The sequence below is a fragment of the Undibacterium sp. Di24W genome (assembly GCF_049340325.1).
Taxonomy (GTDB): domain Bacteria; phylum Pseudomonadota; class Gammaproteobacteria; order Burkholderiales; family Burkholderiaceae_D; genus Undibacterium.
This window is the reverse complement of the sequence record NZ_JBMPOP010000001.1, coordinates 692,059-749,729: the sequence shown is the minus strand read 5'-3', so window position 1 is coordinate 749,729 and position 57,671 is coordinate 692,059. Positions and strand designations below refer to the sequence as shown.

51 protein-coding genes (2 of these 51 only partly in view) are annotated in these 57,671 nt (G+C 46.4%); 23 read left to right on the top strand and 28 right to left on the bottom strand.

Annotation, left to right across the window (positions count from 1 at the left end):
* Positions 1-704, top strand: partial view of a M20/M25/M40 family metallo-hydrolase gene (locus ACO0KZ_RS03055; protein ID WP_422992588.1) — the 3' portion only. Its footprint begins 784 nt before the window's first position; the window shows 704 of its 1,488 coding nt (coding positions 785-1,488); its start codon lies beyond the left edge, outside the window; its stop codon occupies positions 702-704.
* 76 nt (positions 705-780) lie between these two features.
* Here the strand turns inward: ACO0KZ_RS03055 and ACO0KZ_RS03050 are convergent, their stop codons facing one another.
* Positions 781-1,110, bottom strand: coding sequence for a DUF2322 family protein (locus ACO0KZ_RS03050; protein WP_422992586.1), 330 nt, complete (start codon positions 1,108-1,110; stop codon positions 781-783).
* Between the two features lie 339 nt (positions 1,111-1,449).
* Here ACO0KZ_RS03050 and ACO0KZ_RS03045 point away from each other — a divergent pair, with 339 nt between their 5' ends.
* The 4 genes from ACO0KZ_RS03045 (at position 1,450) to ACO0KZ_RS03030 (ending at position 4,757) form a co-directional block, all read left to right on the top strand.
* Entirely contained in the window at positions 1,450-1,767 is a 318-nt protein-coding gene (locus ACO0KZ_RS03045; RefSeq protein WP_422992584.1) for a hypothetical protein, read from the top strand.
* A gap of 490 nt (positions 1,768-2,257) precedes the next feature.
* Entirely contained in the window at positions 2,258-2,827 is a 570-nt protein-coding gene (locus tag ACO0KZ_RS03040) for a hypothetical protein (protein ID WP_422992583.1), read from the top strand.
* A 188-nt stretch (positions 2,828-3,015) separates the two neighbouring features.
* Complete coding sequence (gene ampC, locus ACO0KZ_RS03035) at positions 3,016-4,173, top strand: class C beta-lactamase (RefSeq protein WP_422992781.1); 1,158 nt, start codon at positions 3,016-3,018, stop codon at positions 4,171-4,173.
* A gap of 110 nt (positions 4,174-4,283) precedes the next feature.
* Positions 4,284-4,757 (top strand): FKBP-type peptidyl-prolyl cis-trans isomerase, encoded by a 474-nt coding sequence (locus tag ACO0KZ_RS03030; RefSeq protein ID WP_422992581.1) that lies wholly within the window; start codon positions 4,284-4,286, stop codon positions 4,755-4,757.
* 133 nt (positions 4,758-4,890) lie between these two features.
* Here ACO0KZ_RS03030 and ACO0KZ_RS03025 read toward each other — a convergent pair whose 3' ends face one another.
* From ACO0KZ_RS03025 to ACO0KZ_RS03010, 4 genes are all read right to left on the bottom strand, one after another.
* Entirely contained in the window at positions 4,891-6,015 is a 1,125-nt protein-coding gene (locus ACO0KZ_RS03025; RefSeq protein WP_422992579.1) for an acyltransferase family protein, read from the bottom strand.
* A gap of 368 nt (positions 6,016-6,383) precedes the next feature.
* Entirely contained in the window at positions 6,384-6,587 is a 204-nt protein-coding gene (locus ACO0KZ_RS03020; protein ID WP_422992578.1) for a hypothetical protein, read from the bottom strand.
* A 394-nt stretch (positions 6,588-6,981) separates the two neighbouring features.
* Positions 6,982-7,797, bottom strand: coding sequence for a substrate-binding periplasmic protein (locus ACO0KZ_RS03015; protein ID WP_422992576.1), 816 nt, complete (start codon positions 7,795-7,797; stop codon positions 6,982-6,984).
* 46 nt (positions 7,798-7,843) lie between these two features.
* Positions 7,844-8,077: a hypothetical protein gene (locus ACO0KZ_RS03010; RefSeq protein ID WP_422992574.1), complete on the bottom strand. Its 234-nt coding sequence runs from the start codon at positions 8,075-8,077 to the stop codon at positions 7,844-7,846.
* 637 nt (positions 8,078-8,714) lie between these two features.
* Between ACO0KZ_RS03010 and ACO0KZ_RS03005 the strand changes: the two genes are divergently transcribed.
* The 3 genes from ACO0KZ_RS03005 to ACO0KZ_RS02995 all read left to right on the top strand — a co-directional run bounded on the left by ACO0KZ_RS03005 (position 8,715) and on the right by ACO0KZ_RS02995 (position 10,632).
* Positions 8,715-9,245: a hypothetical protein gene (locus ACO0KZ_RS03005; RefSeq protein ID WP_422992572.1), complete on the top strand. Its 531-nt coding sequence runs from the start codon at positions 8,715-8,717 to the stop codon at positions 9,243-9,245.
* A 563-nt stretch (positions 9,246-9,808) separates the two neighbouring features.
* A complete protein-coding gene (locus ACO0KZ_RS03000; protein ID WP_422992570.1) occupies positions 9,809-10,213 on the top strand; it encodes a TspO/MBR family protein in 405 nt (134 codons plus the stop codon).
* Between the two features lie 20 nt (positions 10,214-10,233).
* Entirely contained in the window at positions 10,234-10,632 is a 399-nt protein-coding gene (locus ACO0KZ_RS02995; protein WP_422992568.1) for a DUF2177 family protein, read from the top strand.
* Between the two features lie 169 nt (positions 10,633-10,801).
* Here ACO0KZ_RS02995 and ACO0KZ_RS02990 read toward each other — a convergent pair whose 3' ends face one another.
* The 4 genes from ACO0KZ_RS02990 to ACO0KZ_RS02975 form a co-directional block, all read right to left on the bottom strand.
* The gene (locus ACO0KZ_RS02990) at positions 10,802-12,136 is read right to left on the bottom strand and encodes an MFS transporter (RefSeq protein ID WP_422992566.1); all 1,335 of its coding nucleotides are present in this window, start codon (positions 12,134-12,136) and stop codon (positions 10,802-10,804) included.
* A 95-nt stretch (positions 12,137-12,231) separates the two neighbouring features.
* Positions 12,232-13,314: a MerR family transcriptional regulator gene (locus tag ACO0KZ_RS02985; protein ID WP_422992565.1), complete on the bottom strand. Its 1,083-nt coding sequence runs from the start codon at positions 13,312-13,314 to the stop codon at positions 12,232-12,234.
* Between the two features lie 120 nt (positions 13,315-13,434).
* The gene (locus tag ACO0KZ_RS02980; RefSeq protein WP_422992563.1) at positions 13,435-14,145 is read right to left on the bottom strand and encodes a hypothetical protein; all 711 of its coding nucleotides are present in this window, start codon (positions 14,143-14,145) and stop codon (positions 13,435-13,437) included.
* On the bottom strand, positions 14,142-14,285 hold the full coding sequence (locus ACO0KZ_RS02975) for a hypothetical protein (RefSeq protein ID WP_422992561.1): 144 nt from the start codon (positions 14,283-14,285) through the stop codon (positions 14,142-14,144). Before ACO0KZ_RS02975 ends, ACO0KZ_RS02980 begins: the two co-directional genes overlap by 4 nt.
* A gap of 23 nt (positions 14,286-14,308) precedes the next feature.
* On the opposite strand from ACO0KZ_RS02975, the gene ACO0KZ_RS02970 reads away from it, so the two are divergent.
* Positions 14,309-15,469 carry a sensor histidine kinase gene (locus tag ACO0KZ_RS02970; protein WP_422992559.1) on the top strand — a complete coding sequence of 387 codons (1,161 nt, stop codon included), beginning with the start codon at positions 14,309-14,311 and terminating at the stop codon, positions 15,467-15,469.
* Positions 15,470-15,474: 5 nt separating this feature from the next.
* The gene (locus ACO0KZ_RS02965) at positions 15,475-16,290 is read left to right on the top strand and encodes a LytR/AlgR family response regulator transcription factor (protein ID WP_422992557.1); all 816 of its coding nucleotides are present in this window, start codon (positions 15,475-15,477) and stop codon (positions 16,288-16,290) included.
* A 76-nt stretch (positions 16,291-16,366) separates the two neighbouring features.
* Here ACO0KZ_RS02965 and ACO0KZ_RS02960 read toward each other — a convergent pair whose 3' ends face one another.
* Positions 16,367-16,801 carry a DoxX family protein gene (locus ACO0KZ_RS02960; RefSeq protein ID WP_422992555.1) on the bottom strand — a complete coding sequence of 145 codons (435 nt, stop codon included), beginning with the start codon at positions 16,799-16,801 and terminating at the stop codon, positions 16,367-16,369.
* Positions 16,802-17,080: 279 nt separating this feature from the next.
* On the opposite strand from ACO0KZ_RS02960, the gene ACO0KZ_RS02955 reads away from it, so the two are divergent.
* Both ACO0KZ_RS02955 and ACO0KZ_RS02950 read left to right on the top strand, forming a co-directional pair.
* Complete coding sequence (locus ACO0KZ_RS02955) at positions 17,081-17,917, top strand: helix-turn-helix domain-containing protein (protein WP_422992553.1); 837 nt, start codon at positions 17,081-17,083, stop codon at positions 17,915-17,917.
* A gap of 74 nt (positions 17,918-17,991) precedes the next feature.
* Positions 17,992-19,098 (top strand): serine hydrolase domain-containing protein, encoded by a 1,107-nt coding sequence (locus ACO0KZ_RS02950; RefSeq protein ID WP_422992551.1) that lies wholly within the window; start codon positions 17,992-17,994, stop codon positions 19,096-19,098.
* A gap of 55 nt (positions 19,099-19,153) precedes the next feature.
* Here the strand turns inward: ACO0KZ_RS02950 and ACO0KZ_RS02945 are convergent, their stop codons facing one another.
* The 3 genes from ACO0KZ_RS02945 to ACO0KZ_RS02935 are packed head-to-tail and all read right to left on the bottom strand — an operon-like array spanning position 19,154 to position 20,776.
* Positions 19,154-19,552 carry a hypothetical protein gene (locus ACO0KZ_RS02945; RefSeq protein ID WP_422992549.1) on the bottom strand — a complete coding sequence of 133 codons (399 nt, stop codon included), beginning with the start codon at positions 19,550-19,552 and terminating at the stop codon, positions 19,154-19,156.
* 51 nt (positions 19,553-19,603) lie between these two features.
* A complete protein-coding gene (locus ACO0KZ_RS02940) occupies positions 19,604-20,410 on the bottom strand; it encodes an RNA polymerase sigma factor (protein WP_422992547.1) in 807 nt (268 codons plus the stop codon).
* Between the two features lie 18 nt (positions 20,411-20,428).
* Positions 20,429-20,776 (bottom strand): YciI family protein, encoded by a 348-nt coding sequence (locus ACO0KZ_RS02935; protein ID WP_422992545.1) that lies wholly within the window; start codon positions 20,774-20,776, stop codon positions 20,429-20,431.
* 339 nt (positions 20,777-21,115) lie between these two features.
* Here ACO0KZ_RS02935 and ACO0KZ_RS02930 point away from each other — a divergent pair, with 339 nt between their 5' ends.
* Positions 21,116-21,532 (top strand): BLUF domain-containing protein, encoded by a 417-nt coding sequence (locus ACO0KZ_RS02930; protein ID WP_422992543.1) that lies wholly within the window; start codon positions 21,116-21,118, stop codon positions 21,530-21,532.
* Positions 21,533-21,701: 169 nt separating this feature from the next.
* Here ACO0KZ_RS02930 and ACO0KZ_RS02925 read toward each other — a convergent pair whose 3' ends face one another.
* Both ACO0KZ_RS02925 and ACO0KZ_RS02920 read right to left on the bottom strand, forming a co-directional pair.
* Positions 21,702-24,071, bottom strand: a complete 2,370-nt coding sequence (locus ACO0KZ_RS02925; protein WP_422992541.1) for a M1 family metallopeptidase — start codon at positions 24,069-24,071, stop codon at positions 21,702-21,704.
* A 159-nt stretch (positions 24,072-24,230) separates the two neighbouring features.
* Positions 24,231-24,752: a DNA-deoxyinosine glycosylase gene (locus ACO0KZ_RS02920; RefSeq protein WP_422992539.1), complete on the bottom strand. Its 522-nt coding sequence runs from the start codon at positions 24,750-24,752 to the stop codon at positions 24,231-24,233.
* 62 nt (positions 24,753-24,814) lie between these two features.
* Here ACO0KZ_RS02920 and ACO0KZ_RS02915 point away from each other — a divergent pair, with 62 nt between their 5' ends.
* The gene (locus tag ACO0KZ_RS02915; protein ID WP_422992537.1) at positions 24,815-25,471 is read left to right on the top strand and encodes a hypothetical protein; all 657 of its coding nucleotides are present in this window, start codon (positions 24,815-24,817) and stop codon (positions 25,469-25,471) included.
* A 68-nt stretch (positions 25,472-25,539) separates the two neighbouring features.
* On the opposite strand, the gene ACO0KZ_RS02910 is transcribed toward ACO0KZ_RS02915, so the two are convergent.
* The 5 genes from ACO0KZ_RS02910 to ACO0KZ_RS02890 form a co-directional block, all read right to left on the bottom strand.
* Complete coding sequence (locus tag ACO0KZ_RS02910; RefSeq protein WP_422992535.1) at positions 25,540-27,975, bottom strand: GH92 family glycosyl hydrolase; 2,436 nt, start codon at positions 27,973-27,975, stop codon at positions 25,540-25,542.
* Between the two features lie 56 nt (positions 27,976-28,031).
* Positions 28,032-29,405: a glycoside hydrolase family 47 protein gene (locus tag ACO0KZ_RS02905; protein ID WP_422992533.1), complete on the bottom strand. Its 1,374-nt coding sequence runs from the start codon at positions 29,403-29,405 to the stop codon at positions 28,032-28,034.
* Between the two features lie 57 nt (positions 29,406-29,462).
* A complete protein-coding gene (locus tag ACO0KZ_RS02900) occupies positions 29,463-30,368 on the bottom strand; it encodes a carbohydrate kinase family protein (protein WP_422992531.1) in 906 nt (301 codons plus the stop codon).
* Entirely contained in the window at positions 30,361-31,599 is a 1,239-nt protein-coding gene (locus ACO0KZ_RS02895) for an AGE family epimerase/isomerase (protein WP_422992529.1), read from the bottom strand. Before ACO0KZ_RS02895 ends, ACO0KZ_RS02900 begins: the two co-directional genes overlap by 8 nt.
* Before the next feature lie 171 nt (positions 31,600-31,770).
* Positions 31,771-33,207, bottom strand: coding sequence for an MFS transporter (locus ACO0KZ_RS02890; RefSeq protein WP_422992527.1), 1,437 nt, complete (start codon positions 33,205-33,207; stop codon positions 31,771-31,773).
* 533 nt (positions 33,208-33,740) lie between these two features.
* Here ACO0KZ_RS02890 and ACO0KZ_RS02885 point away from each other — a divergent pair.
* The 4 genes from ACO0KZ_RS02885 (at position 33,741) to ACO0KZ_RS02870 (ending at position 39,876) form a co-directional block, all read left to right on the top strand.
* Complete coding sequence (locus tag ACO0KZ_RS02885; protein WP_422992525.1) at positions 33,741-35,138, top strand: metallophosphoesterase family protein; 1,398 nt, start codon at positions 33,741-33,743, stop codon at positions 35,136-35,138.
* Positions 35,139-35,268: 130 nt separating this feature from the next.
* Positions 35,269-37,545 (top strand): TonB-dependent receptor, encoded by a 2,277-nt coding sequence (locus ACO0KZ_RS02880; protein ID WP_422992523.1) that lies wholly within the window; start codon positions 35,269-35,271, stop codon positions 37,543-37,545.
* A 627-nt stretch (positions 37,546-38,172) separates the two neighbouring features.
* Entirely contained in the window at positions 38,173-39,441 is a 1,269-nt protein-coding gene (locus ACO0KZ_RS02875; RefSeq protein WP_422992521.1) for a porin, read from the top strand.
* A gap of 12 nt (positions 39,442-39,453) precedes the next feature.
* A complete protein-coding gene (locus ACO0KZ_RS02870) occupies positions 39,454-39,876 on the top strand; it encodes a hypothetical protein (protein ID WP_422992519.1) in 423 nt (140 codons plus the stop codon).
* A gap of 126 nt (positions 39,877-40,002) precedes the next feature.
* On the opposite strand, the gene ACO0KZ_RS02865 is transcribed toward ACO0KZ_RS02870, so the two are convergent.
* Positions 40,003-41,034, bottom strand: coding sequence for a Glu/Leu/Phe/Val family dehydrogenase (locus ACO0KZ_RS02865; protein ID WP_422992517.1), 1,032 nt, complete (start codon positions 41,032-41,034; stop codon positions 40,003-40,005).
* 529 nt (positions 41,035-41,563) lie between these two features.
* Here ACO0KZ_RS02865 and ACO0KZ_RS02860 point away from each other — a divergent pair.
* The 4 genes from ACO0KZ_RS02860 (at position 41,564) to ACO0KZ_RS02845 (ending at position 48,488) form a co-directional block, all read left to right on the top strand.
* A complete protein-coding gene (locus ACO0KZ_RS02860) occupies positions 41,564-42,019 on the top strand; it encodes a fasciclin domain-containing protein (protein ID WP_422992515.1) in 456 nt (151 codons plus the stop codon).
* Between the two features lie 377 nt (positions 42,020-42,396).
* A complete protein-coding gene (locus ACO0KZ_RS02855; RefSeq protein ID WP_422992514.1) occupies positions 42,397-43,590 on the top strand; it encodes an efflux RND transporter periplasmic adaptor subunit in 1,194 nt (397 codons plus the stop codon).
* Between the two features lies 1 nt (position 43,591).
* Positions 43,592-46,798, top strand: coding sequence for an efflux RND transporter permease subunit (locus ACO0KZ_RS02850; RefSeq protein ID WP_422992512.1), 3,207 nt, complete (start codon positions 43,592-43,594; stop codon positions 46,796-46,798).
* A gap of 106 nt (positions 46,799-46,904) precedes the next feature.
* On the top strand, positions 46,905-48,488 hold the full coding sequence (locus ACO0KZ_RS02845; RefSeq protein ID WP_422992510.1) for an oligopeptide:H+ symporter: 1,584 nt from the start codon (positions 46,905-46,907) through the stop codon (positions 48,486-48,488).
* A gap of 130 nt (positions 48,489-48,618) precedes the next feature.
* Here the strand turns inward: ACO0KZ_RS02845 and ACO0KZ_RS02840 are convergent, their stop codons facing one another.
* The 3 genes from ACO0KZ_RS02840 to ACO0KZ_RS02830 all read right to left on the bottom strand — a co-directional run bounded on the left by ACO0KZ_RS02840 (position 48,619) and on the right by ACO0KZ_RS02830 (position 53,039).
* Positions 48,619-50,319, bottom strand: coding sequence for an alkaline phosphatase family protein (locus ACO0KZ_RS02840; RefSeq protein WP_422992508.1), 1,701 nt, complete (start codon positions 50,317-50,319; stop codon positions 48,619-48,621).
* A gap of 278 nt (positions 50,320-50,597) precedes the next feature.
* Positions 50,598-51,884 carry an acetamidase/formamidase family protein gene (locus ACO0KZ_RS02835; protein WP_422992506.1) on the bottom strand — a complete coding sequence of 429 codons (1,287 nt, stop codon included), beginning with the start codon at positions 51,882-51,884 and terminating at the stop codon, positions 50,598-50,600.
* 246 nt (positions 51,885-52,130) lie between these two features.
* A complete protein-coding gene (locus ACO0KZ_RS02830; RefSeq protein WP_422992504.1) occupies positions 52,131-53,039 on the bottom strand; it encodes an MBL fold metallo-hydrolase in 909 nt (302 codons plus the stop codon).
* Positions 53,040-53,172: 133 nt separating this feature from the next.
* On the opposite strand from ACO0KZ_RS02830, the gene ACO0KZ_RS02825 reads away from it, so the two are divergent.
* The gene (locus ACO0KZ_RS02825; protein WP_422992502.1) at positions 53,173-54,072 is read left to right on the top strand and encodes a LysR family transcriptional regulator; all 900 of its coding nucleotides are present in this window, start codon (positions 53,173-53,175) and stop codon (positions 54,070-54,072) included.
* A 104-nt stretch (positions 54,073-54,176) separates the two neighbouring features.
* Here the strand turns inward: ACO0KZ_RS02825 and ACO0KZ_RS02820 are convergent, their stop codons facing one another.
* From ACO0KZ_RS02820 to ACO0KZ_RS02805, 4 genes are all read right to left on the bottom strand, one after another.
* The gene (locus tag ACO0KZ_RS02820; protein ID WP_422992500.1) at positions 54,177-54,950 is read right to left on the bottom strand and encodes an enoyl-CoA hydratase; all 774 of its coding nucleotides are present in this window, start codon (positions 54,948-54,950) and stop codon (positions 54,177-54,179) included.
* A gap of 13 nt (positions 54,951-54,963) precedes the next feature.
* Complete coding sequence (locus ACO0KZ_RS02815) at positions 54,964-55,875, bottom strand: alpha/beta fold hydrolase (RefSeq protein ID WP_422992498.1); 912 nt, start codon at positions 55,873-55,875, stop codon at positions 54,964-54,966.
* A gap of 230 nt (positions 55,876-56,105) precedes the next feature.
* On the bottom strand, positions 56,106-57,302 hold the full coding sequence (locus ACO0KZ_RS02810) for an acetyl-CoA C-acyltransferase (RefSeq protein ID WP_422992496.1): 1,197 nt from the start codon (positions 57,300-57,302) through the stop codon (positions 56,106-56,108).
* Positions 57,303-57,316: 14 nt separating this feature from the next.
* Positions 57,317-57,671, bottom strand: the 3' end of a protein-coding gene (locus tag ACO0KZ_RS02805) for a 3-hydroxyacyl-CoA dehydrogenase/enoyl-CoA hydratase family protein (protein ID WP_422992494.1). Its footprint extends 2,045 nt past the window's final position; 355 of the gene's 2,400 nt are visible here — the last part of the coding sequence; its start codon lies off the right edge, out of view; the stop codon is at positions 57,317-57,319.

Here is a 57,671-nt window from a genome sequence, read left to right as displayed (position 1 = left end):
CCCGCCCCACTGCACACAATCCAATAGATCGCTTGGCGAAAGGCTTGCACAAATTATCTGGGTTTAATTTCCCTTTGCATCTTACGGATACAGTAAAACTTTATTTTGCTGGACGATCGAATCTAGAAAGCGGTCAGAAAAAAGCAGATATGCTAGCAGTCAGTCTCGCCAAACCTGATCAGGCGGCAGTGCGTCGTTTGTCGCAAGAAGTGGAGACCAATATCATGCTGCGCACCACTTGTACCACCACCGAAATAAGTGGCGGTCATGCGGAAAATGCGTTGCCGCAACGAGCGCGAGCGACGGTGCAATGTCGTGTCATTCCCGGCGAATCACAAGCTCAGGTTGAAGCGCAATTACGTAAAGTCTTGCAAGACGACAGCATTAAAATTTCAGTGATCACTGCAGCGAAACCGACTCCCGAGTCACCACCATCTCCAGCGATCTTTAATGCAGTTGCTAGCGTCGCCAAAAGAATGTGGCCCGAGGTCATTGTCTTGCCAAATATGTCGGCAGGTGCCAGTGACAGTGTATTTACTCGTAATGCAGGCTTGCCGACTTATGGTATCGATGCCATGTTTGATGATCTGGACGATTCACGCGCACATGGTCGAGATGAGCGAATTAGCGTCAAAGGTTTTAACGAAGAAATAGAGTTCGTTTATCGCTTAGTGAAAGCGATTGATAAGCTGCCAAGCAAGTGAACGTAGCACCATTGTAGATCGGACGCTATTCAACTCCGTATTTTGCGAAGCTTGAATAGCGTTGATGTTTATAAATTTAGGCAGGAATCAGTTTTACCACTAATGACAGTTCAGCATCAGCAGGCGATGCCGCTGTAGTGATCTCCAACAGTCTGTCTATGTTTGGATGCTTTCCGGGAAACGCAATTGCATCCTTAGTATGCTCCGCGTAAATTTCCAAGCCTTTGTTCGCTGCGGCGTGATTGATTTCTCCAAATTCTTGAAACAAAGCGTGATAGACACGTACGCTACCTGCTGAGCCAGGTTTGTTTTCTATGCGTGCGATCAACTTGTCTTGATTTGATAATTCGATAGCACTCAGATGATCAGTACTGGGGAGTGTGGCGAGAATGTCGCTAAATAACATACCGTATCCTTTGATTAAAAATGGGCTTGAAGCAAATCTCAATGCAAATGCATGCACAGAGCCAAGCAAAGCCGATATGGTAAGGAGTCAACGTCACAAAGACAAGCACTAGCATGGTGGGACAGCAAATTAGTCTTCATCGAGTCTTAGTATAGACAAGTGCAGACAAATTACATTACTCGTATTAATACTTTGGCAGATTCTCAGGTGATCTGAAAAGTCAGGCACATCAATAAAGATTTTTTTATGTGTCAACTTGCTTTGATCCAGCCCCGTTATTGACACACGTAGTGAACTTCTACGGCACACAAATACTTACTCTTTAAGATAGGAATTGAAATGAATATCTCCATGAAAAAAATGATGATGACAGTTGCAGTTGCCTCAATGACTATCGGCACTGCGTTCGCAAAAACGCCAGCGCAAGCACCTGCAGCAGCGCCTGCCGCCAAGGTAGAAGCAGCGGCCGCCAGCAAAGCCACACCCGCTAAAGCAGCTATGCCAGCAGCAAGTGCGTCAGCCAGTGCAGCTTCCACCCCAGTAGCGGCGCCACACGATGCAGCGAGTGCGAAACATACGCCAAAAGCAAAGCCAAAAACTGAAGCCGCAGCATCGGCAGCTTCAGCAGCGTCAGCAACAGCGCCAGTGAAAAAATAAGTACGAGTATGTTTGAATGTTGAGAATGCTGAATAGTTAAATTCTCATACCCGCGTCAAAAAAGGTAACGGCATCTCATTGTTGAGGTGCCGTTGTTATTTTGATTGATAAAAAGTGGAACAGTCCGTGGATACGGGTGGGTAAAAAAATTGAGCATAACAAGCCCATCGGCAACCATTGGGTCTATCTCAAACTAGTCTTGAAGCAATATAAGAATCGGTGATTAAGTTATGGACTTCGAAAAACAAAAACATGCTTATCAAGTCCATCTGTTTGCGCGAATCAATAACTGTTCGTTTGACACAGCAAGCCTAAGTAAACCATAGGCGGGAGCAGAATTCACGTATAGTGAGTTGGTGGCGTCATGCTTGGTATGTGGCGACTATGAAATCCGTAGTGAAAAAATGAAAAGCAGAGAAGCGCTTCAGTAAAAAACTAAAGAACTTAAAAAATCTGTTTATTGCCCCACACTCAAGTTTAGGATAGTCACATGAACCCCAAAAAAATCGCTGCGCTAATGGATACGCTGATACTTACTTGCAGCCGTCAATTCCGTTTTAATCCACGCCGGGTCGCTTCGGATATGCGTTACAAAGGTACGCAAGGTGAAGGCAAAAATCTGGTACACTTCTTCAAAGACATTCACACCCATTCTCAAATTGATCTTGATTCACGTTCGATGGCGATGCTGCGTGAACAACATGGCGACACACCGCATTGGGATGACGCAGAGAAAAAACGTTATTGCCAGACCGATGCCGAAATCGATGCTGAGATTGCAGCTAAACAAATTAAACTAGACGCGGCAAAAACCAGCTCACTGTATCAGGATCATCGCGAACATTTGCTGTCACATTATAAAGGTAGTCCCAATTATCAAGAAGGTAGACCAAGCGCTCGCGAGCTTGCACGTGAACTGATCACGCAACTTCGTGCCGCACAGGATACACGTTTGGCGGAATTCGCTACTCAAATGCAAACAGATGATCCTGATCAGTTATCGTATTGGTTACTGGCACCTTGCCATATAGAACGCTCTGCCTGGACTGAGAAAAGCTAGTTGTTTCGATAGTTCACAGTTTACAATTCCGCATGGGCGAATCTCGTGCATTCAAGTAGTCAACGTGGTTCGCTTCCATTCGACAATATGAAACCGTGAGGCCCATCTTGAATTGTTTTCCTGTCAGCTATCGGCGCATCGCCGCTGTTTGTATTTCTGCTTGGCTCTTGCCACTCACAAGTTGGGCGATGGATCGCCTCCAAAGTGATCCCATTGAAGCGAAGATAAAGGCGACACTAAAAGAAACGAACGATAAGGACAAGATCCACGCTATCGTAGATAAAGAGATTAAAGCCTTAATGCGTGAGCACGGTGTGCCAGGCATCGCTGTCGCTGTCACGGTTAATGGTCAGACAAATTTCTTTAATTACGGCGTCGCGTCTCAAGAGGATAAAACACCTGTTAGTGAATCCACATTATTCGAAATCGGTTCCATCAGTAAAACTTTTACTGCAACGCTGGCAACTTATGCGCAAGCATTAGGTAAGTTAAATATAGATGATCATCCTAGTAAATTCATGCCGCAGTTACAAGGATCGGCAATCGACAAAGTTAGCCTAAAAAATTTAGCCACCTATACCGCTGGTGGCTTGCCCTTGCAAGTGCCAGACGAGGTTACAAACGAGAAAATGCCCGATTATTTTCGGCAGTGGAAACCAAACGCAATCGCCGGAACCATGCGTGAATACTCGAATCCTAGTATCGGCCTGTTTGGACATATTACCGCCTTAGCTTTTAAGGCGAATTTTGCCGATGCGATGGAGTCGCAATTGTTGCCAAAACTTGGTTTGAAACATACCTATATCCGTATCCCAGAATCTGCGATGCCTGACTATGCATGGGGTTATAGGTCAGACAAAAAAGAACTCAAAGCAGTTCGGGTCAATCCAGGCGTGTTCGCCGATGAGGCTTATGGCATCAAATCAAGTAGCGCGGATATGCTACGTTTTGTGCAATTGAATATTGACAGCAGCTCACTTGACGAGTTGACAGCACGTGCGCTGAACGACACCCATATTCCGTATTTTAGGATCGGCGATATGGGACAAGGATTGGGTTGGGAGCAGTATGCTTATCCGATCAGCTTAAAGCGTCTACAAGTCGGTAATTCTGAAAAAATGATTTGGGAGCAAAATCCCGCCCAAGAGATCATGCGATCAAAACTCCATTATGCAGCGCGACTATTTAATAAGACGGGATCTACGAATGGTTTTGGTAATTATGTTTTATTTGTGCCTCAACTAAGAATAGGTATTGTGATCTTAGCCAATAAAAACTATCCGATTCCAGCTCGTATCAAAGCAGCGCATACTATTCTTGAACGACTCGTTACTGTAATGAAATAGCTATTCTCGATGGCATGTCGTAAAAGCATATAAACACGCTTGGATGTTCCAAAATTCCATCATGGGTTAAGATACTGCCTTTTCACAATCCTTAAATTGAGACCCGCATCATGAGCATAGACAAAGACAGCGCCGTTACTATTCGCCTTACCGTTATTGATGGCAAAGGCAAAGTATTGGAGAGCGGCAAAACCCCAGTCGCCTACCTGCACGGTTACGACAATCTTTTGCCAAAGATCGAAGAAGCACTGCAGGGCCAGGACGTCGGTTTTAAACTCAACATGAACTTGACACCAGAAGACGCATTCGGTGTGCGCGATGAAAGCCTGCTCAGAACCATTTCCAAGAAAGATTTTCCACCTGGCGTGAAAGTTGGTGCGTCTATGCAAGGCTATAACGAGGCGGGCGAAGAGACCGTGTATACGGTCCTCAAAATCAAAGGCGATCAAGTTATGTTAGATGGCAATCATCCGCTCGCAGGAACATCGTTGAAAGTCAGTGTTGAAGTATTAGAACTACGAGCTGCGACACCTGAAGAAGTGGCACATGGCCATGTACATGGCGCGCACGGTCATCATCATTAATCGGTTGGCGAAACGACTTTCCTAGCGCGTTTTGAGTAAAACAAAGAGTCTTACATAATCATTTTTGCAAGGCTCTTTTGCACTTTGCTTTAGGCAACGACAGCTTTGATTCTCTGCTCCAAACATGAGGCGCTCAAAGAATTTTTTTAGCACCAGGTAGTTTAATCAACAAGGCCGCCACCCCAAAACTAAGAACCAAACTAGCGGCACCCACCGTCAAAAACATCGCCAAGGAATAGTCTTTCCAACTCTGCGACATCATGCCTAAACCAACCACGATCGGCGTGTGCACAATAAACGCAGCAAAACATAATGGCGCCAGCTTTTTCCAAAAAGCCCAAGGATTTGTAGATACCCGAAAGCGCCACAACAACATCAACATAATCCCACACGCCACAAACGGTTCCCACATCGCATACGCAAAGGCTGGCATAGTCCAGCCACCATTTACGTGAAAAGCGCCACCTTTCAAAGCACCACTCAAAATCGCATACGTAAACAAACTAGGGATCGTCAATAAACTAATCCAACCCCAAGGCAATGCCAACTTCCTATCAATCTTTTCTAACAAACGTGCTTGTGATGCGGCGCATCCAAAAAAGAATAACAAGATGTAAGACGCAAAATAGCCGATCTGCAATGAGCCACGCTCTTGTCCCGTTGGTACCCATAAACGCAAAGTAAAAGCGGCGAAACCCCAGACCAGCGCAAATAATAAAACCCCACGTCCACTCAATGCTGCTTCAGGCAAATGCCAAAATTTTCGCGGCGACAAGAATCTTAATAGTAGATATGCCACAGAAAAAATCAACAAGGCATACGCAAACCAAAGTGGACCAATACTAAACGTCGCACGTCCCATCAGATACCACCAAAACGACCAAACCGTCTCACCCGTAGGTGTCTCTGCCAGTGCAATACTTAAAGGACCCAACAAAAAACCAAACACCAGAATAGGCACACCGAGACGCAGTAGGCGATCAGTGAAGAAACGCCGCGGCCCCTTACTTTCAAAAGAGCGCGTACTAAAATACCCGGCCAACAGAAAAAACATGCCCATAAAAAAAGCCTGATTCACCGAACAAAACAAAGTCAATAACAAACCCGATGCCTGAGCACTAGCCTTATACCGCAAATACCAACCACCCTCCGCGCCATACATAATCGCGGTATGGTGAAGGATCACCAAAGCAGTCAAGAGAACGCGAATGCGGTCTAGAAAATAAGTTCGCGAGGATTGCATAGTATTTGTCATCATTTGCCTTTATAGCACCGAAGCGAAGCTTGACGGTGGAAATCAATTTGATTATTGATTCGCTATGCTAAAGAAAATGAGAAGAGATTGAAATCAGAATGTGGCGAACAGGGTGGCTGTTGGGGTGAAGTGGGCCAAATCTAGAAGATTCAATATTCCCTCTCCCGCAAGCGGGGAGGGCTAGGGTGAGAATAACTCAGCATCCGCGATCTCGTCAGAAGACCTAAATCAGCGAAACGCATTGCAAGCATGCTGTTACAGGAGCAGCCCGAGTTCCAAGCACACGACAAGATTAGTTTCAGATAAAGTCAGTCAACAACTTTTGATCTGCTTTACAGTCGTATCAGAAAAGAGTCTATGTAAAACGAAAACTAGCTCGCCGATTTATGGCAAGCTGTTGCGCTACTTTTACCTGCAGTATCACAACAGCCCATCGCAGAAATTGAATGTTTTTTCGCCTCAGACATGTCATCTTTTGCATGCGACTCCGCCGCCTTTTTGTGGTGATCGGCAGCAGCCTGATGATCGGTGGCGGCTTGCTTGTGGAGGCCGCTTGCTGAAATAGTATTCGACATGGTGTGTTCCTTAGTAAAAATGATCGGATGAAATTCATGCTAGGTTTTACTGCCACCTGCATGTGTCATCACCATATTCTTACTCACGCCCTTTGACCGTGTGCTTGCGAACATATTCCTAAATAATTGAGATCCACTTTTAAAAATCGTAAATTGGACGCCGAAGAAAATCCCCTCTCCCGCAAGCGGGAGAGGGCTAGGGTGAGGGTGGTTCAGAAAAAGCAAAGCGTCACAAATGACAAACAAAAAAAGCTAGAGCGGGTGCAACCCGCACCGTCAGAATCGAATGTACTCAAGCAAGCCAGCTCGACCTATGATCAGCGCGGGTTGCACCCGTCCTACGAATTTGCACATGCTCACAAATCAAACCAAGAGAGTACTTGCCTTGAGCAGACTACTTACAGCCCAGCGTACGCAAAGACAGTTTGCATGGAATATGTCTTTCACGGATTTTGGCATAAGCACCGCTGCTGATCATCGCTTTTAGTTGCTGATTAAAGCCCTCAATAAAGCTTTCGTCTATCGTTTTTTTGCTAAACGCAACTAGTCCAGGACTTGAGGAAACGACCAGATTGGTTTTGCTTATGCTGCTGTCTAAATGTAGCTCCTTGAGCTCGAGTAATCCCGTCACTTCATCGACGATCAGACCATCAATACGATCAATGTGTACCATCTTCCAAGCATTGTGTCGTTTGTACACCGTAGTCAATTGTTTTAAAAATGTCGGTTTTTTCATTAGCTGATCAAATTCTGCACCATAGGCAACATTCACTTGTACACCAAGTCGAAAGTTGATTTTTGGAATATCAGCGAGGTTCTTCAAATTAAAATGATCAATCGCCGTTTTCTTCATGAACAAGATATTCGGCGACGAGTTAATCGGGTCGGAAAAAAGTGCAAAACGATCGCGATCCGAAGTCTTGAGTGCTCCCGGCAAAATATCAATTCTGCCAGCCTCCAATTCTGATAAAGCGCGCGCCCAAGGCATTTCCTGTAGTTTCATCGTGCAATTCATCTTCGTCAGAATCTCTTTGACCAGATCAACATAGAACCCGGTAATTTTCCCTTGCGCATCGCGCACAGAATAAGGCGGATCGTTATTCCAGCGAACCGTTTTTTCACACAAGGGCTCAGCTGCATGGGCATTAGTAGCAACTAATACAGCGATAGCGAATAGGGCATTAGCAAATAAACTGCGCAGTGGCGGCATAAAGAGGGCTTTTATTGAAACGCATTCTACTTCTCAGATCGAATCCCTATAATACCGCAGTTAATATCTCAATAATGACACTTTGAAACTTCTCAGCCTCATCCTGATGAATCTGATGTCCGGAGTTTTCAAACTTTAACAAGGTCTTCTTCGGCGCTTTCAATGCTTTGAAATAATCGACCGTGATCTCTGTCGATGTTTGAATATCGTTCTTATTCACGAAAAAATAAATCGGGCAATCAACTACCTTTAAGGTCTTAGACAAATCAATACGCGACACTTCGTTTCAAGCAGGCGACCAAGTTTTATAGTATTGCATAAATCTCGTCTCAAAACTCTCACTCCTTGCAAACGCTCTACTCTCTTTGAAAAAACAGCCACTTTTTCAAATAAAACATAAATTTTTCGTTGTAAGCAAGAATTCTCTTTTCTCTTAGGCCTTCTACATTGCATCCGGAATAGCCTGAATCTTGTGGATCGCAAAGATACGAAGACAATTCAGTTTGCCAGCACTGTTAATTCCACAGATGAGATTGATCTTTTTACTTGTTTCAAGTATTGCTGTGCTTTTGTAGCTTGCGACATTTGACATCGTTATTTTTAAGATCATTTTTCCCTTTTTTTGAAACGAGTTGAAATACCTTTAAAGTGACAGGTGCACAATGTTTGTCATTTATTGTATTACCAGTAGAGGCTTGACTCGGTCTCTTTCTAATGATTATTGTTCACAATGTTCGTAAAGCAATTTGGGTGCTATATGAGAACGTTTACTACTTCAATTAAATTCCTTAATCTAGAATAAAACCACTATGATTTTCTGTGTAAAGTGATACGTAACATCAAATCTGATCTAGATCCAAAATAAAAATGTTCCAAACCCGCCTAGCCAAACCCACCGATACTCCCGCATTCTTGCTGTGCAAAACCGCAATCTATTAAGCAATTTAAGCGAAGCAGAACAAAAGAACGGTTTCGTCACCACCGCATTTACTGTCGCGCAGATTGAAGCATTGATGGCGGATGGAGGTGTGTTCGTCGCGGTTGAAACTTCGGCTGAGGGGCAAACAGAAACTGTGATTGGCTATGCCTTCGCGGGGAGTTGGACTTACTTTGCGCAGTGGCCGATTTTTCCGTTTATGTTGGCGCGTTTGCCAGCTTTACATTTTGAGGGACGGGCAATTACGGAGGCCAATTCTTTTCAGTATGGTCCTGTGTGTGTCGATGCGGCTTATCGCAGGCTAGGTGTGTTTCCACATTTGTTTGAGACTATGCGTTTGGGGATGTGTGAGCGTTATCCGATTGGTGTGACTTTTATCAATCGTCTTAATCCGCATTCCTTTCATGCGCATACTAAGAAGCTGGGGATGACGGTGATTGATGAGTTTGAATATAACGGGCGGCCTTATTATGGATTGGCGTTTGATGAGGCACGGTCTGTGTTGGGGTAGGTTATTTGTTCCCTCTCCCGCACGCGGGAGAGGGCTAGGGTGAGGGTGGTTCAGTATCTGCGAAGTGTTTGAAAGGCATAAATCAATTCTCAATTAGGTTTCAATGGCTTCATTCCAATCTAAACGTCCCTCATCCCCGACCCTTCTCCCGCTTGCGGGAGAAGGGAGTTGAGAAATTTACACCGTACAGCAGTGTGCTATTCGCGTTAATTGACTAGGTTCAATTGAGTTTACTTGTTATCGATTCGAATCCCGATGTCGTATTTCAAGATCCTTGCCTTCCGTGCTTTTCATTGATATGTTGTGTAGCACACGGATATTGTCGGAACGTTTATATATGCTCGGTACTGTATCAAGCTTCGTGCAATTTTTTGACGGAGGATCGTAGCAATCGACACAAACGAAGACATTCGATATTGGTACGATATAGTGAACGACTTTGATGTGCTAAAGTTAGTAACACATGCGGTGAATGAGATTATGTGTAATCGCTGGCAAGCCTCGTAGGGGTTGTGCATCTGCCGTGTCGGCATTTCATTATTGGAGTGAAAAAATTGAATTCGATGAACACAGCTAACTGGTATTCGCAATTAATCAAACCGACATGGTCGCCTCCAAGCTGGGTTTTTGGACCGGTTTGGTCGGTTTTATATCTCATTATTGCCGTGAGCTATGGCATTGTGTTTTATAGAGCATTTACGGGAAAAATTTCGTGGTTCGTGGCCTTACCGTTTGCCCTGAATCTTATTTTCAATATCGCCTTTACACCCATACAATTTGGGCTCAAAAATAATCTGCTAGCAACGTTCGATATTTTGCTTGTAGTGGCCACCCTCGTATGGGCGTTGACCGCTGTGTGGCAGGCATCTCCTGATTTACGCTGGGTGGTCTATGCCAATATTCCCTACCTTTTATGGGGGCTATTTGCGACAGTTTTACAAATAACCATAACCTATCTCAATTTCTAAAAATGCGATCACCTTTCTCGATGTTTATCAAACTCTATGCAATTGCGCTGCCTGTTTTCTTCGTCATCGATATGTTATGGCTGGGACTAGTTGCTACAAATTTTTATCGCAATCAAATTGGTTTCTTAATGCGAGATGATCTCAATTTGGTCGCAGCGCTTCTTTTCTATCTCTTGTTCATTGTAGGGCTCGTGCTTTTCGTTATTGCTCCAGCGTTCGAGAAAAAATCTTGGACGGACGCGCTTTTATTTGGCGCACTGTTCGGGCTCGTCACCTACGCCACGTATGACCTTAGTAATCTCGCGACGATCAAAGACTGGCCGCTGTTAGTGACGATGGTTGATCTCATATGGGGCGCAACGCTGGCCGCTTCAGTCTCAACGGCCACCTATTTCATCGCACGTAAGCTCAGCCTTTAACTCAAGCGATACCAATCAAATACAGTGATTGTTTTTTCCTTCTCCCGCAGGTGGTAGAAGGAAGTTTTAAACTGAAATTGTCAAGGAAATCACTTTGTATCGAAACAAGCAAAGCCCGTGCAGGGAAGACGCCAGAAGGAGTCAAACACCTAGCAAAACGTGAGCTTGCCTAAATCGCACTACCAGCATCACGCATTTGTCGTAGCGGCGACATCAGCAAAGCGATAACCACGATCACAATCAAAAGTGCGCCGCTGCCTGCGAATAATTGAGTGAGGCTGAGGCCGTGCATCAGCCATCCTGTCAATGCCGCCGAGACGGGGCTGATGCCCATAAAGATGAACATGAAAATACTCATCGCGCGCCCCAACATGGCGGGCGGTACTTGACCTTGTATCCAAGTGAATACCGCGACATGCAAATAACCGCCGAGTGCACCTATCGCCAACAAAGTCACAGCACCTTGCCACGCGACATGGATCAATCCCATAGGCATAAACAGCAATGCGACCAAAGTATCGATGAGTAAGATCGTGCTGCCCAAACTACCAAGTCGCAACTTGGGAAAGATGGATGACATCGCCATTCCCAACAGCGTACCTGCACCATGCGCACCGGCTAATAGGCCGAGAACGCCCGCACTATTTCCTATTTGTTGTGCCAATAAAGGCATGGCAATTTGCATCGGTCCCATGATTAAAAAAGCGATTGCTGACCAATACAAAAAGCAGGTGCGTATCATGGTATCTTCCCAGCAATGAACTAGCCCGCTCATGGTTGCGCTGAGTAAGGATTGCTTTGATGCCGAACCCTGTTGATCAGCTTTCAGTGGAAGCATGTTCACATGCGATAAGGTCCATGCAGAAAATCCATAGCTAAAACAATCAACAAAAAAGGCCATCGCTAAGCCTTGTTTGTCTGCGATATCCATCATGTTTGCAGCATTCAACGTCGTTGCTAATCCAGCTTGTGATGCTGTACCGTGATCGCCCAACAGCGCGATTAAACCTCCCGCCATCAAAGGGCCTAGAAAGAAGGTGATCTGGCGTAAGCCTAGCATCATGCCATTGGCCGCCTGTAAGTGTTCTACGGCGACGACGCGTGGCAGCATTGAGGTTCCCGCTGGAATACTAAATGCAGTCGATAGTCCCAGTAGTAAGGCGATCATATAGATCATCCATAAAGTCAGACTGGAAGTCATTAGCAACACGACCAGAAGCGCCAGTAAAACAGTATTGATGTACTTGGTAGTCATCATCACCGACTTTGGGTCGTAACGATCAACGACGGCACCACCAATGAGCATAAAGAGGGCGCGTGGAATACCGAGCAGTGCCAGCACAATACCAAGTGTGAGCGTGTCATGACTCATTTGCAGCACCAACCAAGGTAGTGCGATGAGGGTAAATTGATCGCCTAGCATCGAGGTGATGCCACCCCCTAGCATCCACAGAAAATTGCGGTCACGCATAAAGCCGCGTGCGGGCTTTGAATCCTTGTTCATAAAAACTCCAAATAAAGGGATAGCCTTGTCCGCCGGACTTGGCTGCTTAGTACGATTGATAGTGTGTTGTGGGACTTGCTAAGACGCGTATTTCATCATCGATTTTTGGGAATCGTTTGTGCTGCTTTGGACGAGGCCGACGCAGTCGAATTCTGCATTTCTAAATAGCGTATACCTTTGACGGCGTAATCAAGCACTTCTTGCGACAGGCCTCCGCCTATGGTTAATCGAGGTTCTTTTTCATGGATTTGACGTATTTTTTGTACTGTATCTATCCGATTTCCCCACGCATCTAAAAACATACTGCGCCAATCATGGATGCGTTTTAAGACGATTGGATCAGTGACGTCCATGCCCGAATCAATGAATTTCTTGAGGTCGATAAAGAGCTCGGTCCAGTTATCCATATTGCGCATGAATGAGGGGCGAAAATATTGGCATTCTTCTTCGCTCAAATAGCGTCGATAGATTTGGTAACGGATCTCTATCGCAGCAATATTGATGTAATCCATCATGGCATTATCGACCCCACTCATAGCCTGTATAGACGGCTCGTCTCTATGCATATCAGCGAATTTTTTTAATAGACGTGGATTCGGTACGGATTGATGCACGGTATCTAACCATTTCTGTACTTGGACTAATACCTTCGGTGCGCTTGGTGCGAGCTTCGCATCCATGAATTCGCGGATTTGTGCAACGATAGGTTGCATCGTCAACTCCATCTTGCCGCTGCTGACGTCTTTATGTTGGCGCCACAATGCGATGTCCTCGGGACTGAAATACTTAGACCGCAGGCTCATCATTTCTAAAGTCGATAGCCAATAATCCATATTCAGATCATCATTTTGGTGAAGTTGCTCGTCCAATTCCAGCAAGCGCTCACGTAGTTCTTGGTTTTGCTGGATCTGTTGTTCCAGACTCAGAATTTGTTGGCTAATCACGCTACGTAGATCGGCCGTATCACCTTGGATTAATTCACCTATCTCTTGTAAGGACAAATCTAAACGGCGCAATGCCTGAATACGATGCAAGCGGGCGATGTCTTGGCGGTTGTACAAGCGATAACCAGCCTCGGATCGAACTGAGGGTGTGAGCAATCCCAACTTGTCATAGTGATGCAAGGTACGTACCGTAATACCGGTGCGTTGTGCTAATTCGCCAATTTTCAACAACATAGAGTGCCTCTTTGATCGGACATCAATTGAATATGAAGCACACTATAAAGCCTGACGTAGTGTCAGGGTCAAGGGATAAGTTGAAGATTTTTTGTTTTTCTTGATTAAGGATGAATCTTGTTAGCTAACCAGCCACTTGGCGATGTCGATCCAAATAGGCAATGCTCCTATCATTCGAGTTATAGGAAAGGATACGATGATGAGCAGCGATGCCCATGCAGTTGCTGGATGGAGTCGGCGCGTATTTGCCAAGTCATACAACACAAATGCCAATACACAAACGTCTTTGATGATGAAGACTAAGCTCAGGCCGCCACGTTCAATCACATCAAGGGGAAGGCGTGCGATGGCTGGCGCAATAATAGAGAGGTTGGCTAGTAGCATGAAACGGCTATGGAAATCGCGTTGACGCCGGTAGATTAGACCGAGGGTAATTAATGCAAAAAAAACGAGTAGCCCACCCAAGGATGTGGCTAGAAATGAGAGCCCGCCAGGTTCGGCTTGCGCCCGTCTCGCACTATCGATCGCTGTCGCAATGCCGATCAGCATGACCAATAAACCCAAGCTCATTCCCCACAAGCCGACACGTCGGTGCAAGACTTGCTTGCGCGTGGCGATTAAAAGCACTTGAAGCATGAACAGTAATATCCACAGTGTCATTACCAGCCCGTGGATATGCAGCAGGATGGAGAGTGCGTCACCGCCGAATACGCTTTTGAGATAATAACTTTGTGCAAATCCTGTAAAAGTGAGCAGCAGTATCAGACCGGCGATGATGCTGTGCAGGTATCGTTTGTTTGCATTATTGGTCCTGGGTAAAATTGCTTTCACGTCTGTTGCTCCAATTTATTAGTTGGCAATTCGGTTACTGTCTCCGGATTATCCCTGCGCCAACCATACTCGCCCATACCTAAGGGACGAATCCCCGAAGTTCTGTGATCGAGCTTTGCTGTGTTTTGAGCTAGTCGCATTCGCGGCTGCTATACTGATCTTCATGCAAAACCAAAATAAGATATCGGCCACCTTGCCACATTCGAACTTAGCATCGTGGCGAAAACTACTGCGCGTTCTTGCGCTGAATGTATTCGCTTGGCTAGTCTTTACCACCATCGCTTCATTGACCTCATTTAACGATGATTTACGGTCTGGGCTCTACCCAGATTATTGGGAAGTATTTAAAGATTGGGGTCAAAGCGCCATCGCACTTGCGTTGCTTAGCTTCGTCATCTACGCTGGTTTGTCACGTTGGACAGAAGCGGTAGCTAATGCGAAAAATATTGTTTTGAGCTACGGTGTTTTGTTGCTGTTTCTCATGCCAATGCAATTGATCTTTGTAGTCAAACTTTTTCTCACAGAGACGAATCAAAGCCTTACTTGGGATGCAATCCAAACTCAGATATTAGTGATAGACCGCTACGCCTGCTTATTGCGTTTATCTACGGCAACTGCAGTTTTTTTTGCAGTGGTGATTGTCAAAATATGGCAACGCAGCCAAGCACGCGACAAGGCATGGGAGCAAGAGCGCGCAGATACCCTTGGCCTGCGCTTCGAATTAGAAGAACAACGACTGTTAGCCCTGCGCGCCCAGCTTGAACCGCATTTTATGTTTAATGCACTCAATGCCATTAGCGCTTTAGTCCTGACAGACCATAAAGACAATGCGCTCAACGGCATTCACGGATTGAGTGAATTATTGCGTTATGCCCTGACGGCCAGCGAAAAAAATAGTGTCAAATTAGCAGAAGAACTGGCCTTCTTACAAGACTATCTTGCCTTGCAAAAATTGCGCTATGGCGCGCGATTGCAGATAAAAATTGAAGGTGTAGACCTCGCGGTGAACGATGTCGACTGCCCGCCATTATTGTTGCAACCATTGGTTGAGAATGCGCTGCGCCATGATTTGGATTGCCACCAAAATGCGAGTGATATCCTTCTCAGTTTCTGTCGGCAAGAACGCGAATTATTAATTAGTATCAGTAATCCCTTGCACAACACTGAAAAAGAAGGAAGCAGCAATCCCGGAGCTGGCCTGGGCTTACGTAATATGCGGGCGCGCTTGCACTTGGCGTATGGCGCGCTGGCGTCTCTCCACACTAGCGTAGTCAACGGGCGCTTTCAGGCTGATCTGCGTTTACCCTTAGATTTCAATCATTGAACAAGATGAGTAACGGTAACTCCCCAATTGAGATAACTAGCAATCGTGCCATCATTGTCGACGATGAAGAGCCGGGTCGCGTAATGCTAGGTTATGCTTTGTCAGCACAAAAAAACTGGACCATTCTCGGCGAGTTTAGTAATGTGGCGAGCGCTCGGGAGTTCTTAAATACGAATGAAGTCGATGTCGTTTTTTTGGATATACAGATGCCAAAGGAAAATGGAATTGGTCTGGCGCGCAGCCTCAGTAATTTAGATCAACCGCCCTTAATCATCTTTGTCACCGCTTTTAATGCGCATGCCATAGAAGCCTTTGAGGTGCACGCGCTGGATTACTTGCTAAAGCCATTTAATACGCTACGCTTCACTCAGGCGCTTGCTCGCGCGGATGAAATCCTGACGCAAAGACGTGGCTATGCCAAGGCTTTGCGTAGCTTTGTCGATAGTGAAGAGCAGGCGGGCAAACCAGCCGGTAGCACAAAATATTTGCATCAAATCATTGCACGCTCAGTGGGTGAGATGGAATGCATACCCATCAATGAGGTCTTATGGATGTCCAGCGCTAGTAACTACGTAGAATTACACTTGACCAAACGCGTAGTGCTGCATAGGATGACGCTAAGCGCGATAGAAAAACTCATCAATCCACAAGACTTTATTCGGGTACACCGCACCACACTTGTCCGTATCGACCAATTTCAACAACTCAAAGTGGTCGGTGATGGTTCGTATAGTCTGACACTCGTTTGCGGTGCCCAAGTCGCCGTTAGCGAGCGCCATATTCAACAAGTACGTGGTTTGTTTAAGGCGTTACAGAAATAATGGCCTTGTTGTAGGCCACAAAGTAACGGCTATTGTTGATTGTCTCTATGGCTCGCTATTCGAAAAAAATCGGACTTTAGGGTACTTGCAAAGCCTTGGCCTTTTGTTTTTCTCGATCAATCGCTGCCATCAACAAACACATGACGCACAATGCGACACTATATTCGCAGCCACCATCGCCCCATTCGCCGACAAACCAACCCTTGTTTGCATGAATGATGATGATACCGCCAGCGCTTATGCCGAAAAAACCTAGCGCTACCCAGCGTGCAAATTTGTTGAAAATGAGGAAGGTACCGCCGACCATTTCGATGGCCGTTGCGATATACGGCACAGCATGCGCAAAAGGCACGCTGCGCTGCGTGAGAAAATCGCCAAAATCGTGGAAATAATGAGGTTCAAAAAAACGCATTGCAGCATGTGCCATAAATAATCCAGCAAGTGTGATGCGGAATATCACTAAACTTTGCTCAGCACTCAGGTAGGGAAATTCAGTAAAGATTTTTTTCATCAAAGTCTCCAAAAGTAGAGCTGCGATTATGAGATCAAAGCTTTGTTGCGGGCCGACGTAGTGACGAATATCCGTCCATGTGTGACGAACGAACGGCAAGTAGTTTGCCGACCGGCTTTCTGTTCCCTTTGTCTGTTTTATTCCCAAATTACGCAGCCTGACCTTCTGATTTGCCATTTGATCTGATGTTGATGGAATGCTTACTTGCTTGTGTCTAAGATCCTACTTTTCGTTCAGACTTTGAATGGATGTATCTCCAAGTTCATTGAGGAATTGCGCATGATAGATAAATTCCCTTCAGGGCAGTATTACGGCACGAATGCATTTGCCCGGCGTTTTCCGCGATTTGGCTTGAGTCATTTGCGTGCCACTGTGCCTGAGCATGAGGTGAAAGAACATAGCCATACAGGCGCGCACATGGTATTGGCGACGCGTGGTCGCTATGTAACTTCGGCCGCGGGGACACAACGTGAAGGGCCTGTGTTTGTTTACAATCCGCCGGATGTGGTGCACAGAGATCGCTTTGCGGGCGAGGGCGGTTGGTTTTTTGCGATTAATTTTGATGCGGAGGATTCGCGCGAGCTAGTTGAACAAGCCAAGCTGCCTGATTTCGCTTTACGCCATCATGATCCTGTGATCATTAAACAAGCGTTTGGATTACTCCGGGCGGCCGCTTCTGGCGACGCAGTGAAGCTGGATCTAGAAGTGCTTACCTTGAATCTTTTAAGCATCTTAAACGCGAAAAATACCTTATCGCCAAATCCACCATCTTGGTTGCAACGCGCGCAGGAGATGATTGCAGATTTGTCGGATCAGGATTTAGGCATTGCCGATATCGCCGATGCTATTGGTGTACATCGCGTCTACTTAGCTCGCCAATATGTTCGGCATCTGGGCTGCACACCTGGTGACGATTTACGTCGACGACGGGTCGAGCGTGCGACGCAATTGATGATGACGAGCGATCAAACATTGACGGACATCGCCTTAAGTTGTGGGTTCTGCGATCAAAGTCATTTAAATCGGGCATTTTTACAGCAGTGGGGTTTGACACCAACTGGTTTTGCGAAGTTGAGTGGTTTGAAAGCTGGTTTCAAATATCCAATACTTAATTGAACTTCTGGTTCAAGATAGTGCTTATTCAACTGAACGACTTATTGATTTATTGACTTTGCGAATGGAGTTTTGATATGAGTTTTAAACCTACCTTGGGATTGGTGATCGGCGCGATGCTGTTGAACGGGTATGCAATCGCCCATCCCCAAAATGACAAAAACGACTGGGTGAAACAAGCCCCAGCTACGCAAAAATTAGATGCGACGAAACTAGCCGCGATGGATGAAGCGATCAAGAAGGGAACGTTTCAGCAGATCACCAGCGTACTGATAGCTCGTCACGGTCAACTCGTTCATGAGTCCTACTATGATGACTATGGTGTAGCGGGGATGCGTAATACCCGATCTGCGACTAAGACGGTTACGGGTATGTTAGCCGGAGCCGCAATTGATCGCGGTCATTTTAAACTCGCGACACCTATTTTGAGTCAACTTAAGCCTAAAACGCCGCTAGAAAATCCTGATCCACGCAAGGCTAAAATCACCGTCGAAGATTTGTTGACCATGAGCTCCATGATGGAATGCGATGATCAAAATCAATTCTCTCGTGGGAATGAAGAGCGTATGTATCTGATCGAAGATTGGGTGAAGTTTTATCTTGACCTACCGATCAAAGGCTTTCCTGCCTGGATTCCAAAACCTGCCGCATCGCCTTATGGTCGTTCGTTTAGTTATTGCACGGCGGGTTCGACGACTTTAGGCGCTGTGGTGCAAAGCGCGACCAAAATGCCATTGCAGGATTTTGCCCAAAAAAACCTATTCACTCCTTTGGGTATCATGAAAGCAGAGTGGCAATTTTCACCTCTGGGTTTGGCGCAAGGTGGTGGCGGTTTGGGTTTGCGTAGCCGCGATCTGTTGAAGCTTGGCCAGTTATTAGCCAACGGTGGTACATGGCACGGGCAACAGGTTTTGCCTGCTGCGTGGGTAAAAGCATCAATCTCACCACAGGCGCAGGTCGACGAAGAACGCAATTATGGCTATCTGCTGTGGTTGTATCCGTACAGCGCAAAAGGTGTAAAGCACCATTCTTATCAAATGGCTGGCTCGGGTGGTAACAAGGTGGTGGTTTTTCCTGATCTAGACATGGTGGCATTGGTGACGACGACCAACTATGGTGCGCGTAATCCGCATCAGATCACGGATAAATTAATTGCTGAGCATATTCTTGGTGCGCTTGAATAAAGGCGGATCTAGTCGATGGGGATCTTGCATTCGACGCTTGGAGAATGACGTGATGCTAATTCATTTGCTTCAACCGTTTCTGTAAAAAACCACGTGCAGCTTGATCTGTGCAAAGACCGATGGCTAACTTGTAAGCGTGCTTTGCGTCATTAATATTGCCGCTTAATTGGTGCAAATGCGCACTGGCTGCCCAGTACGGCTGGTAATTGCTTAGACGTTCCTTTAAATCTAAGTCGTCGCATAGTTGTTCTAGTTGGGCGAGCGCGATTTGTGGTTTTACAATTTCTGCCAGCGCGACTGCGTGATTGATCGCAACTACGGGTGACGCGGTAAGTTGGAAGAGTTGGATATAGAGCTTATGGATGGAATGCCAGTCAGCTTTGCCTTGGTGTCGGCGCACGGTGTGAGCGGATTGGATAGCGGCTTCGATTTGGAAGCGACCGTATTTGTGCATCTGGCTGGCATGGCGTAGGCATTGTTCGGCCTGTTCAATTTTATCGTGATCTCATTGCCGACAATCTTGTTCTTGCAGTGGCACGTATTTGCCTTGTGCATCGTGCCTCGCTTGCCGGCGTGATTCTGCATAGAGCATGAGGGCAAGGAGGCCGAAAACTTCTGGCTCCTGTGGTGCGAGTTGACTCAGTAGTTGCGTTAGCCAAAGGGCTTCTTCTGCCAGATTACCTTGCTGAATATCACCATCGCTGGTTTGTGACCAGGCAGTCGTATAGATGCTGTAGATTGCATCGAGCACCGCATCTAAACCATCGCTGATCGCGCTTTGGTCAGGAATCGTTAAGCGTATTCTCGCGACCCGAATTTTGTGTTTGGCCCTGACTAAGCGTTGTGCCATATTGCTGGGCGCGATTAAGAAGGCCGACGCAATGCTGGCAGCATCAAATCCCAGTAAGGTTTGCAGCATGAGCGGCGCGCGTATGCTGCGATCAATCGCTGGGTGAGTGCAGGCAAACATGAGAGCCAGTCTTTGATCAGGTATCGCTTGCGGGTCGTTTTCGACGGCAGTTTCATCGATTAGGTAGCTGAATTCTTCTTGATGACGTTGTTGCGTCTGTGCGCTGCGTGCTTGATCTATCAATTGGCGACGTGCGACGGTGAATAGCCAAGCTTCGGGATTGGTGGGCACGCCTTGCTCTGGCCAGGTTTTCAGAGCTGTTTCAAACGCCCCAGCAAGTGCATCTTCGGCACTTGCCAGATCGCCGGAACGTACTGAGAGCATCGCCAGCAAGCGACCATAGCTGCGCCGCACCAGTGATGTTATCAATTGCGAGTTTGTTTGATCGGATTGTGCTTGCATAGACAAAGTTGCTGCAAATTACATAGGCCAGATCGGACGTACCTCGATGGAACCAATGTGGGCGCTAGGACAGCGCGCAGCCCAGCTGATCGCTGTATCAAGATCGGGAACTTCAATAATATAAAATCCGCCTAACTGTTCTTTGGTGTCGGCATAAGGACCATCGAGTAAGTTGGTTTTGCCCTCGCGGATACTGACTGTGGTAGCAGTGGTGGATTCGCGCAGTCGTTGTCCTGCAACTAAGATACCAGCTTCTATCATGGCATCGGTGTAGGGACCATAGGCGGCGATGATCTCACCTAATGCATTTTGATCCATGGCGGCTTCGACGGCTTCGCTGGTAGCGATGAGTAATATGTATTGCATAGTGTTCTCCTAAAAATAATAAAAAATCATACTAAGTAGGAAGCTGGCTTTTGTTTCTATAGTGTTCAGGATTGGTATGAAGCTCCAATGCACTCCATCGATCTTTGCCAGTTTCAAGACAATGACGTTTGAACTCGGTGTAAATCGACATGCGTTGGTATTTTATGGCGAAAATTGATGGCTTTTTTGTTTGAAGGCGCTTTCTTCGCTGATTTTGTCACGAAAATATGCTTGTAAGCGCTCTGCACACGTGACCATAAATCTCTATAATCTGCGACCCATGTAGCGTCTCTGCCCTTTTTCATTTCCTATCTTGATCTTTGAAAGTATTGAATAATTATGATGATCCGCTTAATTTATGCTAGCCGGGCAGTGAATTTGGGACCGGCTGATGTTAAAGATATTTTGGCAAGTTCGCGCAAAAACAATCAACAGCTTGCAGTCACAGGTGCGCTTAGTTTGTCGAATGGCATTTTCTTGCAATGTTTGGAGGGCGAACGTTCAGCGGTGAATGCACTTTACCATCATATATTGAAAGACAAGCGACACAATAAGCCTGAAGTATTGGCACTAGAAGAAATTACGCAACGTCAATTTACCGGATGGAACATGGGCTTGATTGCCGCAACGACTGAGAACACAGCGCTGTTTCTAAAATTCTCCCCGACAGCCGAATTTGACCCGTTTCTCATGTCAGCACCAGCATTAAAAGAATTTTTTGCGGAAGTGATAAGCAATGCTAGATGGCTAAGTTGATTTTAGTAAGTAAAATTCTTGTCGCGTAGCGGGTCTATTTAAGATACTGTCCGGTTCGTCGAGAACGTGCAGGTTAGATTCATGAATCAATTGTGAATAAAGCGATTAAGACAAAAAAATACGCGTCAAGAAAGTAAATTCGTGACGCGTATTTTTTATTACTTAGGGCTTATTTCTTAGCTTCAGTTTTTGCTTCATCCTTCTTTTCATCTTTATTTAAAGGCGTATTGAAGTCGATCATCATATTGCCTGTAGGTTGATTCATCTTGAATAATTCCAAACGCGATTTGGTCATTTTACGTGGCCAGGAATTATTATTGAGATCTATGTCCGCAGTTTCCAGATAAGGATCTTGTGTCAAGCTGACCATAGGTTCATCGGTGACGATCAACTTAGTCAGCTTCTTGGAGTTATAACGCCATACTTCAGCTGGAATACGTTGTATAACTTTTTTACCGCTTTGCAGTTGTATCTCTAAAATCAAAGGCATCACCATGCCACCCACGTTAGAGAAATCGGCCAGGTAATAGTACTTGCCTGACTTCAGCATGGCTTTTTCATCTTCATCTAAGGTTTTCATCAGATCGTTGTAGTTATTGCGATCTTTGTTGGTGACGGTGAAATCATCATGCTCGTTATAGAAGTCTTTCAGGCCTGCCTGGTTGTCGATACGGCGCGGTAAAACACCTTTATTGCGTTGCACTGCGAGTGATACAGGCTCTTCATTTTTCTGCGCGCGTCTCCAGGCTTTTTCTACTTCAGGATCTTTACTGGATACTTGATACTGTGTGATGCCATCAATACTGATATCGACTGGATCTGTAGTGTAGAACCAGCCGCGCCAGAACCAGTCCAGATCGGTGCCTGAAGCATCTTCCATTGTGCGGAAAAAATCGGCGGGTGTCGGGCGTTTAAATTTCCAACGACGGGCATATTCTTTGAACGCGAAATCGAATAATTCACGCCCCAAAATCGTTTCACGCAGGATATGTAATCCAGCGGTTGGTTTAGCGTAAGCATTATTACTAAACTGCAGCACCGATTCTGAGTTCGTCATGATAGGTGATTGGTTTTTACTGCGCATATAGTCAACGATGCCGCGTGGTTCGCTCGGAAACAGGTCAAGATAATTTTCTTCCCAAGCGCGTTCCGCCAAGGTTTGCATGAAGGAGTTCAAACCTTCATCCATCCACGACCATTGACGTTCATCGGAGTTGACGATCATAGGGAAATAGTTATGGCCAACCTCATGAATGATGACGCTGATCATCGCGTATTTGGTTTGCTTGGAATAGGTCAACGCGCCGGTCTTTTTGTCCTTAGTCGGACGACCGCCATTAAAAGCGATCATAGGATATTCCATGCCGCCTTGTGGACCGTTGACTGATTGTGCGACCGGATACGGATATTCTAAGCTGTACTTATTGTATTGTTCGATGGTGTGAATCACAGCTTGCGTGGAATATTGACCCCATAAAGGATTGGCTTCTTTCGGATAGAATGACATCGCTAAGCCTGAGCTACTGCCAGCTTTGTAGCCTTGTGCATCCCATATAAACTTACGTGATGACGCCCAAGCGAAGTCGCGCACATTTTTAGCTTTGAAGTGCCAGGTTTTGGTAGAAGTAGCGCGGGATTTTTCTGCTTTCTCTGCTTCTTCTTGCGTGACGATGACCACTGGCTTGCTCGCTGTACGTGCTTGTTTTAAGCGTTCGCGTTGCGCAGCAGTCAATACCGTATCGGCATTGCTGAGTTCACCTGTCGCTGAGATGATGTGATCGCTAGGTAAAGTGATTTGTACGTCGTAGTCGCCAAACTCCAAAGTAAATTCACCTGAGCCAAGAAACTGTTTGTGTTGCCAGCCATAGACATCATAGTAAGCAGCCATGCGTGGATACCATTGTGCGATCTCAAAGATATCGTTTTTATCTTCTTTGAAATGTTCATACCCAGTACGCCCCCACAACACCATGCCGTCGGTGATATTGTATTTCCAGTCCATACTGAAGATGAACTTTTCACCTGGCTTCAAACTCTGTGGCAGATCGATGCGCATCATGGTGCGGTTGATCACGTATTTGAGTGTTTGGCCATCGGCGCCTTTGACACTGCCAATCTTAAAACCACCGTCAAATTTAGCATGCTCGTTCAGGCTATTCATCGCTCCGAAGCTCATGGCGTTTGGATTTTTCCAGGCATCTCTGGATGGATACGTTGCCGTGGTGTTGGCATCCGAGTCTGGTTTGAAAATATTCTGATCTAATTGCACCCACAGGTAATTCAATGTGTCGGGTGAATTATTGTGATAGGTGATCGTTTCTGCGCCAGTGATGGCACGTTTTTCTTCATCTAAGCTGGCACGGATCACATAATCGGCACGTTGCTGCCAATAGGCATGACCCGGCGCACCTGAGGCGGCGCGTATCGAGGTCGGGGTCGGTAAAAGATCTTCTATCTGTCGAAACTTATCGTCCGACTGTGCATTGGCCAATGTCGGAAGTGCGACACATGCCAGCGCAAACAAAGTGGATAAACGCATTCTGCTGTCTCCTTGGAATAAATGAATTTGGGAAAAATGATGTTGTTTAAGCCACTTGGTTTCCCTCTTTGTTAGAGCAGCTTGTAATACTTAAGTTCTGCCTTTTTGGGAAAATATATAAATATAAGTATAGGCGCAGATGTAAGTTTGTTATTGTGGCTACTTATCAAGCATTTGCCATGAGGTCAACTTCAACGCATAAGCCATAGTGTGCGCAGGACTGCTAGAGGGAAGATGAAGAATGCGGTAACGTGTTTGCTGTTCACCCAATATCTTTAAACCTATCTTGCCTGCGGTAGCGCCGTTGAATGCAATGGTATGTAGCCGAGGCAGTGTGCTGATTAAGCTCAATAAATCATTATCGTCTCGCTCACGTATTTGGCTATCTAGGCTACCACGACGTTTTGCCTGAGCGACGACATCCCATAAGCCGATATGATGTTCTAAAAGCGTTTGTAAACGTAATAGGTATTCTTGCTCAACTAGATTAACCGAGATTAATTCAGATAAGAGATGCCAAAAGCGATTTTGAGGATGCGCGTAATATTGCTGCTGAGCGAGTGAGGCGTCACCGGGTAAACTACCTAAAATTAAGATGCACGTATTGACGTCAACCACTGGAGCAAAACTTCGTTTGCTTGTTTCGGCATTGAACATCTTAGTTTGGACGGCAAGTGGCATAAGATAGTGAAAATAATCGTTGTTGATAGATTGATTGAAGCGTTTTCTTTAAGGTGGATTATATGAGATTTCTCTTGTACCTATTTTCCCTTGTTTTTGTTAATGGCCTCCTCACGAGCGATGCCGAAGCACAAACTGCTTCCCGCAATGCTGGTGCTGGATGCACGTGGAAACCCTACGAGTTTAAAGAGTTAGGCGTACGACTATTGTTTAAAGACTGCAAAGACCCAACGGCACACTACGAATTACATCAGGAGGGCGATTGGATCAAAATGCGCCGACCATCTGATCCTGTGACATTTGGCAGTCAATACTTAATTCGCGTGTTATCGAAACCAGCTGATCAAAGCATCACTGAGTCGATTCAAAGACAGTTTGTAGCGCAGATCGTAATTAACGATTCGACTGATAAAAGTAAGAATCAGCGAGACCAAATTGCAGCGCGTAAGGAGTGCGGTGTCGTTGCGAAAGTAAAGTGGAATGATGATCCTTTGCTACAGCGTTTTGAGATCATCCCCAAGCCTGGAAAATACAAACGTCAAATCGATAGGCAACTACAAAAAGAGCCGCGCGACTTTGGGTGCGGTGAGTATGGCGCGGGACAATCAACAACTTATTTTGAGTATCATCCGCAGCAGTCGGAGACTAAGTTCATTTATGTGAATTTTGGTTGGGACGAAGATGCTTTGTTTGATGAGAAGACCATCGTGTTCTTTTGAGCTAAATTTTTCTATATTGTCGATATTGTAGGGCAGGTCAGATTGCAGCTGCCCTACTAAACTCAGACTTATTTTATTTTGCTGATCAAGCCGACTGGCAAAGCATCCAGCTGGCTTCCCCATGGTTGCGGTGTTGGATGTAAATTAAATTCTAATTTTCCACCCGCCTGAATTTGCTCCCACGTCAGAAAAACCTTGTTCTGAGTTTTTCCCTGAAAGTGCGCATTTTGGATATAGCTAGTTTGTTGCGCTTGATGATTATTAGCATTGATGTGCAAGATCTTTCCATTGCCTAAATCAATTTGTGCCTGTGCGAATTTAGGGGCATGTATTAGGAAGTCGCCTGTGCCCGGTGTTGATGGATAGATGCCTAATGCGCTGAAGATATACCACGCCGACATCGTGCCGAGATCGTCGTTACCGGTCACGCCATTGGGGGCATTGCTGAACAACGTTTCAGCAGCACGGGCGACGGTGGTGGTTTTCCATGCCTGACCTATGTGGGTGTACATCCATGGTGCGTGCAAATCAGGTTCGTTATTCGGATTGTAGCGATATTGATTGTAGTAGCTGTAAGGGCCTACCACCCAGTCTTTACGCACCGCTTCATAGGGATTTTTTTGTAGTGCATCGAGCGCGAAGAAAGCATCGAGACGTTTGCCTGCTAATTCGCGACCGCCCATGGCTAGCACCAATCCAGCAACGTCCTGTTGTACCAGCCATTGATATTGCCATGAGGTGCCTTCATGGAAGCCGTGCTCTGAACGTGGACTGTAGCTGCCGTCAATCTCGGTGTACCAGTCACCATTATCGATACGAGCACGCGGAAATCCTTGAAAGCCTAGTTCCTTATCGAGTACCGTTTTGTCCCAAACGTTTTGCCAATTTTGCGCGCGTTTTTTCAGGATAGTGGCGTCATCCTTTTTGCCTAATCCGATCGCCATATAAGCGAGTGCACCATCTGCCTGCGCATATTCCATGGTAGCAGAGCCACCATGGTGGGGATCGACGTCCATGCCTTTGGCGGGAAATGCGCGGTCGTATTGCACGAAACCGTTTTGTAAGTAATTCGGATTACCAGCGCGACCTTGGGCTCGCACTTTGAAAGCTGGAACGCCAAACGCGTTTTGACGCAATGCTGCATAGGCTTGTTGCTCTTTGCCTTTGAGTGCACCATAGCGCCATAAGTCCACTAGGAAAGGTGTGACTGGATCGCCAGTCATCACGTTGGTTTCATAGCTGGCATAACCCCAACGTGGCAGCCAGCCACCTTGTTCGTGAATCTTGAGTACGGAGTTTGCGATATCTTTGGCGCGTTCAGGACGAATCAAAGCAATCAATTGATTCTGAGCGCGGTAGGTATCCCATAGAGAAAAATACTCGTAGTAGGTTTCCTTCTTTTTGAGATCGACCGTATGCAATTGATTGTCCCAACCGCGATAACGACCATCCACATCATTACCAGTCAATGGCTGCAAAAGCGTGTGATACAAGGCGGTATAAAAGACGGTGCGTTCATCCTGACTGTCACCTGTGATTTTGATGCTGCTAAGCTCTTGTTGCCAGGCGTTTTGCGCTAGTTGACGCATACTGTCGAAGCTCAATAACTGCCCTTGCACCATCCCTTCGGCACGCAAATTTCGGCGCGCGCCTTCTGCATCCACATGGGAGATGGCCGTAATCGCAGTAACCGGTTTTTGATTGCTGACATCAAAGGTGAACCACGCACCATGAGGGCGAACTTCACCTTGTTGACTAAAACTACGTATGCCTTCTTTGCCACCCGCTTCATTCCACACACCATGAGTTTTGAAAGGGCGATCAAATTCCATACGGAACCAAGTGATGTATTTGGTGCCACCACAAAAGCTTAGGGTAACGATTTTGCCTTCTATGGTGTGATCGTCGATGACTTGCAAACTACTGCCAGCGACATTGTGACGTTCGTTTGCCTGCCCGACGTTGACCAAGATATGGCCTTGTGTCGTGGCCGGTGCGAAAGTATAGCGCTCGGCTGCGGCACGTGTCAGCGCGGTTGCTTCAGCGGTAATGCCGCCATAGCTGCTTAGTTTAATTTTGAAATAACCAGCATTGCCGACTTCGCCTTCGTGCGTATAGCTAGCCGCGTATTTTTTGTGATCAAAGCTACTCGCTTTGCTGATATCGAAATCGCCACCAGCTTGTATGCTACCCGTTACCGGTAAGACGGACAGTTGACCACCTTGTTCCCAGCAACCAGCACCCGATAAAAAGAAATGCCCAAAGCCACGGATTTTAGGATCAGTGTAACGCCAGCCAGAATAATGTTCGCCGATGGGGCTTACTTGCATCATGCCAAAAGGCGCGGACGCACCAGGGAAGGTGTTGCCGTCGTCTTGGGTGCCGATGAAGGTGTTGACTGGCGTGGCAGACAGCGTCGTGGATTGGGCAAAACAAAGCTCGTTAGACCAACCGAGAGTAAGTAGTGAAGTGAGCAGTGCGGTCGTAAAGCGGATCAATTTCAAAATAATCTCCTGCTAGCTTTTTATGTTGGAGGGCTGTAGGTGCTACTCTCTTCTCTTTACTTCGGCAAGCGCAAAGGATGTGCCTCAGTATTAAACGTCACATTGTCAAAATCAAGCGCTGATTTTGGCGCGAATAAGAGGTAGTAGTATTTGAAAGTTTCAGCGAATAAGAAACTTTCCATGGAGTCTGTTTTAGCTTTAGTGCGCACATCTTTTAATGCCGCATAACCCGCTTTCTCACGGCAATAGCGCACAAAATCTTCGAAAAATTCTTTGCCCATTTCTCGATATTTGACGTCACCCGTTGCGCGATATAGATAGTAAGCGGATTCTATGATCTCGGGGCGCAAGGGATAGCCTGCGGATTCGACTGTCATTTTTTGGTAGTCTAAAGATTCAGGTTCTATGCCGTGTAGACGCCACATCTTGAGACCAGATTCTTGCAGTCGTTTAGCGCGATCTAGGTCGCCACCTAATACTAATAAAGCAGGCATGAAAGCGTCGAGTGAACCATACAGTGTCGCGTTACGCTTGCCGGTTTCCATATTGGCGTGACCGTACCAGAAACCGCTAGCGGCTTCATCGCCTAAATTTTGATTGACGCTCTTAATGCTGTTATCCCACATGGTTTTGCAATCTTGATCGCCAAATAAGCGCCAGCATTTATAAATGTATTCGTAGTAGGAGTCGATGCCACCGCCGATATGCGAACTTTTATTGGTCCAGACACCTGTCACGACGTTGATGTTAGAGCCGACCAAGCCGATGTCGGAGCGACGTTCGTAGGTAGCGACTAAAGCTTTTTTGGCCTTGTCGTAGTACACAGGCTTATTAGTCAATTTGCTCAGCATGCCGAATTCCAGCAGCAGCGTTCCCGTCTCAGCCGGATTACTAACGTCGCCACGCACTTTGCCAGTTTTGAGATTGATGTGGGTGTACGGCATGCCAGTGGGTGAGTCGAATACGGGAAGCAGTCTATCGCCGAGATCCTCGGCTAATTTTAATAATCGCTTATCCCCAGTCATCTGATAAGAGGACAGCAAACCGCCTAACAGACGGATCGTGATTTCGAAATTTTGTACGTAAATGTCTTGATCAAAGTTGAGCTTGGTCGCGATTAATTCCTGCGCTTCTTTTGCTTCTTTCTTTAAGCCCATGATTAGCAAGGTATCGAGTGCGTCGACCGGTGTCATCAAGAGGGAAGTGCCATACCAATCGTGATTTGATTTGCTCAGCGGTTTTAAGGCGTCATGACCCCAGGCGTATTGTTTGTAGGCTAGCCAGGCATGTTGCGTTTCGCGTTTCACTTTGTTTGCCATGGTCCGCGATTGGGCTTCGCTCATATCTGCGGCATGGGCTAGATTTGGTTGAAAACTGGCGCTGAACGCTAGCACTAACAATACGCAACTTGTTTTTAATGTCTTAAGCATGTGATGTCTCTTCCAGTTTGGTGCGTTTTATAATTTTTGAACGATGAATTTAGCTATTTAGCTACTGAGCAGCGCCGAAATCTGTTCTACGCTTGGCGCCTGGGCACCTGCAGCGAGGCAGGCTGCTGCGCCGCTAGCGACGGAAAATTCCAAATGTTGTTGCCATGATTTCTGTGGTGCGGTGTGCAGGCTATATAGCAGTCCAGCAATGCTGGCATCGCCAGCACCTACGGTATCGATAACATGTATCGTGGGTGGTCGCGCCGACCAAGACTGATTTCCTACATACAAAGTGGCGCCGGCCGCACCGCAGGTGTAGAGCACAATGGCATGGGGATTGAAGCTTCTTAATTTCAAGAATGCAGCATCGATATCCTGAGTCCTAAATAGTCCACAGATATCATCGTCGGATACTTTGATCACGTCAGCTAAAGCACACATGCTGCGTAACCTGTCATCGTAGCGCGCATCCATCAAATTGCGGAAGTTGGGGTCGTAGCTAATCTTGACGCCTTGTTGTTTGAGTTGTCTGGCTAGCTTGACCAAAGTATTCGCCAAAGGCTCACGTGCCAGACTGATGCCACCAAAATGTGCCCACTTTAAACGTTGATCCCAGCCTTGAGGTAAGTCGTTCGGTGCAAAGTGTAAATCTGCGCTATCGTTGCCGATAAAAAAATAGCTAGGTGGCGAGGTTTCGCCGACAATGGCAAGTAATGGCGAACGCTGAAAGCGTTGAATCAGGCGTAAATCCAATCCGGCTTTTTCACTCGCCGCATACAAGGCATCACCAAATAAATCCATGCTGATACCGCCGGCAAAGCCAGTACTTAAGCCTAACTTCGCAAGACTGCGTGCTACGTTCCAAGTTGAACCGCCGACCAGACTTTGCCATTGATCCGGCCCAGTTCTGATCATGTCGGTCAATGCCTCGCCAGGGCAAACGAATTGAGGGAAATTAGCCATGATGCGCGAAAGCTCCCTGTTCGTTAATCACATTTAGCACTTCATAGCAGGCACCCATGGTGTGATAATCGGTCTTGCCCGCTGGGCTTTTTTCATCACTGATTTTGCTGTTGTCGTTGCGCAGTATGCGATACCAGGCACCATGTTGATGATCAATAAAATGCACCCAGCTATAGTTCCAAATCTTGTCATACCAAGTCCAGTAGTCCTGATTGCCAGTGCGCTTGGCCAAACAGGCAGCGGCGGCGAAGGATTCGGCTTGTACCCAAAAGTATTTGTCGCCATCACAAACACTACGATCTGGCGCAAAGCCGTAGCAAATGCCACTGTGTGTTTTATCCCATGAGGTTTCCATCGCGATAGCAAAGAGTTTTTCTGCTGTTGGAAGTAACCACGCACTATCGCCTTGCAAACGCTCAGCGTAACCATCAAGTAACATTAAGAGCTTAGACCATTCTGTGAAATGTCCTGGTTGAAAACCCCAAGGACGGAATAGATTCGCTTTGTCGTCCAGGTTGTAATTCCAATCTATCTTCCATTGATTATCGTAGTGTTCCCAGATCAGGCCATCAGCTTGAGCGGCTTTTTGTTGTGTGATTGATTTGGCGATTAATTCGGCTCTGTGTAAAAAAATCACATCTGCTGTGGCCTGATAGGCTGCAATCATCGCTTCGCAAGAATGCATGTTGGCATTTTGTCCTCGATAGGAATCTAAGACCTGCCAATCTTCGCTGGCCTGATCGGCATACAAACTAAACTTTGGCTGCCAAAATTTTTCTTCCATTAGGTAGGCAGTTTCGTAAATGTAGTCGCGCGCTTCGCTTAATCCCGCCATGAGCGCATGAGAATAGGCGAGTAGGACAAAGGCGAGGCCGTAGCAATGATTGTTGCCATCAGTGATTTGCTTTTGCCCGTCTTGCCAATGCAATTGCCAAGCGTAGCCACCAGTAGTAGGGTTGCGATGTACGTCGCGTAGAAAAGCAATACCGTGTTTGACTTGCTCTAGATAGGCAGGGACTTGAAATTGGCGATACGCCATCGCATAGTTGAATACAAAACGTGTACTACTGACCAAATGGCGACTGGCCGTATCGTAAACAGTGCCATCGTCCTTAAAATAGTGAAAAAAACCGCCGCTAGGATCGATGCAATGCAGGTGGTAAAACGCCATGGTTTTTTGGATATGCTCGGTTAGCGTCGCAGCAGAGCGAAAATCTGGATGTGAAGTCATTTGAAAAACTCGTCAAAATACGGTAATCCTGAATGTACCTGACAAGTTTTTTTGCTTCAATATTTGTGCAATATTGGGCTGTTGTTTATAGGGTTTACTAAACAAAAAAGGCTACTCAATTTGGTTTGAGTAGCCTTTGGTCGCGCTTCTGTATCGACGTTTTCGAAAAGACTAGTGCGCCAGATCGACTTTTTGACTCAAATCGATGCCTTGCGCTTTCAAAATCGCTTTCACTTTCCAAGCATAAAATGCCAAGTAAGCGAAACAAACGACGCCCACGATATAACTCATTTGGATGCCAATTTGATCAGCTAAAGCGCCTTGCGCCCAGCTGACAATTCCACCACCCATGATCATCATGATTAGATAATTACTGCCTTGACCAGTGTGTCTGCCCAAGCCTTTGATTGCCAATGCGAAGATGCATGGCCACAAGGTGCTGCAGAATAAACCGATGCTAGTGAAGGCGTACACACTGGTCATGCCTGTGGTGTTCATGCCTATGAATAGACCGATGATACCGAGCAGCGAAAATATCAGCAGCATGCGCGCAGGATTGCCTTGGCTCGCTATGTCAGCGCCAATCAAGACCAAAATAATGGCACCGTAGACATAGAAATGGCTGAGGTCATGTTGTGCAAATGCATTCACACCCAAGAACACAGAAAAGGCCAAATAGGGGGCCAAGAATTTGACAATCTTTGCTGCGCTGGCATCAAACCCGAAAGCTTCTACCGCACCGGTCCAACGTCCTATCATCAAACTCGCCCAGTATAAAGAAATGAAAGGGGCGATGTCTTTGGTCATGAAGCCGAGTTTACTTTCCATGTAGGCTGGTAAATTACTTGCAGTTGACACTTCCACACCGACATACAGAAAAATGGCAATCATCCCCAAGACCAGTTGCGGGAATTGCAGCGCAGAGGTCTGCGTACCGTCATTGCTATTAAGATGCGCTTCTGGAACAGCCGGGCGATCAGGAATAGAGGAAAACTTTAAAAGCACGGCAACCAACAAAAATGCTGCACCCAAGATCAGATAGGGCACTTTGACGCTCTCGATACTGATGGCGTTGTTTGTTGCGGACGGCGCACCGAAGATCGCAAAGCTGACGATCAAAGGACCAATTGTGGTGCCGAAGTTATTCACTCCGCCGGCTAAAGTCAAACGTTGTGAACCGGTTTCGTGGGAGCCCAATGCGATTGCTAAAGGATTGGCTGCAGTTTGTTGTAAAGAAAAACCGAGACCGACGATGAATAAGCCGGAGAGCATCAAAGGAAAGGACCCTGTGTTCGCAGCGGGATAAAATAATAAGGTACCTAATGCTGAAATGCCGAGGCCGAGCGCCAAGCCATTTTTGTAACCGATGCGATTAATTAGATCTTCTTTGATCAATCCCGATACCAATAGATATAACAATGAACCGACTGTATAGGCGACATAAAACGCCAGCGAAACAAACTGGCTTTGGGTTTGCGTTAAATGAAAAGCTTGTTTAAAGACGGGGATCAGAATGTCATTGCTGGCGGCAACAAAGCCCCAGAAGAAAAACACGGTGACCAAGGGCGCAAATTGAGCCCATTGGGTACTAGCAGGTTTTGTCGTCATAATTGTCTTTTATAAGATGACGGAGTCACGTGGCGTTTCGATTGAGATTAGCAATCGAACTACGCTTCATTCCTTACCTGGTCTCCGTCGTTTGTTCATTATTATTGATAGGAGATTGATCTATAGCTGTTCGTACAGCGCGATCCCTAGCTGGCGAACTCGAGCAACATTTTGTATCAATCAAAAACGGCAACATGATGTTATAACGTTCTGGTGGGATTTGTACATGTGAACAATAAAAAATATTTGCTGTTTATCGTGTTTGCTAAACGAGCGAGTTTGCGTGTCTTTGACTTTTTGTATAAGGCATCTTCAAAAATGGTGTAGAAAATTTACGATTTCTGTTGCTAGTCTAGACAAAATAATTTCTTACCTGGCAGCTTGTTCATCAAGCGGACATATTTGCAGATTAGATTGATTCTCTTTTGATTTTTCTTTGGAAATAATTTATGGTGCGGGCAAATTTTTTGGTTGGAAAACAGAAATTAAAAAACGCGTTTTTGTTTTTTCTTTCGCTCGCATCACGTGCAGTAGTGTTTATCGCTCTTGGCGGGCTTTTCACACTGAATACGCAAGCTGCGGAAAAATCGCTTACTTCACATGCATCGACCACGGTATCGACATGGGTGGTGATGGGTGAAAATGGGCAATCGGTGGTGCGTAGTTTGAGCACGGCGCAGCAATGCCCTATGTTGAAACAAGATAGTAAGTCGAAAAGAATGCTGCTGCGTGCTCCTGCGGAAACCATAGCACAACGAAAAACCGCGAGTAGCGAGATTGATTCAAAGCCCTCTGCTTTCCCTCTGATTACCTGCGAAGCAAAGCTACTTCCTTCAGTAAAAAAAGCAAAAGTCGATGGCGTGTCGGTTCCATTAGCCAAGTCGGTATTTCAACGTATCGTGGTGATTGGGGATACTGGTTGTCGCATGAAGAAGGCGGATGATGCCTTTCAGGCTTGCAACGATAAAGAGAAGTGGACATTTAATGAGGTTGCCAAAAAAGCTGCCAGCATGAAGCCTGATCTGGTGATTCATTTGGGTGATTATCATTATCGCGAAAACGTTTGTCCAGATGGAAATCAGGGATGTAGCGATAGCCCTTGGGGTTATGGTTACGATGTTTGGAAAGCGGATTTTTTCGAACCCGCCAAGCCTTTATTGCAAGCGGCACCTTGGGTTATGGTGCGGGGTAACCACGAATCTTGCTCTCGTGCTGGCCAAGGCTACTGGCGTTTTCTTGATCCACGTCCCTATGTCGCAGGACGTGATTGCGATCTTGAGCAAAACGATATGGTCGGTGATTACAGCGAACCTTACGCTGTGAAATTGGGTCGTAGTGGTGGACAGACAGCACAATTGATTGTGTTTGATTCTTCCAAAGTACCTGGAAAAAAACTAAAGAAAGAAGATGCAGCGTTTGCTATTTTTAGCGAACAGTTCGCCAAGGTCGATGATATCGCTGAAGCTGCTGATTTCAATATTTTTATGAATCATCACCCAAGCCTGGGCTTCGCTGCTTCGCATAAAGCCGACGGCAGTGTGGAATTTAAGCCGGGTAATCAATCTCTACAAGCAGTGATGCAAGAGCGGCACCCGCAACGTTTGTTTCCCGCGAAAGTACAAGCCGTTTTATCCGGTCACGTACATTTGTTTCAGGCGGTCAGTTTTTCATCCAATCATCCGACACAGTTTGGGTCAGGGAACGGTGGTACCGCGATGGACAAGCCTCTACCAAATCAACTTCCTGAGAATGTCACACCATTTGAATCCGCCGTGGTCGACCATTTTAGCAATAGTAATCAAGATGGTTTCATGCTGATAGAACGTAAGCGAGATAGGTGGATTATGAGTGCCTTTGATAAAGAGGGTAATCGGATGACGCAATGCAAATTGCAAAATGCAAAAACTAATTGCACAACCAATCTAAAATGATTTGTAACAAAGAGCTAATCGTCATTTGATTTGTTGCTATGTCATCGAGCTGTAATACGCCTTTCATCTTTAAGTCATAAAGGGTTCTTAGACTTCACGCTTTTCTCTCTCGTGATTGTTTACAACCTTTATGACTAACACAACATCTCAATTTTCCCGTTCATTTCTCGCTGCGCAAGTTGTGCTGGCATTAAGTGTTATGGCTGGCACGCAAACTTCCTTTGCACAACAAGCTGTGATCGGTAACGATCCTGTCGTGCCCGCTAACAATCCGGCGACGGCAGGTGTTGTGAATGCGGACGGAACAAAAGCCGATGCCGATTCTGCACTCGATGCCAAAGCGATTACCAACCGCGTGGTGATTTCAGGTAAATCGGTAGCGACTCGTGCACCTGTGCAGGCTTCCTTGAAAGCGACCCAACCACAATCCATTATCACAGCGACCTTCATCGAACAAACTGTCACACCTTTGGCCGATTTTAATGCCGTAGCACGGATTGCGCCTAGCGTTGGCGGCGGTGTCTCCGCGAATGGCGCTGGCTTGGCTGAGACTAAGGTTTCGCTGCGCGGTTTTCAAGATGGTGAATACAATATGACCTACGATGGGATTCCTTTCGGTGACACGAATAACCCGACGCATCATTCCACGTCGTATTTTCCAGCGCGTATCATTGGCGGTATGGTCGTTGAACGTGGTCCTGGCAATGCAAGCAATCTAGGTCAAGCGACTTTCGGTGGCTCCTTTAACTTGTTTTCAAAAGAGTTGTCGGCGGATGCGAACTTTAGTCCTTATGCGACTTTCGGTTCCTGGAATACGAAGATGTATGGTTTTCAAGTGGACACCGGTATTTTAGATAACTTTGGTGGCTTGAATATGATGTTTAATGCCTCTCGTTTGAGCACAGATGGTTATCTGACACAAAGCGCGGTACGTGAAGACAACTATCAATTCAAAGCGCAAAAATCTGTGGGTGACGATACGCTCATTACCTTCTTCGCGACCTATAACAAAATTCACAGCAATGTGGCGGATAAAGGCGGCGTGACACTGGCGCAGGTAGAGAAATTCGGCAAAAACTATGCCTTGAATTTAGATCCGACAAGTCAAAATTATGTGGGCTATAACTACAATAATAAAAAGACTGATTTCGAATACCTGAATGTGCAAACAAAAATCGCCAACTGGGTTGTTGATAATACTTTGTACACCTATGCCTACAATAACGATACCTATTCAGGTCAAGATGCTAGCGGTGCGACAGCCAATGGCACCAAAGCTGGCCCGACAGGGAATAAGAATGTTCCTGGCTACAATAAGCTGAATTCCTATCGTGTGAAGGGCGATATTCTTAAGTTGACGAACAAATTTGATGCGGGCCTGTTGCGTGCTGGTGTGTGGTTTGAAACGTCGGACACTGATCGTCATACCTACAATTTGGATATGACATTGGGAGTACGAAATCCTAAAGAAGCGACAGCACCTAAAGACATTTCGTATGAACAAAAATCTTCTTGGAAACAATACCAACCCTTCGTTGAATTTGAATGGGCAGCCACAGCAGATTTGACGATCACACCAGGATTGAAGACGATTAATTTCAAACGTTCTTTGGATGCACAAGTCAACCAAGGCACGCGTATTCCAACCAAGGCGGATCAAACTTACACAGCGACGCTGCCGTTCTTGACGGCAAACTACAGCATAGACAAAGAAACTTCTGCCTATGCGCAAATTGCTAAAGGCTTCTTGGTGCCGGATCTGTCTATGTTTTATGTGAATAATCCAAACTTGAGTAAGCCAGAGCCACAAACTTCGACTAATTATCAAATAGGTGTGGTGCGTCAGTCTGCAGATTTGGTTCTCGATGCCGATGTTTACTACATCGATTTCAATAACAAAATTGCGTCAACTGGAACAGGAAATGATTTGATCTATTTCAATCAAGGCGGCGTGGTCTATAAAGGTGTTGAAGCCTCAGCTACCTACTATTTGGGGTCTGGTTTTTCTGTACACGCCAATGGATCGATCAACAATGCCAAAACCAAAGCTAACAATTTACAAGTAGCGAAAGCACCAAAGTCCACGAGTGCGTTTGGTTTCTTGTATAAGGATGGCGCTATTTACGGTTCTTTATTGGCGAAAACAGTTGGTGAGCAATTCGCGAAAGACGGCGAGCCAGCCGCATACAAGATTGACGCCTACACATCGACCGATTTCACGATCGGCTATCGCTGGAAAAATGTTGGGCGCTTCTTGAAGAATTTGAAAGTGCAAGTGGGTATCGATAACGTGTTCAACAAAGAATCTACGATATCTATTTCTCCCAATAGCAAAGGTGCACAATTTGATCAATATGCATTCCAGCCTAAGCGTAGCTGGTCTACTTCTGTGAGCGCCGACTTCTAATTTGCTTCAAACTCAGTCTTTCAAAGATAACTTGAGAGATCGTATTGTTTTAAAAGCCTAGTGATGTGAGTCGCTAGGCTTTTTTTTGTATCGCTTGTGAGATTGGTAGTGTTCAGAGCAAGTCCGCGAACGATCGGATAGTCGTTGTTTTTGTAGATGGGCATTGTGAGATATTGTGTCTTGCTCAATGGCAATACTAATCTGACATAGAATACGGACAGGGATAAGCGATGTGTTTGTGTTTGAAGAGGTAACAGTTTTTAACGCTGAGTGCATGATATTTGTACCTACTCGTGTACAAAGAAAAGAGGTGTTTTTCTTGCTTAAGAACAAATAGCCTGTTGTAAAAAAAGAGCAGAATAGTTTTTATACGGAAATAACTTTGACGAATTTTATAAAGTTGCTAGTATGAATTTGAGCTGTGTTGGATTTGTGGCATCACTATCTGTGCTCATTTTTGTATAAGAAGTCTTGACCCGCTATTTATTCTGTCCTATCAATTCTTTAGTGATCCAATTGCTTCAGAATTGGGATTACATTTGCTCCAGTTTTAATGTTTGTTCTCGATTTTGTTTTTATTTCCTCTGAGACTCTTCACATCTGTTTTTAATAATAAAGGAAAGCAATATGAAAGCGCATTACATTTATCCCTTGGTGTTAGCAAGTGTCACGAGTGTGGCACTGGTTCCAGCGGCACGGGCGGACGATTTAGCTGATTGGCTTAAGATCGATGGCTTTGGAACGATTGGAGCTTATAAAGGTAGTAGTGATAAGGCTGGTGTACGCGTAGACACCAGGCAGAGTACTTATTCACTGAATGACTGGCGATTTGATGGTGATACGCAAGCTTCAATTCAAGCGACCTTGAATCCTCACGGGAAATTGAAGGCTGTGTTGCAGCTGATCTCGAAGAAAGATATTAAGAGCAGTAACAAACCGACGGTCGAATGGGCTTATGTGTCATATCCACTCACGTCTGAATTTGATGTCAAAGTAGGGCGTACCGTCGCACCCATTTATTTAATGTCCGATTACCGTAACTTAGCTTATGCTCAGACTACAGTGCGTCCTCAGTCTGAAGTTTACCAAGTGAATCCTATCTCTTTTCAAGATGGCGCTACCGCTCGTTGGGAGAAAAAAATAGGCAGTGGTACGGTGCAAGTGGAAGGATTTTTCGGAAAGGCGAATGTTAGTGTTGCTCTTGGTGAAGTTGATTTAGACAGAGTCAAAGGTCTATCACTTAAATGGTCGGATGGATCATGGGCGATTCGTGGCGGCTATTCTAAGTACAATGCGTCGTTGACAGCACCTAGCGTTGCAGCAACGATTAAATCTCTGGTGTCATTGCCGAGTGTTGTATGCAGCAATTGCAGTACGGTTATTCCAGCAGTTGCGTCATTGACCGGCATCACCGCGAACATCTCTACACTTGGTCTGTCCTATGATGATGGCGTGTGGATTGCGCAGACTGAATGGACTAAACGTAAGTCCTCTTCTGTGGTCATAAGTTCTGTATCTGCATGGGATGTCCTTGGCGCTTATCGTTATGGTGATTTCACACCTTACATCGGCGCTGGTCGATACAATACCGATCAGTCGAGTCCAGGCCTATTAGCGGGAGTCGCCGCACCAGCCGCATTTAAAACACAACTCAATTATCTGAATGCATCGTACATCGGTGTAGGCAAGGGTGACAGAGACGTGATTACGATGGGTGTGCGTTGGGACTTTGCAAAAAATTTAGCATTGAAAGCTCAGCTAGAGCGAATAAAAATGGACTCACCAGAAATCGGTGCATCGAGTTATGTGCAATACCCCACATCAATGTTGGGTAAGCCAAATGGTTTCGACGGTCGCGTATCGATGTTTACGCTCAATCTTGACTTTGTATTCTAAGCGAGGCCTGACATGAAATTATTAACTAAAACATTTTTAGGTCTGGCTTTGCTTGCTTCGTTTCAGATCGCGCAAGCAGAGCATGTGATCGTGGTATCCGCAAAAAGCACAGTGGGCAATCTAACTAAAGATCAAGTCGCTGACATTTTTTTGGGAAATAGCAAAGAGTTTCCAGGAGGCGGTCAAGCCTTACCATTAATCTTAGCGAGTGGTGCGGTACGTACCGAGTTCTTTGATAAGATTCTTGGCAAAAACGAAGCGCAAGCGAAAGCGATTTGGTCACGTTTGGTATTTAGTGGCAAAGGTAGCGCGCCAAGAGAGGTCGCGGATTCAGCTGAAGTCGTCAAGTTAATCGCGGCGAATCCAAACTGCATCGGCATCATAGAAAAAAGTGCGGTGAATGCTAGCGTGAAAGTTGTACTGACTAGTCAATAGGTAGCTGACTGGTAGCTGCTAGTTCCAACAAACGAAAAAAAACCGAAACCTCGTTGAAGTTTCGGTTTTTTTTGGGGGAAAAACTTTCATCTGAAATTGAGATGAAAAGTTCTTCCTGAGTTTTTATTACTTCTTGAAACGCTCTTCCGCCAAACGATCAGCGATTACACTGGTGGGGACGCCTTCAGCATCAGCACGGGCAAATACTTCAGCTAAAGTCTCGCCGATACGACGCACGTGAGCGTCCATACCGTCTTCTGGAGTATTCATGTATTCGTAGCAAACCTTGATAATGCCACCCGCGTTGATTACGAAATCTGGCGCGTACAAAATACCTTTTTGACGGCAAACTTCACCGATTTCTGGTGTGGCTAATTGGTTGTTGGCGCCGCCAGCAACGATCTTTACTTTCAGACGATTCATAGTGTCTGGGTTCAAGGTTGCGCCGAGTGCGCATGGTGCGTAGATGTCCGCCTCAACGTCGTAGATCGCATTCACATCAACCACGGTTGCGCCGAATTCTTCTTGTGCGCGTTTTAAGGAGTTTTGATCGATATCAGCAACCACCAATTTTGCGCCTGCCTCATGCAAGCGGCGTGCATAGTCATAACCGACGTGACCGAGACCTTGCAGAGCGACGGTTAAACCATCAAAGCTATCGCGCTTGAAATGGTGCTTGACCGCAGCTTGTGCACCAACGAAACAGCCTAATGCAGTGAAGGGGGATGGATCGCCACGGTCGCCCAAGCCTGCGACATATTTAGTTTTGCTAGCGACGTTTGCCATATCTGCAGGACTAGTACCGACATCCTCTGCAGTGACATAACGGCCACCAAGGCGCTCTAAGGCTTCGCCTAAGGCTTCAAATAAAGCTGGTGTCTTGTCGGTTTTTGGATTGCCGATGATAACGCTTTTACCGCCGCCGATAGGCAGGCCGGCTACTGCGTTTTTGTAGGTCATGCCACGTGAAAGGCGCAAAACGTCACGTACGGCTTCAGCTTCAGTGGCGTAATTCCACATACGGCAACCGCCCATCGCAGGACCTAAATTAGTGTTGTGAACCGCGATGATGGCACGCAAGCCAGATTTGGGTTCAGAGGCGAAAACTACTTGTTCGTGATTGTCAAAATTGACTTCGTTGAATACAAAGGCGGTCATGCTTATGGCTCCGCGCGGATATGGTGCTGTTTGGCAGATGCGCCAAGTTGCTCCAGTACCGCAGAAAATGAGTGGATGAAAGAGAAAAACGGTTGGTAATTTATTGCTACTAAGTGCTTTTACCAGGCGGGTAGCCGATAAAAAAACGGTGATTGTGTCACGCGCGCAGAAGTATACGGTGTCGCCCCTATAAACTCAAGTTTGATAGTCATTTCATTGGATTCATGGTTTCAGTCTTACCCCAGCAAGACTTCGATATTTGTCTTTCCCTCGAAAAAGGATGTGCTTTCGCGAGCTTTTAACAAACTTCGCCTTTGTGCGACAAATCGAACCGATACTGATCGGTATTTATTTCTACTAAGTAGTATACATTTTTACTTATAAGTATATACTGCGTCTGCGTTGATCAATTAGTTAGCGTAGATGACGCGAAATATATGGCTTTTTTGAAAATATTCGCTTCTGATGAAAACGAAATTCTTTGTTTGTATTTATATAAATTCACTACTAAATCTTTAAGAGGTATTTCATGAAACGTATTATTCTTGCTTCAATTTTGACTCTCGCTGCGACTTTTTCTGTACAGGCTAAAGATATCGTTGATACCGCCATGGGTGCAGGTAACTTCACGACCTTGGCAACCGCATTGAAAGCTGCAGGGTTGATCGATACTTTGAAAGGTAAAGGCCCGTTCACCGTGTTTGCGCCTACGGATGCTGCTTTTGCAAAAATTCCAAAGGCAGACCTCGAAGCTTTGCTTAAAGATAAAGCAAAGTTAACGGCCATTTTGACCTATCACGTGGTGGCTGGCAAAGTGATGGCTGCTGATGTGAAAGCAGGCAAAGTCAAAACAGTACAGGGTGCTTCATTGACGGTGTCAACTACTGGCGGCGTCAAAGTTGACAATGCAAATGTGACAGCGACGGATATCGTTGCTGACAATGGCGTTATTCATGTAATTGATACAGTGATCATCCCTAAATAAAGATGGCGAAATTGATTGCGGCAAGGCTGCAGCAATCAATTCATCGGAGTGAAAAATCGGTGGTGCTTGCGCCAAATTTGTTAAGCAACTGGCGGCTCATTTGCTACGAATTTTCTACTTCTTTGCCAACAAGCGATCGTCAAAGTTTTGACGATCGCTTTTGTGTTTTTAGAAAATTTTTTTGAGGTATTCAGCAAGTTGACGTGACTTTTCTCGATCTGAGAACTGCAGAGAACTGATTAGCGAGACTGTGATACCTCGTTTCAATATGAACATGGTCGTTTTTTATCGTACTTTGCTATGTTTTAGTGACAAAGTATTGAACTTTACGTATGGTAACGGGTTCAAAGAACGATTCTACTTTCGGAGGTTTTACTATGTTGCGACCAAGTCTACTCATTCTCACTTTATGCCTCATTTTAACGGCATGTAGTCAGGGTGGTAAGGATGGCAAGTCATCTGATAAAAATGCTAGTGCTGCGCTTGAGCGTACTTTGCAAGTGACGAATGAGGACTATGTCGTGATCCAAAATAGTGCCTTGGCATCGGGTCCCGTCATCACTGGCTCGATACAGCCTGAGCGTAAAGCGGATTTGCGCGCCGAAGTGTCAGCTATTGTTATGCAAGTACTCAAAGAAAACGGCGAGGTAGTTCGACGCGGTGATTTGTTAGTGCGTTTGGATGATACTTCTTTCCGTGATCAATTGGCTTCAGCCGATCAAGGCGCTCGCGCAGCTCAACAAACTTTGGATCAGGCTGAACGGCAGTTAGAGCGTTTGAAAACTCTCCGTGCATCGGGTATGACGTCGATGCAAGCATTAGAGGATGCAGAGATTCGCCGCAACAATGCGCAAAGTGAATTAGTGGCGGCGAAGGCCCGCGCCGTGGCCGCTCGCCAACAATTGCAACGCACCGAGATCCGCGCGCCATTTGACGGTATCGTGAGCGAGCGCAAAGTGTCGAACGGCGATACTGCACAAGTCGGTAAAGAAATCATGAAAGTGATTGATCCTGCCAGTCTGCGTTTTCAGGGCTTAATCTCTACCGACATGGTCACTGCAGTGAAAGCAGGACAGGCTGTGAGTTTCCGTATCAATGGCTATGATCAACAATTCGTCGGCAAGGTTCGTCGTGTTGATCCGGCAGCGAATGCGACGACCCGCCAGGTGGAAGTCTTGGTCGATTTTATTGGTAAAGACCAACCGCGTGTTTCAGGTTTGTATGCCGAAGGCCGTATCGAAGCTGCTACCACCCAGGTTTTGACCATCATTAATTCTGCGTTAGCACGTGATGGTGATAAGACTTATGTCTGGGCGATACAAGCAGGCGTCCTGAGAAAACAGGTGATCGCGTTAGGTGAACGTGACGTGCGCCGCGGTGACTTTGCCATTCTGTCAGGCTTGAAAGCAGGCGATAAAGTATTGCGCCAACCACTGTCTACTTTTAAAGATGGTTTGAAAGTTGAGATGGCGTCATCTGCGGGTGTTAACCCAACGACGGCAAATGCGACACCTGCCGCAATGCCCGCTGCTGCCTCAGCATCCGCTTCCGCAACCGTAGCAGGAAAATAATATGTTCCTATCTGACTTTAGTATTAAGAGACCGATCGCGACGATAGTTATTATTATCGCGCTGATGTGTTTAGGCTTATTGGCGCTGAAAAAATTGCGCGTCAATGAAATTCCGAATGTGCAGGAACCGGTACTCGGTGTGTACGTGCCTTATCCTGGTGCTTCTCCGGAAAGTGTAGAACGCGAGATCGTCAATCGTATTGAAAAATCACTGCAAAGTATTTCTGGCGTGACGCAATTGCGTTCTTCTGCCAGCGAAGGTAGCGCTTACTTCACGTTGATCTTTAATTTCGATAGAAATATGATCGAAGCCTCAGATGATGTGCGTAATGCGATTGCCTCGGTACGTTATAAATTACCGATAGAAATGCGCGAGCCTATCATCGAGCGACGTGATCCTAATGATCAACCTATTATGCAGATGGCTTTGTCGTCCAAGACGAAGTCACATGCTGAAATTTCACGTTTAGCGGAAGATGATTTGTCAGATCGTTTTCGCGGTGTCGATGGCGTTGCTGTTGTGACTGTAAATGGTTCGTTAAAGCGTGAACTTAGTGTTTTGCTCCGAGCGCAAAAACTGCGTGAATTTAACGTTTCGGTTTCCGAAGTGGTGTCGGCCTTGCGTACGCAAAACTCTACCGCACCCGTCGGTAAAGTACGCGGCACCATGGAAGAAAAAAGTATCCGTCTGGTTGGCCGTTTAGAGTCGCCAGCCGAGTTTGAGCAAATCGTGGTTAAGCGTCGCGGCAATGAAGTGGTGCGTTTGGCGCAAGTCGCAACGATACAAGATGGCTTTGCCGAAATCGGCGGTTTTAGCGTGCGTAATGGCAATCCTAACGTCGGTATCATGGTTATGAAATCGCGTGATGCGAGTACGGTTTCTGTTGCAAACAGAATTCGTCAAATGGTTGCCGAAGTGAACAAAACCCTGCCAGAAGGCACTAAGTTAGAGATCACGCAAGATGGCGGTAAGAATGCGCAAAAAAATCTGAACAACGTCATCGAGTCTTTATTGTTCGGCGCGGTGTTAACGATTTTCGTGGTGTATGTATTCTTAAATTCATGGCGCTCGACGTTGATTACCGCCTTGAGTTTACCGACTTCCGTGATCGCGGCTTTTATTGCGGTGTGGTTGTGTGGATTTACGCTGAACTTCATGACCTTGCTTGGTCTTTCGCTGGCGATTGGTGTCTTGATCGATGATGCGATCGTGGTGCGGGAAAATATTGTGCGTCACATGGAAAACGGCTCAGATCGTCGTACGGCGGCATTGAACGGTACCGCAGAAATTGGTTTAGCAGTGGCAGCGACGACCTTCTCAATTATGGCGGTGTTTATTCCTGTTGCATTTATGCCTGGTGTGTCGGGCGAATGGTTCCGCCCGTTTGCTTTGACAGTAACTTCATCGGTCATGGTCAGTTTGTTTATCTCGTTTACCTTGGATCCTATGTTGTCTGCATTCTGGGGTGATCCAATTGGACATCATTTGCAACCTAAGACAGGGTTGAGCTTATACCTCGAACGTTTTAACAAATGGTTTGATAGTAAAGCAGAAGGTTATGGAAATGTGATCGCCTGGGCTTTACATCATCGACGTTGGATGGCAGTGATCGCTTTAATGAGTTTTGTATTGGCTATTTTCCTGCACGCCAAATTTGGCGGCACCAGTTTCTTGCCAGCCTCGGATAGCGGTAATTTGATGATTAATATCCGCACACCATCGAGTTCTAGCTTGGAATATTCTCGCTTGAAAGTTGAGAAGGCGGCTGAATTGGCACGTACTTTGCCAGAAACAGTGGCGACCAATAGTAGTGTGAATATTACCGGTGGTCGCGTGTATGTCGATATCGGTAAGAGTACAGAACGCAAGCGCTCGGCGGCACAGGTCGCTGTCAGTTTGCGTGAGAAAGTCGCAACGCTGGTGGGCGCTGAGTACGTTGTTCAGGATGATTTGAATAACGGCGGCGGTAAGCCCGTGCAGATCAAATTCTCTGGCGATGATTCGCGTAAGTTGATGGAAATTACCAGCGATTTTATGGAGAAACTGCGTAAAGTGCCGGGTGCTGTGGACGTTGGTTTGTCGGAACAAGATCCTAAAGACGAATTGCAGATCGAATTAAACCGTGGCTTGGCTAATTCTTTAGGCATTTCTTCTAACGATGCGGCGCAAGCTTTGCGCGTCGCTTTTGCGGGTGTTGAAGTCGGTGACTGGGTTGATCCTACAGGTGAAACGCGCGACGTTTCTGTGCGCTTGCATCCCGAAGATCGAGTTAGTGCCGACAATATTGAAACCCTGCCGATCGCGGTAACCGGCACCGATAAAATGGTACCCTTGGAGCAAATCGCGACGATTAGTATGGGTAAAGGCCCGGCACGGATTGAGCACTCTGATGGTAAACGTATGATTTCTGTATCCGCCAACGTCCAAGGTCGTTCTCCGGGTGAGGTGACGACCGAAGCATTGAAGATCGCAAAATCGATTAATTTCCCAGCCGGCTTTGGGATTCAATTGGATGGCTCGGCGAAAAATCAAAATGAATTGTTTACTGAAATGACGATTGCGCTGGTGATGGGTATTGGTCTGATGTATTTGATTCTGGTCATGCAATTTGGTTCTTTTACCGCACCGGGTGCCGTTATGTTGTCCTTGCCTTTGAGTTTGATCGGCGTGGTGGTGGCCCTGTTATTGACCAAGGGCACGCTGAACTTGATGAGCTTCATCGGCATCATTATGTTGATGGGCTTGGTCGCGAAGAATGCGATTCTGTTACTGGATTGCGCACGTAAGCGCGAGGCCGAAGGCTATGATAGAGAAGATGCATTGATGTATGCGGGTCGTATGCGTTTGCGCCCTATCTTAATGACGACCTTCGCTTTGATCGCCGGTATGTTGCCAGTTGCCATTGGCATGGGTGAGGGCGGTGAATTCTATCGTCCATTAGCGATTGCGATTATTGGTGGTACGATTACTTCGACTTTGCTGACTCTGTTGGTGGTGCCGACTTTCTATGACAGTATAGAAATTGCGCGTGATCGTATGTTCGCCAAATTCGGTCGTCGTGCCGAACGTTGGAATGCCTTTGTCGCGTTCATGCTGACTTTCATCGAAGCGATTTTGACTTTGATTTTTGTACGTTTGATTTATCGTAGTCTGGTGTGGTTGTTGTTCGCCATTATGGGAAAGAAGCAAACCAGCCTAAAAAAATGATGCAAGCTAAGTCATCAAATTGAAGTAGATAAAGGAAAAACTTAACGGCCTCGCAAGGGGCCGTTGAGCTATGGATGACAGTTATTACCAATGCCAGTGAGGAAGTATGAGTTTAAGTAACAGCACAGTGTGCAATGCGGGCGCCAACGATGCGCCAAAAATGCCGCGGCAGATTCCCTTCATCATCGCAAATGAAGGATGCGAACGCTTTAGTTTTTACGGTATGCGCAATATTTTGACTGTGTTCTTAATGACCAGTCTTTTGCTATCGATTCCTGAAGAATTACGCAAAGGCGAAGCAAAGAATGTTTTTCACACTTTTGTAATTGGTGTGTACTTTTTTCCATTGCTCGGTGGTTGGTTGGCGGACCGGGTTTTCGGTAAATACAATACGATATTGTGGTTGAGCCTAGTCTATTGTGCAGGGCATGCCTGTTTGGCGATGTTCGAACATAACTTGACGGGTTTTTACACTGGTTTATTTTTAATCGCGCTGGGCTCGGGCGGCATCAAACCACTGGTCGCTTCATTTATTGGCGATCAGTTCGATCAGACCAATCGTTCATTAGCGCAAAAAGTATTCGACGCGTTTTACTGGATCATCAATTTTGGCTCTTTCTTCGCTTCCTTGTTGATGCCGATATTCTTGAAACACTTTGGTGCTAGCGTGGCGTTTGGCATACCCGGCATTTTGATGTTTATCGCGACCTTCGTCTTTTGGTTGGGACGGAAGAAGTATGTGCGCGTAGAACCGGTCAGCAATGATCCTCATGCTTTTCTGGTGGTAATCCGTAGTGCGATTCTATCGCAGGGTGCCAGCCGTGCTGAAAGTCGCCCTGGCCTATATTTGACGCTGCTTGGATTCGTATTAGCAATTGCAGGTTTGTTTTTTATTCCGCAAATTGGTGTCGTCGCCGCTTTATGTTCTGCCTTGGTTTTGGTAATGGGTTTTGGTGGGGCTGGCGCTTGGATGCAATTAGAACGTGTACGGGGCACACATCCCGATGAGGCGATTGACGGTGTCCGTAATGTTTTACGTTTGCTGGTGTTGTTTGCTTTGATTACGCCGTTTTGGTCTTTGTTCGATCAAAAGGCCTCAACGTGGGTATTGCAGGCCGATCACATGACGAAACCATGGTGGTTTGAATCCTCGATGATGCAGGCACTCAACCCCTTGTTGGTGATGATCTTGATTCCGTTTAATAATTTTGTACTTTATCCTTTGCTTGCACGTAGTGGTGTCAAAGTGACTTCTTTGCGCCGTATGGGTACAGGCATCGCCGCCACTGGTCTGGCGTGGATCGTCGTTGGTGGTTTGCAATTAGAGATTGATGGCGGTGATCCGATTACCATCGTTTGGCAAATCATTCCTTACGCGCTGATGACTTTTGGTGAAGTATTAGTATCGGCGACGGGATTGGAGTTTGCTTATAGCCAGGCTCCGATTTCTATGAAAGGTGTGATAACTAGTTTTTGGTATTTGTCGGTGACGGTGGGTAATTTGTGGGTCTTGCTAGCCAACTCCAGCGTGAAAGGAGAAGCGGTTACCGCTTACATACAATCCTTGGGGATGAGTGTGACTGCATTCCAGATGTTCTTCTTTGCCGGATTCTGCTTATGTGCCGCAGGCTTATTTGCGATGTATGCTCGAAATTATCGTATGCTGGATAACTATCGTCAGGCGGCATAAGTTTTTGGTTAAGCTTGTATTAAATTTGGAGCTGTAAAATGAACTGCCCGCGAAAAGTTGCTTTTTTCAACTTTTGGCGGGCAGTTCAGTGAATCAAGTCACTTCCGTTTCTTGAATGCCTCGAAGCTTCCTATTTCAAGGCTTCAACCAATACACGACCTTCAGATCCAGCAGGTGGTCGCACACGCAAGATATGCGCCAGTGTAGGTGCGATGTCGACGACTTCTGCTTCTTGACCATATGCGCCAGGTTTGATCCACTTTTTACCCATGATCATCAAGGGAACATTAGTGTCATAGCGATAGGGTGAACCGTGCGAAGTACCACGATCGTCATTGCCGAAATACCAGTATGGTTTAACGACCAGCGCCACGTCACCAGAAACCTGTCGATTCCAAGCGCGTTGCATCAATTTTGCGATGCGAGAGTTGGGTAAGTTGCCATTTTCAAATTGGGTGCGAGTGAAGGCGTCGGCGATACCTGGATATTTGATGGCGAATTCAGCGACTGCATTTTCCAATTCTTCGCGTTTCAATCCTTTGCTCTCAAACTTTTTGTAATCGAGCAAAACAGTTGGTGAAGAAAACTTTTTGGCTAATTTGTCGAGCCCAAATTTTTCCTGCAAATGTTGATTCAGGGCCGTCATCATTTTGCCGCTCTCAATACGCGCGGCATCTAGATGATTTACACGTGCAAATTCAGGCGTATTGGGGAAGCCGTGATCAGCAGTGAGTAAGACAAGCGTATTGTCCATTCCCACTTTTTTATCTATATAAGTGAAGAATTTCGCTAACATGCGATCGAGTCTTTGCAGATGATCATGCGACATGCGACTCTCAGGCCCCCAACGATGATTTACATAGTCATGGCTGGATAGACTAATGCCCAATACATCCGGGACTCCTGCCGGATTGCTGCCAAGTTTTTCTCCTTCGACGGCTGCTTGGGCGAACGCCAGGCTCATTTCATCCATATACGGGCCAGTGAACAGGCTCTCGTAGTATTCAGCATCTGGCGTCCCCGATTGACTCGAATAGATTATGGGCAGACGATCATTGGCACGTTTCGCACCTGGTATCACGACATCATCGTTGACATCATTGGCGTACGCTTTTTCATCGAGTAACAGGTTCCAACGTTGACCATAGTATTTGTCTTGAGGTTTGCTAGCGACATATTGCTCACGCCACGCAGGGTAATCCTTCATGTAATAAGTACTGGTGGCGAAGTTGCCAGTTTTCTTCATCATCATGTAGGCGGTACCGGTCTTACCTGCCAATAAAATTGCACCACGATCTTTACCGGAAATAGCGATGACTTTTGACTGATTGCCAGTCGCGTAGCGCAATTCGTCGCCTACTGTATTGACCTTCAGATTGGCTGGTGAAGTGCCGTCCCCAGGTTTGGTATCTTCACCAAGGTAAGTGTGATTGGCATCTTCGGTGCAATACACATTGGCCAAAGTGGTGGTATCAACCCAACCATTGGCGATAATGCCGTGCTGATACGGATAGGCGCCAGTCAATACCGCGGAGTGTCCCACCGCAGTCAAGGTCACACCATGTGCTTGGTGCGCATCGCTATACCATGCACCTTGCGTCAGTAAACGCTTAAAGCCACCTTCACCGAATTGATCACGGTAACGTTGGATTTGTTCTTGTGGCAAGCCATCGACGACCAAGACCACCACGAGCTTCGGCTTACTCGGCGCTGCAAGTGAATCGCTCTTAGGTGTCTCTGCTGCCAAGCTCGCGCTAGCGATAAAAGAACAAGAAAATGCAGCAGCGATGCTCGACAGTAGCAGGCGGCGTTTTAACGAAAAAGATGTCATGAGAGTTCTCGTGAAGAAAAATTGCCATTGAAAGCCTCAACTCTATCATAGACAGAATTACCTTAATATGGCGAGATTGGTGAAACAGGAATTAGATGCTTAGGGCGCATCTATGATGCCCGAGAATTATGTCAGGAACATGTCCGGTCTAGACATCGTTGTGTTTGAACGAAAATACGGTGCTTGTTGTATGCGTTGTTTATATCAAACCATAAAGCTCATTGATTGTTTAGGTAAATCCCCAGTATGACTAAGGCCAAGCATAGTGGCATGGCAATTTATTTCAATTTAATAAGTATGTTTTTCAGCAAGCGCTTATCTAATTTTGCTGCCAGACCGACGCTACGGCCAGCCAGATTGACCACGCGATATTCCACTGAGCTTCCCAGAACTTGCGCACTCTCCGATAGATTTAGACCATAGTCTTCTGCCAACCACTGCGTCATGCCGCTGGTCGCAAGTTTGAGCGCTTCATCTAAGGAACCCGCTTGCCCTAAGGTCATGATGTGTGTTGGCGATTCAACTCGCGGCAAAGAAATTTGTTTTTGCTTGATAACCTCAACGCTAAACTCCACCGCCATAGACGTCTCTAATGCATATTGTGAAGTTTCGCCATCCCCCTGTAAGGCATGTGCATCGCCGAGGTAAAGCAGGGCGCCCGGTTGGTTTACCGTTAGGTAGACCGTATTGCCTTCGACGACTTCATTGAAATCCATATTGCCACCAAAATTGCCAGCATCACCGGTCGATATCGCTGGCATGCCGTTACCTGGCGCGACTGCCAATCCGCCCAACATAGGTTTTACGGGGACTTTGAAATTCCTTAGCTTTTCACCAGTCTTATCTGGACTGGCTAGGCCATTTTTCAAATCAAGATTCCAGCGTACGGTTTGTCCTAATTCGGTACTTCGGGATGCTAAGCGCGTAGTCTGTGCTTTGTGTACGATCATGTCTAAACTATCCGCATAGTCACGGTTTAAGCGCAAACTTTTGATATGAATCGCGAGCACATCGCCCACATCAGCATCGGCAACATAGAAGGGCCCCGTTTGCGGATTGCCGTACAAGGCGACCGTCACACCTTGCTCGTCGACGCCGCCAGAGTCGACAGTTTTAGTTTGCACTGTATCACCTGACCAGATTGTCAATACTGGCTGTCGATCAGGTGAAAAGGTGTTGGAATAGGAAGCCGGAACATAGCGATGGGTATGCGGAACATTGCTGATCCGATCTGGAATTCTGTTTGCAGAAAATGTATGTTGAACCCGTACTTGTGGGTGATTACTATCTGGGAAATCAGCAGTGCCAAGCAAACCGTCTGAAGTGATTTTCGCACGATAAGTGTAAGTGGTTTTATCCGTTGCCGTCGCTGTAAAGAGGTAAGTGTCTTCTGTGCGAACGCCGACAAAGGGATCGCGATCAATATTTCCGCTGATCTTGCCGTCTCGCTCGTCAAGTTCTAGGCTTTGATAAATCGTATTGCTCCAGCGATTTAGTTTCATGACGTAGGAATGATGCACGAGAACTTTAGATTGCGCTTGTGTCTGTAAACTGAAGATAGTCAAGGTGCTCATTATGAGCAAGGTGGATATGAATGAGCCTAAGCGCATAGATCGTTCTCCTGAGAGAGATAACTTGGGTTGAAATCACGTGGGTCGATTAATCTAAACCTGCAGCTGACACGCTGCGCATAATTAGTGGTCGAATCGTAGTCTGAATTTGTGGAGAGAATGTGGAGGCGAAAAAAAGCCCGGTAAATCACCGGGCTTTTCTATTTACTTCTAGTACGACAAAGCAATGAGCTTTTTTGCCTACCACTTCATTTCAGCTTTATTCACTTTAGCACCAATGTCCAGCGACATGCCGCCTTCTGTCAATTGTGGGTAAGACTGCTTCATCGCATTGATTAGTGCGGCGCTGTCTTTGCTTGTCGCCAGATTTTTTTCGAAAGTTTGCAAGTAAGTTTTTGTGAAGCTGATCGTGCTCGCATCGACATTTGTGCCCGCACTCATGTGACCTGGAACAACCAGTTCTGGCTTCAAGGCTGCCATATCGTCTAATTGTGCGATCCATGCTGCGCGTTCTTCGCTAGTTTGTGTGTCGGCTGTCCACACATGCATATTGCCGAATACAGCGATATTCCCGACAATAGTTTTGATCGATGGAATCCAAGCGTAAGGACGGTGCGCGAGAGCACCTGTCGTGCCGTGAATCTCAATTTTTTGACCCTCGAGTTCTAAGGTGTTATTGCTCATAGTCTCTGGTGTGATCGGTGTATGCGGCGCATTCGAGCCCATTTTAGGACTCCAGAACGCTACTTTGCCTGCCATTTTTGCGCGCAGTTTTTCAAGCACCGCAGGCGTGCTGACGACCTTCGCTTGTGGGAAAAATTCTTTCAGCGTCTCTACGCCGAAGTAATAGTCAGGATCTGCCTGGCTAACATAAATGATGCTCAGTTGTTTGCCACTATCGAGGACGTTCGCGGCGATGCGCAAGGCGTCAGCGCGAGTAAAGCCTGCATCAATCACCATCGCGTCCTTCTCGCCGTAGATGAGGGTGGAATTGACATTGAAACTGCCACTCCCAGCGTTGTAGATCTTCACGGTCAGTGGGGCCGGTTGTGCCGCTTGGGCAGTGCTGGAGGTGATGGCAGATGTGATGACAAGTGTGGCGGCGATTGTGCTGTTGATTGTTTTGGTAATGGCGTTAGTGCGAATCATGGTGAGCTCCTTTGGTCTGATAAAAAGTACGCATCATTGCGTTGGATTGAACTATAGTTGCTAATATCGCGCAGATAAATGGCATAAAAAGCGCATAACTATTTCTTAAATCGAACAAATTATTAATTAAATAATGGACAGATTAACTGCAATGCAAGTATTTGTTGAAGTTGCCACCAGTGGCAGCTTTAGTGCGACAGCCGATAAGTTAGAGATGTCGCGCGCGATGGTGACGAGATATGTTGGTGAGATGGAGCGTTGGTTGGCGGCGCGGCTACTGCAACGTACGACGCGCAGTGTAACGCTGACCGATGCGGGTGAAAATTGCTTGCGTCGTTGTCAGCAAATGTTAGCGCTGATGGAAAATGTGGAAGAAGAAACCAGTGATCACGAGGGTGAATTGCGCGGGCAACTTCGACTCACTTGTAGCGTATCGCTTTGTTATGCGCAATTGGCTGCCGCGATTGTAGATTTTTTGCGCTTGCATCCGCAACTCAAAATTGATTTGAACGCGAGTGAAGGCGCTTTAAATCTGGTCGAAGCGCGAATTGATTTAGCGATACGAATTAGCGCAGCACCCGATCCCACTTTAATCGGCCGTGTTTTAGCGCCGTGTAGTTCGGTCTTAGTTGCCTCTCCAGCATATCTGGCGAAGCACGGTATTCCGCAAATGCCTAGCGATCTCACCGAGCATCGTTGTGTCAGCTATGCAAATTTTGGTAAGAGTATTTGGAAGCTGACTCGCGGTGAGGAGTTCGCACAAGTCAGTGTGGGTAGCTACTTCAGCGCGAACGAGGCAACTGCCTTATTACAGGCGTGTTTGGCGGGTGGCGGTATCGCTTTACAACCGACTTACTTAGCCAACCCGTATTTACGCGATGGTCGTTTACAACAAATATTGCCCGAATGGCGCTTGCCGGAAATGTCGATTTACGCGCTTTATCCTTCACGCAAACATTTATCGCCAGCGGTAAGAGCCTTGCTTGATTTTTTGGTGGAGTGGTTTGCTGTCGTGCCTTGGGAAGATTTGTAATTAGAAGCCTATGAGACAAGAAAAGAGAAGTTTAAAAACAAACTTCTCTTTTCTTTTTTACTAAGCCCCTTAGTGGCGCCTATTGATTTTTAGAAAATCGCCAATTAATTGAACTGTTTAAAATCCGGCTTACGCTTTTGAAAGAATGCCATCATCGCTTCGCGTGCTTCAGGCTGAGTAAGCATCGCTGCAAAATGGGCGTTTTCTTCATTCATTTTGTCGCGTATTGCTTGTGGTTCATTCGCCTTCATCAAGTGCTTGGTTAAGCGTATTGATTTAGCTGGCAGTGCCGCGATCTTGGCTGCTTGTTTCTCTGCATAAGGCAAGAGTTCTTCCAAAGGCAGCACCTTGTTAATAAATCCCATTTCAAAAGCTTCTTGCGCTAAAAAGGCTTCGCCAAGTAGCAATTTTTCGGCAGCGCGTTGATAGCCGACGATACGTTGGAACACCATACTCGACGCATATTCAGGACAGAGACCGAGTGGTGTGAATGGCATGGAGAACTTGGCATTATCTGCCGCATAAATCATATCGCAGTGCATTAAGAGGGTTGTGCCGATTCCAACGGCATTGCCTGCAACAGCAGCGATTACCGGCTTTTGTGCATCGTTTAGTGCGTGCATGAATTGATACACTGGCGGCATATCTTCGGATGCAAGGCTCCCCGCATGTTTCATGAAATCTTCGAGATCGTTACCTGCTGTGAAGACTTCCGGCTTGCCAGTAATCAAAATAACGCTGACGTTTTTGTCCTCGTTGGAAGCATTGATCGCATCCGCCATTGCTTGATACATGCCAAAGGTAATAGCGTTTTTCTTTTCTGGGCGATTGAAGTTGATGGTCAAAATACCGTCGTTGATGTGGGTCAGAATTTCCATGATGTCTCTTGATTTAAATGGTTTGTTTGGAGTCGATGATGTTGGAGCAATCGCTGGCACGATGATTGAGCCATTGTAAAGCTTGTTGCCATAAATTGTGGCGGAACTCAGGTCGGAAGAAACCAAAGTGGCCGATACGTTTACTGCTGATATCTTGCGGATGAATATAGCGACGTTCGACTGCAGCATGACGGAAGTAGTCGTGCAAGCCATCAATATTTTTGCGACTCATCATTTCGTCGTCAGTAAAACTTAAGCTTAAGATAGGTGCCTGAAATTGATGGTGAAAAGTGTCCATCGCATTGCCGCGCTCATCGACAAAATAACGTTCGTCTCGACACCAGCGCGACCATTGGTAGATCACGCCTTTCGGCAAATTGCCGACTTTTCGTAATTTCTTTCCAGGGAAGTAACCACAAATGCCCGTGTAAAAAGGCACTAAGAAATACCAAAGCAGCCATACGACACGTTTGGTTTTCATGGAATTGAAACGCCAATAGCCAGTACCTGAAGCAACGGTCACCATACCGTCGATTAAGTGATTGTCCGGAAGGAGACCGGCCAACTGACCGCCAAGTGAATGGCCGATGAGCAGCAGTGGAACCTCAGGCTGCCAAGCTTTTGTTGCGAGTAGCGCCGCGTTGTAATCAAGCTCAGCCCAATCACTGATGTCGGCCTTAAATCCACGCAGAGATTTACTAAACTGTGGGAGCAAAGAATCACCCATACCACGATAATCAAAGCTCAACACAGCAAATCCATGTTCACATAAAAACGCTGCAAACGGCTCGTAATACTGCTGTTTAACACCCATCGCGGAAGGCATCAAGACCACGGCATGCACCGCTCCATCTGGCACATAGCGTCGACCAGATAGCTTAGTGCCATCGCCGGCAAGGATCTCAATAATTTCTATGGGTTTCACAATGACTCCGTAAAAAAACCGCACAGTATTCGATGTGCGGTTTAGTTTTTGTAGGTTTCACCCGCACTACAATTCTGCTTTGTCGAGAGGTTTTCTTTAGAACGAAAAATTGCCCTCAGAAATTCAATTATAGGGATGTCGCGGTAGGCGCGAAGCACAGCAATATGTCAATATTGCGAGTATTCGCAACAACCTGCGGCGCCCTAAAATTGGATTTATGCGGGCAATGATTACATGCGTTCGAAGATGCCTGCTGCTCCCATTCCTGTCCCCACACACATCGTGACCATACCGTACTTCAACTTATTACGTTGCAAAGCATGGATAGTCGTCGCAGAACGAATCGCACCAGTTGCACCGAGTGGGTGACCGAGAGCAATCGCGCCGCCCATTGGGTTGACCTTAGCTGGATCGAGACCAAGGTCTTGTACCACTGCCAAAGATTGCGCGGCAAACGCTTCGTTCAATTCAAACCAGTCGATTTGGTCTTGTGTAATGCCCGCAGCTTTACATGCTGCCGGAATCGCTTCTTTAGGACCAATACCCATGATTTCTGGCGGCACACCGCGTACTGCGAAAGAAGCAAAGCGTGCCAATGGCGTCAGGTTAAACTGCTTCAAGATTTTTTCGCTAACTAAAATCAAAGCACCTGCGCCGTCGGAAGTTTGAGAGCTGTTACCTGCAGTCACAGAACCTTTGGCAGCAAATACCGCTTTCAGTTTAGCCAAACCTTCCAAGGATGTATCTGGACGCGCACCTTCGTCACGATTCACTGTACGTGTTTTGAGTTCGATTTCGCCAGTCACCAAATTAGGTACACGGTCGATGATTTCGAATGGTGTCGTTTCAGCGTCGAAGTAACCAGCCGCTTGTGCAGCCAAAGCACGTTGATGCGATTGCAGTGCGAAAGCATCTTGTGCTTCACGGCTGACTTTCCATTGTGCCGCGACTTTTTCTGCAGTCAAGCCCATTCCGTAAGCGATACCAGCGTTTTCATCTTTCAAGATGGCCATGTTCATCGATGGATTGCTACCCATCATAGGCACCATGGACATGGATTCCACACCCGCTGCGATCATCACATCGGCTTGGCCAACGCGAATACGATCCGCTGCCATGGCGACTGCTGTGATACCGGAAGCGCAGTAACGATTGATCGTCACACCGCCGATAGTATTTGGCATGCCAGCTAAAAGAACGCTCATACGAGCGATATTCAAGCCTTGTGCGCCTTCTGGGAAAGAACAGCCAACGATCGCGTCCTCGATCAACTTTGGATCAAGATTTGGCACTTGCGCTAAAGCGGATTTTAATACACCGACCAGCAAGTCATCTGGACGTGTGTTGCGGAACATACCGCGGCCCGATTTACCAATAGGGGAACGAGTTGCCGCGACGATGTAAGCGTCTTGTAATTGAGTAGTCATTGTCGTGTCCTCGATTAGTTTCTAACTGGTTTGCCGGTTTGCATCATGCCCATGATGCGCTCTTGCGTTTTTGGATGATTCAACAATTCCATAAACGCTTTGCGTTCCATATCGAGCAACCATTGTTCGCTGACCATGCTGCCGTTGTCGATGTCACCACCGGAAACGACTTCCGCAATCATTTTGCCGAGTTTGAAGTCATGCGCCGAGATGAAGCCACCGTCACGCATATTGATCATTTGTGCGCCGATGGTCGCGATACCATGGCGACCAGTGACTGGCACCAGCTTACGCATTGGAGGGCGATAACCTGCATCAAACATGGCGCGTGCTTCGACTTTAGCAACATGCAATAACTCATACGCATTG

Bases quoted from the DNA above. Each gene is read 5' to 3' on its own strand.
- ACO0KZ_RS03050 (WP_422992586.1), bottom strand. From the start codon at position 1,110: ATGTTATTTAGCGACATTCTCGCCACACTCCCCAGTACTGATCATCTG.
- ACO0KZ_RS03045 (WP_422992584.1), top strand. From the start codon at position 1,450: ATGAATATCTCCATGAAAAAAATGATGATGACAGTTGCAGTTGCCTCA.
- ACO0KZ_RS03040 (WP_422992583.1), top strand. From the start codon at position 2,258: ATGAACCCCAAAAAAATCGCTGCGCTAATGGATACGCTGATACTTACT.
- ampC (WP_422992781.1), top strand. From the start codon at position 3,016: ATGGATCGCCTCCAAAGTGATCCCATTGAAGCGAAGATAAAGGCGACA.
- ACO0KZ_RS03030 (WP_422992581.1), top strand. From the start codon at position 4,284: ATGAGCATAGACAAAGACAGCGCCGTTACTATTCGCCTTACCGTTATT.
- ACO0KZ_RS03025 (WP_422992579.1), bottom strand. From the start codon at position 6,015: ATGATGACAAATACTATGCAATCCTCGCGAACTTATTTTCTAGACCGC.
- ACO0KZ_RS03020 (WP_422992578.1), bottom strand. From the start codon at position 6,587: ATGTCGAATACTATTTCAGCAAGCGGCCTCCACAAGCAAGCCGCCACC.
- ACO0KZ_RS03015 (WP_422992576.1), bottom strand. From the start codon at position 7,797: ATGCCGCCACTGCGCAGTTTATTTGCTAATGCCCTATTCGCTATCGCT.
- ACO0KZ_RS03000 (WP_422992570.1), top strand. From the start codon at position 9,809: ATGAACACAGCTAACTGGTATTCGCAATTAATCAAACCGACATGGTCG.
- ACO0KZ_RS02995 (WP_422992568.1), top strand. From the start codon at position 10,234: ATGTTTATCAAACTCTATGCAATTGCGCTGCCTGTTTTCTTCGTCATC.
- ACO0KZ_RS02990 (WP_422992566.1), bottom strand. From the start codon at position 12,136: ATGAACAAGGATTCAAAGCCCGCACGCGGCTTTATGCGTGACCGCAAT.
- ACO0KZ_RS02985 (WP_422992565.1), bottom strand. From the start codon at position 13,314: ATGTTGTTGAAAATTGGCGAATTAGCACAACGCACCGGTATTACGGTA.
- ACO0KZ_RS02975 (WP_422992561.1), bottom strand. From the start codon at position 14,285: ATGCGACTAGCTCAAAACACAGCAAAGCTCGATCACAGAACTTCGGGG.
- ACO0KZ_RS02970 (WP_422992559.1), top strand. From the start codon at position 14,309: ATGCAAAACCAAAATAAGATATCGGCCACCTTGCCACATTCGAACTTA.
- ACO0KZ_RS02965 (WP_422992557.1), top strand. From the start codon at position 15,475: ATGAGTAACGGTAACTCCCCAATTGAGATAACTAGCAATCGTGCCATC.
- ACO0KZ_RS02960 (WP_422992555.1), bottom strand. From the start codon at position 16,801: ATGAAAAAAATCTTTACTGAATTTCCCTACCTGAGTGCTGAGCAAAGT.
- ACO0KZ_RS02955 (WP_422992553.1), top strand. From the start codon at position 17,081: ATGATAGATAAATTCCCTTCAGGGCAGTATTACGGCACGAATGCATTT.
- ACO0KZ_RS02950 (WP_422992551.1), top strand. From the start codon at position 17,992: ATGAGTTTTAAACCTACCTTGGGATTGGTGATCGGCGCGATGCTGTTG.
- ACO0KZ_RS02945 (WP_422992549.1), bottom strand. From the start codon at position 19,552: ATGCACAAATACGGTCGCTTCCAAATCGAAGCCGCTATCCAATCCGCT.
- ACO0KZ_RS02940 (WP_422992547.1), bottom strand. From the start codon at position 20,410: ATGCAAGCACAATCCGATCAAACAAACTCGCAATTGATAACATCACTG.
- ACO0KZ_RS02935 (WP_422992545.1), bottom strand. From the start codon at position 20,776: ATGCAATACATATTACTCATCGCTACCAGCGAAGCCGTCGAAGCCGCC.
- ACO0KZ_RS02930 (WP_422992543.1), top strand. From the start codon at position 21,116: ATGATGATCCGCTTAATTTATGCTAGCCGGGCAGTGAATTTGGGACCG.
- ACO0KZ_RS02925 (WP_422992541.1), bottom strand. From the start codon at position 24,071: ATGCGTTTATCCACTTTGTTTGCGCTGGCATGTGTCGCACTTCCGACA.
- ACO0KZ_RS02920 (WP_422992539.1), bottom strand. From the start codon at position 24,752: ATGCCACTTGCCGTCCAAACTAAGATGTTCAATGCCGAAACAAGCAAA.
- ACO0KZ_RS02915 (WP_422992537.1), top strand. From the start codon at position 24,815: ATGAGATTTCTCTTGTACCTATTTTCCCTTGTTTTTGTTAATGGCCTC.
- ACO0KZ_RS02905 (WP_422992533.1), bottom strand. From the start codon at position 29,405: ATGCTTAAGACATTAAAAACAAGTTGCGTATTGTTAGTGCTAGCGTTC.
- ACO0KZ_RS02900 (WP_422992531.1), bottom strand. From the start codon at position 30,368: ATGGCTAATTTCCCTCAATTCGTTTGCCCTGGCGAGGCATTGACCGAC.
- ACO0KZ_RS02895 (WP_422992529.1), bottom strand. From the start codon at position 31,599: ATGACTTCACATCCAGATTTTCGCTCTGCTGCGACGCTAACCGAGCAT.
- ACO0KZ_RS02890 (WP_422992527.1), bottom strand. From the start codon at position 33,207: ATGACGACAAAACCTGCTAGTACCCAATGGGCTCAATTTGCGCCCTTG.
- ACO0KZ_RS02880 (WP_422992523.1), top strand. From the start codon at position 35,269: ATGACTAACACAACATCTCAATTTTCCCGTTCATTTCTCGCTGCGCAA.
- ACO0KZ_RS02875 (WP_422992521.1), top strand. From the start codon at position 38,173: ATGAAAGCGCATTACATTTATCCCTTGGTGTTAGCAAGTGTCACGAGT.
- ACO0KZ_RS02870 (WP_422992519.1), top strand. From the start codon at position 39,454: ATGAAATTATTAACTAAAACATTTTTAGGTCTGGCTTTGCTTGCTTCG.
- ACO0KZ_RS02865 (WP_422992517.1), bottom strand. From the start codon at position 41,034: ATGACCGCCTTTGTATTCAACGAAGTCAATTTTGACAATCACGAACAA.
- ACO0KZ_RS02860 (WP_422992515.1), top strand. From the start codon at position 41,564: ATGAAACGTATTATTCTTGCTTCAATTTTGACTCTCGCTGCGACTTTT.
- ACO0KZ_RS02855 (WP_422992514.1), top strand. From the start codon at position 42,397: ATGTTGCGACCAAGTCTACTCATTCTCACTTTATGCCTCATTTTAACG.
- ACO0KZ_RS02850 (WP_422992512.1), top strand. From the start codon at position 43,592: ATGTTCCTATCTGACTTTAGTATTAAGAGACCGATCGCGACGATAGTT.
- ACO0KZ_RS02845 (WP_422992510.1), top strand. From the start codon at position 46,905: ATGAGTTTAAGTAACAGCACAGTGTGCAATGCGGGCGCCAACGATGCG.
- ACO0KZ_RS02840 (WP_422992508.1), bottom strand. From the start codon at position 50,319: ATGACATCTTTTTCGTTAAAACGCCGCCTGCTACTGTCGAGCATCGCT.
- ACO0KZ_RS02830 (WP_422992504.1), bottom strand. From the start codon at position 53,039: ATGATTCGCACTAACGCCATTACCAAAACAATCAACAGCACAATCGCC.
- ACO0KZ_RS02825 (WP_422992502.1), top strand. From the start codon at position 53,173: ATGGACAGATTAACTGCAATGCAAGTATTTGTTGAAGTTGCCACCAGT.
- ACO0KZ_RS02820 (WP_422992500.1), bottom strand. From the start codon at position 54,950: ATGGAAATTCTGACCCACATCAACGACGGTATTTTGACCATCAACTTC.
- ACO0KZ_RS02810 (WP_422992496.1), bottom strand. From the start codon at position 57,302: ATGACTACTCAATTACAAGACGCTTACATCGTCGCGGCAACTCGTTCC.